Below are 51962 nucleotides of genomic sequence, written 5' to 3'. Positions count from 1 at the left end.
AGGCGGCAGGTGAGCTCCTGCCCCTGCACCAGGTCACGCAGGGCGACCGTGGCCGCTTCTCCCAGGCGCGTGCCGCGCTCGTCGCAGTTCAACCCGTTCAGCCGGATCGCAACGCCGCGCAACTCGATCGTGTCGCCGTCGCGGACATGGGTGACCGGGCCGGTGACATCAGCACCAGACGAACCCGGAATCAGCCCTTCCCGGAACAGCACAGCGCCGAGAATCAGCGCAACAACGATCAGAGCTAAATTGGACGGACGCATTGCGATGCCTCTCAGATCAGCGATCAACCGGCACCAGTTCGCGCAGGGCCTTTGCCGTCTCCAGATAGCCGGGATAGCCGGTGTCCTTGTGCATGCGTTCGTACCAGTCTGCCCACGGAATGCGGCGTTCTTCCGGAAACGTGTCATGCCATGATTCGCGCGCGACATGAACCTGCCCATCCGGCAGGCGCTCGACGGTCAGCTTGTTGGTCATCACCCGCTCCTTACTCGGACTTATCGCCTTTATTGCGCAGCTGTTTGCTACGGTCCCGCTCGACACCAATCCTGCTACCACCCAACGCGCCGACGCCAGCGAGAACTACTGCCGCAGGGATGCCAAAGCCGCCCCCCATTGCAACAACGCCGAGACCACCAATCATGGACCCAACCCCGAGTCCCACTGTACCCCCTAGCGCAATCCACTTAACTTCACTGGACCGCTCCTTGACGGCTTTAGAGGCAATACCGCCTATCCTTTTAGAAAACTTCACAACTGTGCTCCTATTTGGACCAGAACCAGCCTGACAAAACCGCGAGAAGGCCGATGCCAAAAACCAGCCAATAGACATTACGTGTTTGCCTTATTGCAGCGTCAAGCTTCTGTTCCAAGAGCTCCAACCTGTCCTCCATTTCTTCAAGCATTCTGCCATTTGCCCGAGCTTCCCAAACGGCATTCTCAGCACCAGGATCAACAAGACCTTTCGATGCGAAAGACTCTTTTGTTTCTTCCATGGAGGTGATCCGGTGGTCTCTCAAGTTCCCCATATACCTCGACTCCTCCCTAGCCGCTGCCAAAGCCTTTAATTGCCCCAGCGAATAAACCGCCTATGAACTCACCAGCCGCAGCCCGATCGATCCGCCCAGATTTCACTTGGTGCGAAATGTCCCTGATCATCAACCGATCGCCACCGAACTGTATCTGTCTCTGCATGAGAGCAAATCCCTTTGAGCGTAGGGAGCATCCAGAGAACCGCCCTTGCGTCCCCATATTCTCGACACCAATAATTTCTTCTGCGGCCAGCCAGTAGACGCAATCCACGAAGAGCCCTCTATTCTCCTCCGGTTCTTCAAAGTCCTCGAAATACAGCTTTCGGCGACGAACGCCTGTATCAGCAACGGATAACAGTATCAGACTGATCATTCGTGCCTGCTCAGGGAAAAGATCCCCATCCATTCCGGCACCTCCTCCTTTTTCAGATTCTCAGAAGTCATCTGGCACGACTGCAATCACAATGCATCTGCAGCCAATCACGCAGTTGCATCCATCAGCTTCAGAATGCGGGAGTTCTGGAACACTTGCTTTGGGGTAACGCTTTCCATTTTGGGCCGCACAGAAGGCACATGTGTTGGCATCCTCCACCGAGACGATCTCCATTTGCTCGATGAAGTCAAATTCCTGAGCCTGCCTGACGTCTCTTAGAAAAGCCTCGCGGCGCATCTTCTGTAGCTCTCTCATGTCAGCCATGGCCCGCGCTCCTTAGCTGGACTGCGTGAGGCTACTTGCCCACAAAGAAAATCCCAGCTCTGTTTTGCCAGCTGCTACTGCAGCCTTCCAAGCTGCCAGCGCCTCATCGCGCGACGGTTTCACTGCATTGACCATTGCCTCGCTCCTATTCTGGCTTCTTCTCTGGCCTGTCGAACAGCCAAGCGACGAACGCGATGGGCTCGACAAATGCCGCGACCATGCATCCCGCAATGAAAGCCCACAGGCCATTCACTCCTGGTGAATGATTTTAGCATCGGTTTGCTATAGCCTGACTTTGGGCGCCCGACATTTCGCGCAAATTGTTTCACACCAGAAGCAAGAACCGCTGCGCCTAAAAAGAATGAGGCAGGCCGCAGCCTGCCTCAATGGAGTGGTATTCACCTTATCGCGGGAAAGACCACGCCGCTTCTTCTGCTAGAAGATGTAGTCGTTTGTGCCTATACAGTCAGAGGAAGTCAAGGGGAGCAGCAGTTTGAATAGATATCGATTTGCGTTTGACCTGGGCACGACTTCGGTCGGCTGGGCAGTTTTTGAATTAGACAAGAGAACTGGCAAGCCCATCGGGTTAGCACATACCAGCCAGCGGGGTGAGGCGCTGACTATTACCCCAATTGGGGCGCACATTTTTGACGATGGGCGCGATCCCCAAACCAAAGAGTCGAACGCTGCCGGACGACAAGCCCCCCGTTCTGCCCGCAGAGGACAAGACCGGCGACTCGCCCGGCGATGGCAACTATTGGCGGACCTAGAAAGCGCGGCGTTGCTCCCACCTGCAGGCGCGGAACGTGATAAGCTTTTTGCATGCAACCCTTACGAATTGCGCGCCCGTGCGGCGCGGGAAAAGGTCACATTGCATGAATTGGGACGCGCCTTGTGGCACATCTCCAAACATCGCGGGTTCAAGAGCAACCGCAAGGCAGACCAGCCGGACGACGATACCGGTCTAATCAAAAATGCAAGCGCCGTACTTCACAAGAAATTATTGCATGAAGGCCATCCGACATACGGCGCGTACCTTTGGGAGAGGCTACGGGCCGGCGAGGGCGTACGTGTCCGCGCCAAGGGTGAGAATTCGGAAAAACACTTCGAGTTCTACCCGACGCGCGACCTTCTGGAAAATGAGTTCGATACGATCTGGGCGGAACAGGCCAAGCATCACGATTTGAGCATCGACCTGAGGGACCGCCTTCGGGACTACACCATTTTTTATCAGCGGCCATTAAAACCGGTCCCGCCTGGGCGCTGCACCTTCTTTCCCGACAAGGACCGCCTGCCACGCTGGCACCCCGAAGCGCAGGCGTTTCTGATCCTGCAGGATCTGTCGAACCTTCGGATAGTCCGCGACTCAGTGGAACGCCCCCTAGACATGGACAGGCGGACGGTGCTGTTCGATACGCTTTACGGCGGTGAGAAACTGACGTGGACGCGTGTGCGCAAACTGCTTGGCCTCGCGTCTCAGGATACATTGAACCTGCAGGAAGGTGGGCTGAAGCACCTGCATTTCAATCAGGTCGCCGCCAGCCTGCTGGGCACCAAGAAAAAACCTGGCCCCTTGGCGCAACATTGGCCGGGGTATGAAAGTGCGCGACGTGAGGAAATTCTGCATCGTCTTGCCGCAAGCGAAAGCCCTGAAGACCTGACCGAATGGCTGAAGCAATCACTCGGGCTGGATCAGGCCACCGCCGAAGCGGTCGAGAAGATACGTTTGCCGGACAAGCATTTGCGGTTCTGCAAAGAGGTCACTGAAGCGCTTGTTTCCGAAATGCGCAGTGATGCCATCGATTATGCCGAGGCCGTTCAACGCGCGCCGCTCCTGTCAGACGCAGATATCTCGCACAGCGATTTTCGGCCTGATAAAGGCGTCGATGCACTGCCGCGATATAACGAAATGGAACATCTGCGCCGTATGTTGGGCAATGGCACTGGCAACCCGGGCGACCCTCCGGACAAACAATTCGGCAAAATCACTAACCCGACAGTACATATCGCCTTGGGACAGTTCCGGCGGGTAATGAACATGCTGATCCACGAATTCGGCAAGCCCGCGGAAGTGGTGTTGGAAGCAGCTCGCGATCTGAGCAAATCGCCAAAGGAAAAGGAAAATATCGACAAGCTCATCAAGGCCAATACGAAGCGTAACGATCGGTATCGCGAAGAGTTGGAAGCAGAGGGGCTGTTGCAGCCAGGTCAGAGAGTCGGCGATCGGTTCCTCAAAATGCGCCTGTGGGAGGAACTTGGCCGCACGCCTGCTGAGCGTTGCAGCCCGTTTTCGGGCCGACAGATCAGCCTTGCAGAGCTTCATTCAGACGCGGTCGAAATCGAGCATATTTTACCCTTTTCCGAAACCTTTGATGACAGCCCGGCGAACAAGACGCTCGCCTTTCGGGATGAAAACCGCCGCAAGGGCGACCTGTCACCGGGCGATGCTGCAGCGCAGGGAATTTTCGATCAGGACGCGATGATCGCCCGAACGAAACATCTGCCTCGCAACAAGGCCTGGCGGTTTTTGCCCGACGCGATGGAGGTATTCGAACAGCAAAAAAGTTTCGATGACAGGCAGCTTCACGCCACTGGCTATCTGGCCCGTGTTGTTCGCGCCTATGCGGAAGCTCTGTTCGACAAGACCGATGCGGATGGTAACGTCCGCAACCATGTCTGGATGCTGCCCGGGCGAATGACGTCGATGCTACGCCACCGCTGGGGATTGAACCTCGGCGACCATAACCGCAAGAACCGTGATGACCATCGCCATCATGCCATCGACGCCGCGGTAATCGGTGTGATCGACCGGGCGATGATCAAACGCCTGCAAGACGCCGCCAAAACCGTCGGCGCCCACACTTTGTCGCGTGTCCTGCCCGCACCGCCGGAGCCCTTTCCAGGCTATCGCAACCAAGTTATGGCTGCGGTCGCGCGGATAAATGTCAGCCACCGGGCCAAACATGGGCAGGCGAACCCGACCGACCCATCTCGTACTAGCGGGCGGCTGCATGAGGATACGGCTTTTGGCCTCATCCGCGAAGCCCCGGAAAATCAAGCTGAGCTGACAATTGGGAATGTCGTGGTTCGCAAACCGACGACGTCTCTGACAGACAAGGAAATCAGACAGATACGGGATGTGAAACTTCGTCATTCCGCCATGGCCGCAACGGAGCCTTCTCGCGCTGCCGGATTGAGCAAGAGCGAAGCCGACAAGTTGCGCACCAGGCTACTTTCGGAGTGGGTCGAGAAGACGGGACACAGACGATTGCGGATCATCAAACGCGAGAACTCTGTCCGTCCGGTCCTTGATTCGACAGGGCGTGCATACAAGTTCTTTGCACCGGGCGAAGTGTCATGCATCGACCTCATCGAGTTCGAGGACAAATGGTATTGCCACGCTCAAAGCGTGTGGGATGCAAATTCTGGGCAGTCGCAGGCATGGCAGGACATCTGGCCGGATGGCCGCTTCATCATGCGGCTGCACAAGGGCGATACGGTCCAGCTGTTTGATTGGGACGATGAGGAAGGCTCGATCATCGCAGGCAGCAACACGATCAAACGGGTTGTGCGATTGGCTCCTGGCAATAATCGCATATACCTTTGTGGTTTGAACGATGCCGGAACACTTCAAAAAAGACACGACGATAGTGACGACGACTTCCGCTGGGACCTGGCAGGATTTGAAAAACTCAGACTCCGCCGCGCGCGACGGGTGAGGATTGATGAATTGGGGCGGGTTCATACCATTCCACACGGGAAGGCATGATACCGGCAAGCTGACCTGACGGGCCTCATCACAGGAGGACCACATGGTTGGACGTATTTTGGAACTAAGCCGCGATGGCCTCGCGGTGCATAAATCGCGCGGCTTTCTGTCTGTGCGCGAAGATGGAAGTGAGATTGGCAAGGCTGAGCTGGACGATATCGACGCGGTGTTAGTGTCGGCGCAGGGACTGATGTGGTCGAACACCGCGCTTGCCCAACTGGCAGCGCAAAACGTGCCGGTGATGGTCCTAGGTCCGAACTTTGCTCCAGCGGCCGTCGTCCTACCACTCGCAGGGCATGGCGAACAGGGCTACCGAATGACATGCCAAGCCGCTGCCTCACAGCCGTTGCGCAAACAGATCTGGGCGCGACTAGTCCGCCAAAAGATAGCGGCGCAAGCAACGCTTCTCGACGAGATCGGATGTGCATCAGAACGGGTCAAGCGATTAAGCTATGCCGTTCGCTCCGGCGATCCTGACAACCGTGAGGGGCAGGCGGCACAAGCCTATTGGCCGCTTTTATTCGGTAAAGCCTTCCGTCGCGATCGCAACATGAAAGGTGCCAACGCGATGCTGAATTACGGCTATGCGGTGTTGCGCGCCGCTACGGCCAGGGCGGTCGTATCATCGGGCCTGCACCCATCCCTGTCTGTACATCATAAAAGCGGAGGAGATCCGCTTGCGCTGGCTGATGATCTGATGGAGCCGTTTCGTCCGACCGTAGACATGACTGTCTACTCCCTTTTGGAGGAGGGGATTACGACCGTGTCCGACTCCCGCCACAACCTAGTGGGTATTTTGTCCGCATGTTTCGAAACCGAACAAGGCACCTCCCCTCTCAGTCAAATTCTTGTGCGCCTGGCCCAAAGCGTTACCCGTAGTTTCGTGACTGGCAAGGCTGACCTCATGTTTCCCCGCTCATTGCTCCCCGTGGATGAGGTCATTGATGACAACTCCTGAATTTTCCCAGCTGTCGAGGTATCGCATCATGTGGATATGGGCCCTTTTCGACCTCCCGGTGCTGACCCGGACTGAACGCAAAAACGCCACCCGGTTTCGCAATGACCTTCTCGACCTGGGTTTCCAGATGGTGCAGTATTCAGTATATTTGCGTCATGCTTATTCAAAGGAAAAAGCCGATACGATTGCGGCCAAGGTTGGTGATTGCGTCCCCGAGACGGGCCATGTTCAAATCCTTTTCTTTACCGACCGACAGTATCAGCTTAGCCAGAGTTTTCATGGGAAACAGGCAAGTCGACCAGTCCAGAAAAAACCGGATCAGCTCACACTTTTTTAGCGGTCCGATGGGAGTTTTCTTTAAATCATCTAAGAGAAAAAACCTTCTGCAACAGAGAGTTGCAGAAGGTTGGTTCTAGCAGAAGAAGCGACGCAGCCAAACCCGGACAGGGAGGATGGCTGATGTTCTACTACGAGCGTTCTAGCAGAAGAAGCGACGCAGCCAAACCCGGACCTGTTGTTCTTGCGGCTGCTCTTGATTGCGGTTCTAGCAGAAGAAGCGACGCAGCCAAACCCGGACAACCGAACCGGAGCATGAGCTATCGAAGCGGTTCTAGCAGAAGAAGCGACGCAGCCAAACCCGGACAGCTACTACCCGAACCTTGCAATCTCGAATGTTCTAGCAGAAGAAGCGACGCAGCCAAACCCGGACGTCGCGGCGGTTGTTGAAGCCTTCGGCGAAGTTCTAGCAGAAGAAGCGACGCAGCCAAACCCGGACATATCGGGGATGATGTCACCGGGATCATCTGTTCTAGCAGAAGAAGCGACGCAGCCAAACCCGGACATGCCTTGTTGCTCACCGCCGATTTGGCAAGTTCTAGCAGAAGAAGCGACGCAGCCAAACCCGGACGGAAGGCCGCAGCAAGTTGCAAATGACGCTGTTCTAGCAGAAGAAGCGACGCAGCCAAACCCGGACGCTGGCCATGTGCTTGCACGTCCACAGCGTGTTCTAGCAGAAGAAGCGACGCAGCCAAACCCGGACTGAAATCTGGTGGTTCTACCCCGGCGGAACGTTCTAGCAGAAGAAGCGACGCAGCCAAACCCGGACGGGATGAGCTTGGGGGTGGGTCCGGTTTTGGTTCTAGCAGAAGAAGCGACGCAGCCAAACCCGGACTGTGAGCTTACTCTCGCGTGCCACAATGAAGTTCTAGCAGAAGAAGCGACGCAGCCAAACCCGGACAGCTCGATATGTTTCAGGCCGGAACCGAAAGTTCTAGCAGAAGAAGCGACGCAGCCAAACCCGGACATTCCGGCAAGGCTTCTGGACCCGCCCCCTGTTCTAGCAGAAGAAGCGACGCGGCCAAACCCGGACCAGCCAATCCAGATAGGCGGTTCCGAAGTGGTTCTAGCAGAAGAAGCGACGCAGCCAAAGGTGCCCAGACAATAACGGTCATGCGCTCTGGTGCCACCGTCTGAATCCAGCGACGAACTGCCCCGGCCATCGCAGCGGGCTGTCGAGAAACACAGCCACAACAAGCGCGATGACCAACCAGACCGGCGTTTCGTTGACCACGACCGTTTCGACGCGATCCGCCTTGACCCGGGTGTCTCCGCTCGACTGCTCGATCGAACGGGCCTGCGGGCGGATGATCTTCTGATCCGTGACCACCGTTTCCCCGATCGCCTGTACGTTGGTCTTACCCGCCTGCCCGTTCGCCGCCACGTTAGGGCCGCCGCCGGTCAGCAGCTTGACCGCGCCGGACGGGCTGCAGGACGCCAGCAACAAGGCGCACAAGACCATCGTGGCGGCACGGCGGATCACAGGAAGGCATCCTGCGCGGCCAGCAGGATCGCGCGGGCCAGGACGCGCTTTTCATGCGCTTCGTCGGTCGCGGCCTGCCCCTCCGGAGAGGATCCGAAGAACGGTTCGATCAACGCGGCGGGCGCACGGCCGGAAATCAGGCTGGCCGCCCCGCGCCCCTTGCGAACGATCTTTTCACCGCGATCCTTCAGCCCCAGAGCGTCAAGCATGCGTTCCTGCAGCGCCATGGCGAAGGCCAGGGACAGCGCCGAACCGCTGGACAGCGTTTCGGTTCCGGTCGCATTCGCAGTGTGATGACTGTTGAAGTGCAGTTCGCAGGTCGCGTCCGCGCCCCAGCGGTCGGTGCGCGCATAGACATCCCGGATTTCCCGGCTGTAACCAAGTCCCGCCTCGCGGAAGAAGGTCTTGACGGTGATTTCATCGAAATGCGCAGCCTCATCTTCGATGATCCGCGCCAGATCGGTGTTCCAGACGAATTCGGTTTCGCCGGTATCAGGACGCACGGCGCCCTGCGCCCGGGCGTTATGCCCGACCACAATTGCAAGTTTCATAGTGGATCTCCGATTTCAGGATTGGTGACACAACCGGGTCAGCGCCCGGCAGAATTGCTCACATGCCCGACAGGGCGGCGGCGATGATCCCGATCCAGATCGCCGCGGAAATCAGCAGACGGACAAGGCGAACGGGACGCGATTTCGTGACCCGCTTGTAGGATGCAGCCGCGTTTCTCATTGCCCCCGCCCCCCGACCGTTCGCGCCAGCATCTTAGCGATCGGATCGCGCAGCTCGGCAAAGAAGCTGTGCGAGGTCCACCCCATCAGGAACGGGATCAGCACCAGCGCACCGGGTGGCATCTGGCTCAGCGACATGCCGACGAAGAACAGAAGGATCGGCCCGCCGAAGGTGCCGACCAGCGTATTGAACAACGCCAGCGTGACCGCCTTGCGCCAACCCCATTCATCCAGGTCCATCACGGACAGGAACGCCCCCAGAACTGCCATGATCAGCATCGTGACCGATGACCCATGCGCCGCCAGCCACGATCCGGCCACGGCGAAGAATCCCGCCGACGCCGATCCGATGATATCCATTTTCATTCGCTGCCCCCTGTCATTCAGCTTTCAGCTTGCCCGTGAAGGCGGTGCGCAGACCGCCAGACTTGGTGAAGCTGTGCTTCACCGTTTCAAGAATGAATTCGCGCCCGTCGACCAGCGGCCGCACACCGGAGTAGACCACCGGCTGGCCAGCCATCAGCCCCGGCCGGCCGACGATCGAACACGCGGTTTCGATCAGGCCGCGCGTGATTTCGCGCGCCGCGGCCCGGGCCGCGGCCTCGGCCTCTTCCTTCGAACTGTACGGATCGCGCAGCACGCGTTCGCCGATGGCTTGCGGGTCGGCATCCACGACGACTTCGTGCCGCTTCGCGCCCTTGCGGTCCTGCCAGTAGGCTTTGACCGTTGCGAACCGGTCCGCGTCCGTTTCGGACACCCGGCAACTGCCCTGGATGATGGAGGGCGCGAACACCTGCGCGGGTGCGATCGCCGTGCCGTCCGCCTTCTTTCCTGCGCCGCGCTCCAGCCACAGCAGCGCCCCGTTCTTGATGGTGAACAGCGCCCCATGCCGCTGCGCGAGGCGATGAAGGAAATGCAGATCGGTTTCGTCCTGCTGCCCGATCCAGTCATAGACATGACCCGACACCGCGTCCGAAATCTTCGACAGCAACCCGTGATCGCCGGCCTTTTCCACGACGATGTCCTTCACCGACGCGGCGTCCCAATGGCGGGTCTTGCTGGCCTTCATGTCCGATCGCAGATCCGCCGAATGCCCCTTGACCGCGATGGCGTATGGCAGACAGGAAAATTCCACCCGATCGATGACATAGGCCCCGACGAATGTCCCGTTCATGGTCACCTCGACCCGCGCGCCGCGCCGGGGCGATTGGAAATGTGGCGCAGCGTCATCGAACACCAGGTCCAGCATATCCGAGCGGATGCCTTCGCGATCGGTGATGGTGAGACTGACAAGCCGGTCGAAGAACGCCCCGGACACAGGGGCGCCATCGACCGTGACAAGAATTCTGGGATGTGTCATGTTTCGCCCAAAAGTAGCAAAGCGGAGCATTTCGAGATGGTGATTTACTACGCGGCAATGGGACTTGCCGTTCTTTTCCTGATATCGGCGGGTCTTGAGGTGCTTTCAGTGCTGACCAAGGGCCCGTCCTGGAAAGCCCTCTGGACAACCACGGGTTCCTTGCTGCTGGCGCTGATCTGCTTCATCACCGGAACCGCGTTCTACTGATCAGTCCCAGAGTTTCAGCGACTGGCCCGCCCTGTCCTGCACCACCATGTCGGGCAGGGTGATTTCGGTGCCCATCGGCAGGGCATGGGCAATCTCCCTGACATGCGGATTCGCTTCCAGAACGGCCTCGACGGCGCCCGCCTGCGCCCCGTATTCCCGCATGCAGATCAGGTCCAGCGCATCGCCGGCACCGGTAACGTAGAGACGGGCCATCAGATACCCCCCAACAACGACAAGAGCGAGAACCCGGCACCCATGCGCTTCACCTCGATCGTGTAGGCATTGCGCCCGGGCGCGCCGTGGCGGTCATGATAGGCCCGGTCTTCCTCGACCTTCTGGATGGCATGGCTTCCGAACACCTTGCCGCCCAGCGACACCAGCATCAGCGGGATGCCGGACTTCGCCGCCAGCCGCACGCCTTCCAGCGTGCCGGCTCCGCCGAATTCCTTCGGGAACAGAACCCCGTTGATCGTCACCACCTCGCTGCGCGGGCCGGTCCACTGCAACGCGTTCAGCCGTCCGGCGGTTTCGATTTCCGCCCACGAGGTGTCCAGCTTGCGCCCAACCCCGGTATAACCGAAGCCATGCGCCCGGAACATGAAAGGCCCCAGGGCCATCGTAACAGGTCCAGCCATGTCACCCCCATTAGTCAGAAAAGCTGGCCGACATCGTCGCCGCCACGCGCTGCCCGATACGGTCAGACACAAGATCCGCGATCGCCTCCGGATCCGTCACCCCGGCGGGCACTTGAATATTGATGCCACCATTGATTTCCACCCGAACGTCACCGCCCTTCTTACCACTTTGGCCCGCCTGCACCGCAGTTGGACCAGCGAGCGCCGATATCGTCAAAACGGACAGACTCGCCGCCCGCACAACCTGCGCAGCGCTATGCATGCGCTGCAGTTGGTGATGGTTCGCGATGAAACCCGCCCTGTTCGGAAAATACAGCTCAGGTCCGCGCTCGCCTACCAGCAACGGTTTGGTGCCGAAGGGGCCACCAGAAGCGCGCCGCTGCAAACCAACCTGCCCCGCGGACACGCCGCCAGCGGCAGGAACCGCCCCCTCTTCTCCTCCGAAGAGATACGTCCACCACGCCGGCGGGTCCGGCCAGTCGATGATGTTCGAAAGGTCAACAGAACCAATCGCTTCCACAATACTGGCCGGAATATCCTTCACCCATCCGATGAATTCATTGAATTCTGCACGAACGCCGTCCCAAAGACTGATGATGATGTCACGGCCGACCTGAAAAATCCCGGAAATGCCGGACGCAATTCCGTCGATGATTTTGCCGGTCATTTCGGCGGCGCTGGTTTCCAGCCGCGCCTGTTCTTCATCGGTCAGAATTTCCCGAAAAAACAGGTCTCCAGAAAAGAAATTACGGATAGCCGACACGACGTCACCGATGACAGACCCGACGCCCGAAAAGGCCGTCTTCACACCATCTACGGCTGGCGCCAAGAACTCCAGAACCGGCCTAATTCCCTCCAGGACAGGTCGAAGCCGTTCACCTATTGCGCTTGCAACACCGCGGGCAATTGATGAGATACGATCCCAATACTTCCACGCTACGCCAACCGCAGCGACGACAACCGCAATCCCGCCCCAGATCGGGGCGCTGATTGCGCCCACAACCCCGACAAGCGCCGTCAGGCCGGTTGCGACCAAGCGCAGCCCGGTGACACCTGCAATTCCCCGTAGACCTGCACCCACCAAACGAATTGCACCGGCACGCCCACTGGTGAACGCCGAGAGGCTTGTTCCGATCTTCGCCAGGCCAGACCCACTGCGGCCAGCATAAGCAATACCCATCACAAGAGATGCGACCTCACCTCGCGCGAAGATGGCCCGTGCGCCGAGGCCGACCAGGCCGAAGCGCAGCACGGCCATGGTTCCGATCAGACCCGCCGCCGCGGTCAGCAACGCGCCGGCGGCCACGGCCATGCCGCCGATCGCGGCGCCCCCGATCGCCAGCCACTTGGTCAGCTTCGGGTGTTCCTTGGCCCACGTCACCATCCGATCGACGACGCCCTGCGACATTTCCAGAAGATCGTTCAAAGGCGGCAGCACCACCGAGCCGATCGTGACCCCGAGCCGGACCAGCTGGTTGCGCATCAGTTGCAGGTTATTCGCGGTCGTTTCAGCCCGTGCGGCATATTCCTTTTCCGCGCTGCCCTGGTATTTCCGCTCATCCGAGACCAAACCAAGCGCTTCGCGCAGCAGGTCAAGATTGTTGATCAGCGGCGCCAGTGCCCGCGCCTCGTCCCCGAACAGGTCCGACGTGACTGAGGCCTGCAGGTGCTTCGGCAATTCGTTGATCCGCTGCATCACGTCAATGGTGGTGCCGACGGCGTCTTCCTGCATCGATCGCGCGACCTCGCCGGCATCCAGACCAAGTTGCCTGAACGCCGCGCTTTGACGCTTGGTCGCCCCGTCGCCCCGGGCCAGCGCCTTGCCCATGTTCCGAAACGAGGTCGCGGCGACATCGGATTGCGCCCCCGCCGCGATCATGGCCGACCCGAAGGCCATGGTTTCAGTCGGCGAAAACCCTTTTACCGCCCCGTCGACCGCCACCCGGTTGGTGAAGTTCAGAACCTTCGGCGCCGTCGATGCCATGTTGTTGGACAGGTGGTTCATCGCATCGAACAGCAGCCCGGTCTCATCCAGCGTCAGCCCCAGGGCCGTCTTGATGTTCGCCATCGAGTCGCCGGACTGTTCCGCCGAAATGTCGAAGGCCACGCCGATCTTCGCGGCCATTTCCGCGAACTGCAAAAGCTCGTTATTCGCCAAACCGGACTGACCGCCGGACGCGACGATCTGCGCCAGGCCCTCCGCCGCCATGGGGATGCGGGTGGACAGGGTCAGGATGTCATCCGACATCTGACGAAACCCGTCCGGGCTTTCGAAATCAACCACCTTTCGCACGTCCGACATCGCCGTTTCAAACTCCACGGCCTGCTTCACCGGACCTGACAGCCCGGTCAGGATACGCCGGCCGGTCTGCATCGAGGCCCCGCCGACGAAGCTCAGGTTTGCAGACGTCGCCAGCGACCGGTCCATGCGTTCGCGCTCGTCCGCAATGCGCTTCTGCATCACTTCCAGGCGGCGCATCCGGTCCATCTGGCGACCGAAGGCGGTGCTGGCACCGTCAAGCGCACCGGCCAGGCGCCGCTGTTCTCCGGCAAGGTTGCCTGTGTTGACACCCGCCTGGCGCAGCTGCCCCTGCAACCCGTGGAGCGCCCGACGGTTCTGCCGCTGCTTCTTCTCCAGCCGGTCCGCCGCTTTGCGCGCCCGGTCGAATTCGCGACGCATCTGCGCGGTGGGATTGCGGGTTCGCTTGATTTCCGCCAGCAGGCGGCGCTGCTTTTCCCGCGCGGCCTCCATCGCCTGGCCGGACTTGCGCACGACGTCCTGCTGCTTGCGGAAATCCTCGATCAGCTTCAGCGGCCCGCGCATCTGCTGCAGGCGGCCCATTTCCGTGCGCACGCCATCGGCGAAACGCCCGGTGACGGTCCGCATGTTCTTCAGCATGCCGGAATACTTGTCGACCGCCCTGATCGTCAGCTGCGTTTCGATGCGCTTGGTCGCCATGGCCCACTCTCATTGAAATTCAGGGTTGAAATGCCTATGTTGGAGGCATGGAAATCTTCGCGATGATATTTGCTGTTGTGATGATCGCCGCCGCTGTCGCGGCGACAATCCTTGTCGGCATGTTCGCCGGCGGCATCTGGGGAGCTCTGGCCTTCGCCGCGCTGCTGGTGCTGGCCTATCGTGCCATGACGCACCAAAGCGGGCCGACCCGGCGCCTGCACCGCGACGAGGCGAATGCCTTCCAGAAACCGCTATCCGACGACTGACATCATTCGAATTTCGGCCGGGTGGCCTCCCACACGTCGCGGGCCGTTTCGTACCAGCGATCGAAGTCGCTGATCTTCATTGCGAGAACCTGCGGCAGAGGCGTGGCAAAGACCTTGGCGACGAATCCCGCGGCAAAGCGCAAATCCTTCGCTACTTTGCCGGCTCCCCGTTTCCCGCCTCGGTACCCGCCTGCGCAGCGACATGGGCCTGATAGGGTTCCAGAACGCGCTTGCCGATTTCACGGAAATCGCTTTCCTTCACCTTCTTCATCACGTCCAGGTCAACGCCGGCCATTCCCGCCAGCAGGATGACGGTCTGTTCGCCGGGCGTCTTGCCCTCTTCGACCGCGATACTCGTTCCGAGGTCCGGCTCGTCGAAAACCAGCTTGTCATGGGTCTGGCCATCAACAGTGACCGGCCGCTTCAGCTGCACTTCAATCGGATAGTCCATGATGCCCTCCTTACAGCAGCAACGCGGCGCGGATGTCGCCATACTGGCTGACGCCGGCGATGCTGATATCGAAGTCATCCGCTTCGATCATCGGCGCGCCGCCGATTTCCATTTTCAGGTATTCCCACGCGAATTCGCAGTCGATGGGCTCGATCTTCTCGCCCGGTTTCCACTCGGCGAAGTCGATCCCCTTCAGGAAACCGCGCAGGTAGGCGGTCGCATTGGTCACCACGCCGTCTTCATCGACCAGCGCCCCGGTGATCATCAGCGTGTCGGCGGTGCCCGGCATGGTGTTGATGGCGGAAATCACCTGCGGATCGCAGGCCAGTTCCTTGAACTTCGCGTTTTCGCGTTCGTAGCCGTAACGCGCCTCGCGATCGGTCGCCATGCCGGAATTGCGGAACTTTTCCGTCTTGGCCTTGAACGGCGGAATGGTCATGCCGGACGCCTGGCCGACCTTCACGTCTTCGTTGAACCAAAGGGCGCAGTCCTTCACGAGGTATGCAGGGGTGGATTTCATGTTTCATCTCCCGAAAAGATAAGGGGGCCGCAGGCATTGCGGCCCCGATGGGTTGCAGGTCAGGCCCGACAGCTTACGCCGCGGCCTTCAGCGCTTCCTTGGTCAGCTCCAGGTAATACTGGATGTTGCGGTGCGCGATGAACCGGATGTCTTCCATCGGCGCGGGCGGCTCGAAGTCCATCGACAGGGTGATTTTCCCCGCCGCCATCTGCGTCGGATCGTTCAGGGTCTCATCGATCCAGACACGGCCACCCAGGATCGCACCGGACGCCTTGAAGGTCCGCAGCGCGGCGTTGCCGCTTTCCAGCATGAACTTCAGGTTCGCCACGGAAAACGGCTTGTCCACGAATTCCAGATACGCCTTTTCCATGGCTTCGTTGATGAAGTCCGCCGTGCGACGAACCGACAGGAACGCCCACAGGTCATCCGTGGTCGCGGCGCGATTGCCCCAGGTGATGAACCCGGACCCCATGTTGAGGATGGTGCCGACGTGGTTTTCGTTCAGGTAATCCGCCTGCGATCCGTAAGTGATGGTGCGGGACGCGCCGCCGATGCCGTTGATCGGCTTGTTCGACAGCGAATGCCAGAAACCGAGATTGGTATCGACGCGGGCCTGCACCCCGGCGAAACGGGCCGATGCCGGGCGGGCCACGTAAGCGCTTCCGACGGTATCCCAGACCTGCACCTTCGGATCCACGACATAGACCCGCTGCGACCCGATCAGGGCGCGGTAGGCGATGGCATCCGCATCGGTGGTGTCGGGCCCGTCGACAAAGGCCACGGCCTTCAGTTCGTCCAGAACGCCCACCAGTTCGGAAACCACCGGGTTCGCGGTCACGCCGTCGCCGCTGGTGAAACCGGGAATGGCGATCAGCCGCGGCTTGATACCAAGCTGCGCCTCGGCCTTCTTCAGCGCGTGCACCCCGGTCAGCTGGGTCGCATCGCCCACCAGGTTGGTCATGGTGGCGGCGGTGTCCGCGCCCTCGTCGACGCGAATGACGATTGTATAGGCGCCGATCTGGTCAAACACGTCATCCACCGCGTCCTTCAGGGTGCCGGTCGCGCCCAGGTCGGCCGCCTCGACAGGCGTGCCCTTCAGCAGCACCGGTGTGTTCAGCGGGAACTTGGCCGCGTCCGCGTCCGGCGCGGTGCCCAGAAGGCCGACGACGGCGGTTTGCGCCACCTGCACCAGAACGGGGGTTTCAGTGGATTCCGCCAGTCGCGTGCCGTGATGGAAACTTGCAAAAGGCATTGTTTTCTCCTTTGCCAAAAGAAAACCCGGCACGCATCTGCCGGGCATGACCCGGCATCCGCCGGGGTGGGTTCAGGCGCTTGCGCGCCACTCAGATATGCGTCAGTTCGCCAGGGCGGCCTGCGCCGCGGCAATGTCCGCCTGCGCCTGCTCTTGCACGCCGGTCAGAACGGCCTGCACCTGGTCCTCGATGTCCGCCGCGTCATCGGCCAGCGCGTCGATCGCCGCCTTCGCTTCCGCCTCAAGCGCACCGACCAGCAGCGCGGCCTCACGATAGGCGGATGCCTTGGCGGAAATCACCGCCAGCAATGCGGCGCGATCGAGGCCCCGCGCCACCGCTTCACGATCAACCATCGTCAGTTCCGCGGCGCTCGCGCCCGCCGGATCGCGGGAAATTTCTTCCTTGATGCGATATTCGGCAAGCTTGCCGGCCGATGCCGGTTCCAGTTCGGCGCGATGCATGTCGGCCATGGCCGTGATCCGCGTCTTTGCCGCGGCCTTCAGCGCCGCCACCGCGACAGCCGGAGGGTATCCGTGACGCCCCACGGCGTCGGCAAAGGCAACGCCGCTGGTGCGCCGCCCGTCATGTTCAATGGTCAGGTTCATGATCCACTCCATCAGCTCATCAGAAGATTGGTGCCAAGGCCGGTCGCGTTATTGACGATCGCCCCGCCGTTCAGCGTGGTCACGCCGGAATTCGCGACGATGGCGACACCACCGCTGACCCCGAGATTGTGAACGCCATAGACGGCGCCGTCGAAGGTGGAATCGAGGAACGACGCCCTGACAATGCTTGCCGAGGCACAGTCCGCGATCGCCGACACGTCGGCCCCCGCCGTCACGTAGCTGTTGCGCAGCTTCACATCGACGCGAATTCCCCGGTCGAACCGGATCAGGCCGCGCAGCGCCGCGCTCCACGGCAGCCCCGCATCCACCTTGGCGGCGGTGAAATCCACGTCGACGTCGTTCAGATATACGCCGCCGGCGGTCTTGATCTGAAACCCCGCCAGGACGTTGCTTGTCACCTGGTAGAGACTGGCCAGAGGCTTAATGACCGGGTTTGCCCCCGCGCCGCTCTTGGTGAACTCGACGGTGCGCCCGGAGATCGTGCAGGTGGTAAGGTCATAAACCTTGTCCGACAGAAGCGTCAGCTTGACCAGGCTCGCGGCGGGCGCCGCGTTGATCGCGGAATGGATCGCGGTGAACGTGCCGCCTTCCACATTCGTCGGGGCCACTTCGTCCGGATCCACCGTCGCGGTGAATTCCATCTGTGACTTCACGACCCCCACCAGGTTGTTCGCCAGCGCCTCGTAGGCTTGCTGGTGGGCGACGCGGTCGGTCAGAAGCGCGAGCGCCTGCGCCTGCCAGTCATTCCCCGCAGCGATGAGTTCATCGATTTGTTCCGCACTTGTCGGCATTGCTTTCTCCTTTACTGAAGCGCCTCGATAGCGAGACCCTGCCGCATTTGTTCCTTGAAGATCAGAAACATGCTGCGCGCATGGCCGACAGCCAGTGCGAACAACAGGTCATCCGGCGCATTGACGACGACAAGCCCGTCTTCTACGCGCGAAAAGCTCAAAACGTGGTCGACCAGATAAGCGACAGACCCGGTCTGGCGGGCCACGACATCCAGCCCCGCCCAGATGCAGACAAGGTCGCCGACTTCATCGAAGAACCCGATCTCGCGCACACCGAATGCCTGCGTTTCCGGGCCGAACTCGGCCTTCACGCGCCACGCGTTCGGATCCACCATGTGGTGCGCCTCGATCGGCTTGCGCACGATCTCGTTGACCAGCCCCGTTTGATCGTAAGTCGGCGCATAGTTGCTGCCGCCACCATCCCCGAGGGCGATATGCGTGATGGAAACGGCGGCTGCACTTCCCGCGGCCGCCGCCAGCTTGGCTTCGGCCACATCCGTCAGAAGTGTTTGCGGCATCAGGTTTCTCCTATGGTCACGGTTTCCGCGATCGCGGGTTGAAGGATGAAGTCAGGCACGACGCGCCCCGAATAGGTATTTCCCGCGAACAGCGACGGCACGCTTGAAACGCAGATCACATTGCCGATCCCGTTGGCCCAGCCGCTGGCGGTTTCGTCCATCGTCAGGACCGCGTAACTCACCTGCAGCGGCAGCTTGACCGCGCGGGAAAACACGAGAGTGATTTCGTCGGCCGCGGTCACCGAAACGAGACTTATGTCCAGCGGACCGAAGCCGTCCTCGCACACGAAACCCGCGTCCTTAATGGCCGGCGTGTGCTCGGTGTTGATTTCCAGCCCCGCGCAATGCGTTGGCAGGTGATACTTGATCCGCACACGGTCACCATCCACCACGCCACCGACGATCCAGAGAGGATCCGTATCCAGCCCCTTCCTGACACGGTATTCCGCCAGCGCCGAAATACTGGCGAGCAGAACATCACCGAACTGCCCGGGATGAATGTTGTCCGCCAGCGGCGCGATATACATCGGGCCCGCCAGCACACAGCGCCCTTCCTTCGCCAGCTTCACGATGGCAGGGCGGCTTTCCCGGTCACGATCGACATTGTCGCCAAGGTTCACCTGCAGCGCGATTTTCGCCGGCGCCGGAAAATTGTACCGGTGCCAAGCCTCGTCCAGCGCATCGAACAGGGCGCGCAGATCGGCCTCATAGGTTACTCCGCCGCCTTCTCCCTGCGTCCAGTGCAGCATCGGCGCATCGGCCATTTCCCCTGCCGACGCAGCCAGGGCATCCCATCGGTTCAGGAACACCTCGACATTGGCGAAGTTGCTGGATCCCGGCGGAAACGCCCAGATACCGGCCCCGCCCTCCCAACAGGTCGCACCGATCTGGCCGGGCGTTGGCACGGCCTCCAGGTGCCGCCAGATGTGTTCCAGGGCCCAGCCCGTCAGGGTCATCGGAAAGTTTTCGCCCCACCAGCCGATATCCTCGGCCGCGGCGATTCCGGTCAGGTCGGCCGCATCGATCGTCGCCAGCCCGTCGCCAACCGTCTTTTCAGTGCCGTAAGCGTTCGCGACATTCGGCTGGAAGCACTTGTCGGGAAAGGGCGAACCGATGATCGCGCCGGCCTCCGGCTCCTGGCCGGATGGCCCCATGGTCGACTGCCCGTATCCGATGCGCCCCCAAAGCCCGACATCGCGTTCAGAACTCCGGCGCACGAAATGCACCTCGCTGCTGCGCAGCGACCGCACGGCGGCAGCGTTCGGAAACACCCCGGACAGGACCGAGAACGGGCGCGGTTCGGGATCAAGGTCCGCCTGATGCAACTGCGCCGATCGCATGCCGGCACACAGATTGCCGCCCACTCCGAACCGTTCGCCCAGACGGAAGATCAGCTTGCGCGACACCGGCGCGACACGCTGCACCACCGCGGTCATCGCATAAACCATCTTGTTGTCGATGGCGTTTTCGGTGGGTCCATAAAGCGATCGGCCGGCATATGCCGTGACGCGGAAGCTCCCGGCCTCCATGCCATCCGCCACGCCCTCCGGCTCGAACCATTCCAGCAATTCGGAATCCACATCGAACGCCGCCAGCGCAGCCCGGATGGCGTAGGGCGTTCCCTTGTGGCGGTGAACCTCGGCGCTGGCTGCGATGACGCTCCGCTTCACATCCTCCGGCCAGTCCAGATCCCAGACATCGACCGAGTGTTCCCATGCCAGGTGATCCAGCAGCCCGACATCAACCGATGCCGGGTCTTTGGTGATCATCTGGACCGGCAGGCTGAACAGCCTCTCTTCAAGGATATCCAGCGCCCTGGCCAGCGGCGTGGCGGTCGGCGGCAGCTGCGTTCCCTTCAGATCAAACATCGCGCCAGCCCCCGGTAATCGACTGCACGGTCAACGTGATGCCGGTGCAGTGGGATGCATCGAACGGCCCGATCTCAACGTCCGCTGCGGGCGATGTCAGCTCGACATCCACCACGCCCTGCACGCTCAGCGCAGCGGCGATCGATGTCCGGTACAGCTTTCGCCCGATCCGAATCCGGCCGTTCACGAATGCTTCGGCCGCCGCCTGCGCCGTCGCCTGAACGACGGAAGCGGTTTCCGGCGTGGTGACACGCAAAACCGCTTCGATCGCGTAGGGAACGGGCTGCGCCGATACCACGGTCAGCTTGTCCGCAACCGGGCGGCGCTTGTCGACGGTGCAGTGCTGGAACACAGCATCAAGCAGGGCCGCGTCCGCCGTCCCGTCGCCCTCGCTGGACAGGATGACCATCTTTGGCTCCGCGGGCGGAATGGCAGGAACCAACCCATGGTTCGGCCCATAGACCGCCACGTCCACAACCCTGTCATCGGCATCAAGCGCCCAATAGACATATGACCCTTCGGGCCCATGCGGCGACCACGCTTCGATCACCAGCTGGATGCGGGCGCGAAACGCCTCGTCGCTTTCCAGCACCGGGTTGGCAGGATCGCTGCTGTCCAGCACCTTGCGCAATACGCCGCGATTAGCACCGATCTGGTCCAGGTCATCGCCCCGCGCGGTGGACAGGAACACCGATCGCACCGCCTCGTTGATACGGTTTTCAAGATAGAGTTCACGCGCCGCCGCCGCCTCGTTCAGATAGCGCATCGGGCTGGAGGCGATGTTGCGGGCCAGCGCCATGACCTCCGCCACCTTCGCCGCGTCGAAGACTTCGGAAAGCTGCGCCTCCAGTTCGACCAGCCGGGCCTCCAGGATGGCGTCGAAATCCAGCACGCCGATCGCGGTCGGATCCGGCAGCGTGGACAGGTCAAGCGCGGCAAAGCGGCTCATGCGGCAAGGCTCCAGTTGTCCACCCGGTCGCGCAGAACGCGGATGGTTTGTGTTTCGTTATCGACCTTGGTCATATCGCCCATGTGGGCATTCGGCAGGTGGTTGCCGATCAGGGTCATGGTGATGGCTCCGCTGGCCGAGCCTTCAACCTGGACATCTGTCAATTCGAACCGCGGCTCCCAGCGTTCCAGCGCCTCGGCCACGGCCACGTAAAGCGCCAGCACGTTCGCGTCGTTCATCGGGGCGTCCACCAGCGCGGGAACTTCCGACCCGAATTCACGCCGAAAAACACGGGTATTCAACCGCGTGACCAGGATGGTCTGGATGCTTTGCACCACGTGCGCCCACCCTTCGACCGCACCACCGGTATCGTGATTCAGATCCATGTCAGATCAGGCGTCCGATTTACGGGCCTTGGTCGCGGCCTTTTCGGCATCCGGCTTGGCATCCCCGGACGGCGCACCCCCGGCAGGCTTCAATCCGCTCCCACACGGCGGCAGGTAGTACTTCGCCTGCGCAGGCGTCAGGGAAACGGTTTCCCCCGCCTCCCTGTAGGCCCCGGCGATTTCGCGGCCCTGCGTCACTTCATAGTCCTGCGGCGCGGCACTTTTTTTCTCAGTCATGATCAACTCCGTCAGTTTGGCGTTCCTGTATTGTCGGCGCCGGCCAGAACCCCGCCGTGCTTGTGCGTGTCCCCGATATCGGTGCCGTTATGCGTGACCTGGCCACCGGCAAAGGCAAAGCCCGACGCCGTGATGGTCAGCGCCACTCCACCAACGGACAGGGCGATGCTCGATCCGCCACCGCTCACCGAAATCCTGACATCGCCAACAGATGCCAGAACCTGTTCGTCACCGGCCACGGAAGGCCGGCCGTTTGCATCCGAATTCAGACTTCCCTGGATGACGGCGTCGTGCAGGTCGCCACTTTCCGACGTGACCTGCACCTGCTGCCCGACCGACGGCGGGTTATGCGTTTTGTTCGCACCTGCCGAGGGTTCAGCCCAGGGGATCCAGCCGGTCACAAATGGCCTGTCGCCATCCTGCAGCCTGACCCTTGCAAGCCCCTGCGCAGGATCGACCTCGGCCACAACGCCAGTGCGCGATTGCGCCCTCTGACGTCGTTCCAACTCGCTCAGCCTGCGGCGCAGGTCATCAATGATCTCCGCCAAGGATGACATCACCCAATCCCCGCATCGCTGGCGGCCCCGGTCACCACAACGTCGCGCTGAACCCCGCCAAACGTATAAAGCCGCAGCGTTTCGGCATCCTTCACCGTCATGCCGGTCAGGCGCTCGAACTCGGCATAATTCCCGGCCTCGGCGGCGCCGAGAAGCTGCCGGAACATCGCCAACTGCGGCACGTCGTACTGCTCCATCAACGCCATGAAGCGCATCCAGGCGCCGCCTTCCGCCAACGGCTGGCCCAGACGCGGATCCGCCAGAACCTCTACCGTCAGCCTGGTCTGTCCAGCGGCAAGGCGCACATTCTCGGCTGCGCTGCTGGATCTGAGGTGTTCCTTGGCCACGTATCGTTGAACGAAGTCGCCGAAGACCTGCGCCCATTCATTGTCAGGGTCGGTCAGGACACGGCCAATCTGCACATCCAGAACATCCAGAACGGCTTCAAAATGCGCATCCGTCGCCGGGAAGCCCTCGACAATACTCGCCTCGCCCGTGGCCTTGTCGGTCTGCGCCATGGTCAGCGACACACCGCTGTTGAGCATGATATCCACACGCCCATTCGATCGCAGGCCGGTCTGTGCCAGGTCCTGTGACTTGGCGGCATCCGTATAGACCGCGATGAATGGGCGCTGCTGGTCACTGCGCAGCCGGCCATCCGCCGTCTGGTCGATGGCCGAAATCTGGCTGTCCAGCACGTTGTCTCCGACCAGCGTACCGCCCGCCTTCAAGGCCTGAACCGCCGCGATCCGCAGCGCCATCATGGTCATGGACATCAGCTTGCATCCCCAAGTTCGCAAATCAGACGAAGATGCGAACGGTCATCGACCGATTGAACTTCGAAGACCGGCTGGGCCTCGCGGTCCAGCGCCACCACCTTGTCGCCCTTGCGCACCACCAGATCCGGGTAGGTCGCGCGATCGATGCGCAGATAGCCACCATCGGCCGTGACGCCGGCACGGGCCCGAACACCGCGCCCGAAATTCATACCCTCCGCGCCCCGATCGCCGGTTCGCAGTACCGCGGCGATTTCAGATGCGGCGCGGCCCGGGTCTTGCTGCCCCCCGGCCAGCGGAAGATGACGGACGGTCTCGGACCACACATCGTCCACTTCGGCCTTCAGGTCCTCGCGCAGCGCCGGGTCCATCAGGTGGCGGGCTGCAGCGCGGCCAGTTCGGCTTCAGCATCCGCCAGCTGAGCGCGTGCATCCTCTTCGCCATCCGTACCAGCCGCACCCGCCAGCAACACATTCGCCTGTTCGACACGCTCCTGCGCCGCCTTCAGCTTGGCAGCAGCTTCCGCGGCGACCTTTTCCGCATCGCTCTGGCCACCACCGGGTTGCTTCGTCGCGGCCTTTTTCTTCGGAGCCTCGCAAGGATCCGCAAACCGATCATGAACGACGTGATCCGCATAGGCTGCGGGAAGATAAACCGGCTCCCCGGCATTCACCTTCTTGTCTTCCTTCTCGCCGACCACTTCGGCGGGGATGGTCGCGTTGGTGCGAAACGCCACCCACTTCTTCTTCGGTTGTGCCATGATTGTCTCCTTCACAGGCTGGATTCCGAAGCGCCGCGCGGGCGCTTGGGGATGCAGCCAAAGGCCCGGCGCTGAACGCCGGGCCCATTCCCCGCCTTGGTCACATGAAGTCTCAGGCCACAGTCAGACGCCGCAGCGCCGCCGGGCGGGTGCACAGGTTGATGACGTTCATCTGCGCATCCAGGTGCCGGCCCTTGCCGTTCGGCATGGCATATTGCCGGGCGTAACGCGGCAGGCCGATCGTGTTCACGGTGTCTTCGTAATCCGCCGGACCGAAACGGGTCAGGTACATTTCCGGCACCCCGACCGGGAACACGCGGGCCTCGTCATCGGCGATGTATGCGGCATTGCCGTTGGCCACCGTCGCCTTCTTGCCGGTGCGATAACGCTCCCAGACCACGCCACCGAACTCGAACTTGTCGGGAATTCCTTCGCGCAGAACGCTCGCGCCACTGTGGTTCAGGAAGGTTTCGCGAACTGCCTTCTGCCCCCAGAGATAGGAATGGAAGTCACGGCCACACATGGCATGAATACCGGAATACCCTTCGTCCAGCGCATCTTCGATCGCGTAGACAACGCTGTCCTTGATCAACTTGTCCAGCCCGGCCACGTCACCGGCCCCGATGCCAAGCGCCACAGCCGCAGGGACCGCGATACCGAACCGGTCATAGAGGTTGTGAAGAACCTTGCCGGACTTCGACACGATCAGCCCCTTGATGGCCCCGATGCGGTAGTGTTCCAGCGTGTTGTCCATCGCGCGGGCATGGCGGAGTTGCTTGGAGTCGATGCGCGACTGGATGGTTTCCAGCATGTCATCGCTGCCCAGCTGGCGCACACCCTGCACTTCGTCCGCAAGGATCGCATCGTTGATCTCGAAATGATCCATGGCGAACGGGATCTTGGTGCGATCGCTGTCACCGACGGTCACGCCGGGACCGCCGCGCGGCGTCGGCTCGATCAGGTTCAGCGCACCGTTTTCTTCTTCGACCTCGATGGTCGTGACATTCACGCCATCCTCTTCGAAGATGCCCAGATCGCCGATCTGGCCGGGCACGAACGGCTTGTCGTTCAGCGCGGCCGTAAGGGCGATGACGCTGAACTGCGGGTCGTTGAATTGTTCCATGGCTGCCTCCTTAGCGCGCGCGGATGCCGACAGCGTTCAGCTGTGCGATCTTGGCATCGATTTTGGTCTGGTCATTCACCGAGGCGTCGAAAGACAGCATCGACTGCTTTGCCTCGGCATCGCGGTCGATGATGGTCACCTCGACATCGGCACTGGTCGCATCGACGCCATAGGCCAGGATGGCCGTGGCGGTTTCCGCGCCCTCGATGCCCACCGTTACGGAATCGGGCGAAGGCACGAATTGACCGGCATTCGCGGTCACCTCGCCCAGGACGGTGCCAGCCGCGACCTTGCCGGTGCCGGACGGGATGGTGCAGGTGGCGCGCGACCGCCGGCCGCTTGCCTCGGACAGAAGAAACGACAGGGCGCGGGTTTGCATGGTTGCGTTTTCCATGGCTTATGCCTCCTTTCCGGCACGACGGCGGGCGTAGATGCCCCCGGTGTTGATGGTTGCCTTGGGCTTTCCCGAATTGCCGGGCGCGGGCTGCGCGAGATCCGCAGCCGCGCTGCGACTGGCCTGATACCCCGCGGGATCCGGCGCATCCCCGGCCTCTGCCGTGGGCGCATCACCCGCCGCCGCCTTCAGGGCGGCGATCGCGTCTTCGGCAGGCATGTCGGTGTCGAAGGCCAGGTGCTTTGCAAGCACTTCATGCCCCTTGGCGGCATCGTCTTCGGTGATGGCCTTGATGCGGGCCTTCACGTCGGCAGCGCTGGCCCCTTCCACGCCGTTTGCAGGTGCGGGACTGGCGGGTGTTTTGTCCGCCGCTTCAGGTTTGGGTGCCATGGTCGGTGTCTCCTTTTCATGGTCCTTGGATTGTGCGGCGGACGCCGCTTTTCTGGTTGCGGCTTGGAAGGACCACTTTTCCTTCCTCGCCATCGCCACGAGCTTCTTGGGGGCTTGGGCGTAGACCCGGTAATCGAAGGCGGCGACCGCCTTGGCGCGACCGCCCTCGGTATCGGTCGCGAAACCACGATCGACCGCCTCTTCGCCGGTCAGCCACAACTCGTCCTTCATGTCCTCGCGGATCGCCCCGGCGTCTTCGCCGGTCTGTTCCGCGTAGATATCGGCCATCAGGTCGGCCAGCTTGTTCAGCTGTTCCGTGGACTTTTCGTGATCACCCGCGTTGCCCCAGGTGAACCGCGCCGGGTCGTGGATCATCATCAGGCTACCTGCCCGCATGGTGATGCTGTCGCCCGCCATCGCGATGACCGAGGCCGAGGATGCCGCGATGGCATCGACCACCACGGACACGTCGCCGCGATGCGCCTTCAGGGCGTTGTAGATGGCAATCCCGTCGTCCGTGTAACCGCCGCCCGAGTTGATGCGCACGGTCACATCCGCATCGCGCCCCTGCATCGCCAGCGCATCGATGACCTGGGCCGCGGTGAACCCGTCACCCCAAAAGTCATCCCCGACGAACCCGTAAAGCACGAGTTCGCCATCAACCAAGATGGTCATGTCAGTCTCCTTGTCGGTCAGGTCCAGCGAATCCGCTTCGCAAATCTGGTGCGTGTCGCCCCGCCGGTCGCGCGGGCGCATTCCGCCTCGTACCGGGCAATCAGGGCCGCCAGACGCCGGTCATTCGCCCGCATGAACGTCACTTCCTCGCCATCGATGCGCACGGTTTCCCGCACGCCTCCGGTGCCCAGCTTCAGCTGCATCTTCTTCAGCGCCGTGACGACATCGCAGGGCTTGGTGATATCGATCGTATCCGCGCCGATACGCACGGTGTTCACCACGGTCATGGCGCGGGCTCCGTTTCGATGATGGGCTGATGATCCTTGGCCGCGTAGGGCGATTCCATCCCGGCATCCACATAGCGCTGATGCTCGCGCTGTCGCTGCTCGAACAGCGCGTCCGGATCCACGCCCAGGTCGCCGGTTTCGATGGCGATCGAACTGGTGCCGTTCTGCAGCCGTTCGCTGGATGCGCGTGCCGCCTTCTGATCGTCAGCGGTCGGCTTTGCCGGCCCCTGCCAATTGGCAGCGCTCACCCGGTCACGGTGCGCCCGGAACGCCTTGTATCCACCCTTGAACGGAATGCGCCCCTCACCGATTTCTTCGTCCAGCCAGTTCGCGTAGACCATCTGGCACATGGGCGCTGCGATACGTTCCCGGCGGCGCAGAACCACCGGCCAGATGCTGGAATTTTCCATCCGCACACTGGCGTAGGTGGCATCTGTGTAGTCCATCGTCAAAGCGCCGTAGGTGCAACCGATGGCCCGTGCCATGTCGCGCGCCAGGCTGTTTGAGAACGGCAGGAAATCCTGCCCCGGAACCCTGGCTGTTTCCAGCCCCAGCTTTTCGCCCGGACCAAGATGCGACACCTGCGGGTCGGCCCCGACGGAAATCCGGCTTTCCGCCGCCCGGTCCAGCTGCGCCCCCAGGAAACCCAGGTATTCCTGCGCATAGGAGGTTCCGCCATCACTTTCCTTCAAGACCTCAAGCGCCTCGTATGCGTCTTGGCTTGGCGCCTCGCTGGTCAGCGTGATGGCGAAGACCGTCTGCAGAATCGCCATCTGCAGGGTCGCGTCATCCAACATTTCCGCCTGGATGTGTTTGCGGAATGCCGGTGTCAGCTGTGAAATCCCGCGCACGTCTTCCGAATCCATCGGGTCGAAGATGTGCATGACCATCGGGCGGCCGTCTGCGTCGAACGCAGCGAAGTCGCGCGTTTGCTTCAACCCGCTTGCCGATGTCTGGAACCGATAGGCGACCGCACGGCCATTCTCATCGTGACGCACACCCTGGTACAGACCTTCGAAGTCATTGGTGTCCTGCACCAGACGGGCCGGCGGATACAGGCGCAGCTTGGTGCCGGTGGTCAACCCGTACTTGCGGCGGCGATCATCCGCGAAGAAGTCGAAAACACCGGTGACCTCGCCATAGGCGATATGCCAGCGCAACCCGATGTCCACCATCTGAGGACCGGTCAGCTTGCCGCGCATTTCGCATTCGCTGGCGTTCTTCCAGTAAGCGTTCCAGCGACGCTTCACGGTGCGGATCCACTCGGCCTTTTCCACATCGTCAAAGCCAAGCCCGGTCATGTCCGGATCCGGCGAAAGCGTCAGGCCGACCCCCACCGTGTCGGCCAGCACCTGGTCCGTCGCCCCCTTCAGGCGCCCGCTGTTCTGGATCATGTCCATGGCCAGTCCCGCAGCCCGCGACCATGACCGGCGAACGTCTTCCCTGTGGCTGGTCAACGGGGCCACACGGGAAGCGATGACCCCGCTCTTGGTGTCGCGCATGTAGCGGGCGGTCGGGCGCGGAACCGAAATCGATTCCGCTTTCTTCCGCGCCACTTTCGGAATGCGGCTTGCCGACAGTTTCACTTCACCGCTCATTGCGTCCGGTTTCTCCACTTCGACCGCGCACGCTTCTTCGCCTGCGCGTCTGATGTTTCTTCGTTTTCAGGCGCGGCGCCCGGCATGTCGACATTCGGACGCGCCGCCATCAGCAGGTCTTCGAAATCACCCTGCACGTCTTCCGGCGGGCATTCGCGTTCGGCCATCAGCCGGTCCCACTCGGTATCCGGCAGGTTGCGCACGCCCAGCCGGATCGCGGCGGCTTCTGCCTGAAGGTGGGTGTCCAGACCTTCGTTGGCCTGGTTCGGATCCTTCACCCACAGGTATCGGGTGAACCCGGATTTCGCCTTTTGCGCCTTCCTGGTTTCCGCCGTCATCTGCCGGTAGAACTCGTCTTCCAACCCCTTCGGCAGGGCGATGAAACCGCGTTCTTCCGGGTCGGTCTTCTTCAGGTTCCGGTACAGCCCCATCTTCAGGACCGACGAGGCGAAGTTGTAAAACCGCTTCGAGTACCGGACGATCTTGCCGCGGCGATTGCGTTCCTTCTTCACCTGCGCCAGCAGCGGGGCGCTCTCGGGATGAACGCCGCGCACCATAATGACCCGTGCGGCCGGGTGCCTGCGCGCCCAATCCCACACGTCTTCGGTGTAGGCGTTGCCGTCTATGGCCAGAAGGTCGATCTCGATCTTCCGGCCATAGGCATTCCGGTACCCCTGCCGCAGCAGGCCGTTCAGCTTGGTCTGGCATTGTTCCTCGGAAATGTGCCCGTTGAACACGCCATATTCGACAACCGCGCGGCGCTTGTTCCGGCCCCACGCGACCACCTGCCATTCCACCCGGTCACCCTGGCAGTCCACGCCGCAAGTCAGCAGCGGGTAACCCGCCGGGATGGTGCCGTGGGCGTAATCCGATTCCGATGCGCGATCGCGGATGTCTTCCCAGGGCGGCGCCTCGCCAAGAACGCGATACGCCTTGCCCACCACGTCGTTCCAGAACGTCTGCTCCTTCGGCGGATCGCCCTTCGCCGCCAGCCATGACCGCGCGATCCGCTCGAACGACTGAAGCGGTGAATAGGCCGACCAGAGGTAGAACGAGCGGTGATACCGCTTCATCTTCGGGTTCGCCGCACGCCATTCCACGCGCGAGATTATGTCCGCGCGATGGTGATCCTCGATCGCGCAGCCACACTCGGGACAGGTGAAATGCGCGCGCTCCGGATGATCCTCATCCAGACTTTGCAGCATGTTTTCCCATTCCAGCACCTGCATGAACTCGCAATGCGGACAGGGGACGTACGGGAACTCCTGCGACCCGTCTTCGAAGTTCTTGGTGATCCGACAGCCCGGAATGACCATCGGCGTCGAGATCTTGAATATCTTGGCGAACTCGCGGCCTTGGCTGCGGCTGTCCGCCTGGTTCTCCGGATCACCGGCGCTGTTCATGTCCCACTTGGCAAGGTCATCCTGAACCTGCCGGGACATGGACACCTGGCTCAGCGAGGCGGGCGAGTTCGCACCGGAAATCAGTATGGCGCCGCGACCGTCACGGCGCTCCTTGTAGAACACCGAATCCTGCCCGTCGCGGGCCTTCATCGGGAAGATATTCTTCAGCGCCGTGGTGCCTTTCAGCATCGGCTGCAGCTTCATCTTCGACCAGCGCCGGGCGTTTTCCTCGGTCGGATGGACATAGAGGAAGTCACCGGGGTCCATGTCCATTGACCCTCCGGTGAAAATATTCGCCAGAACGGTACCGCCCAACTGCGCCGACTTCGCCAAAGACACGATCCGGCAAGGATCATCCGGCGAAAGTGCGCGCAGGATTTCATCAAAATAGCGAAACCGCTGGCGGTTGTACGGGCCGGAGAACTCGCTTTCGCGCTCCGAGAACTCGATGTTCTCCACTGCCCAGGTCAGATAATCGACCGGCGGCGGCGGCTCCAGAACATCGGCCAGAACATCATGCACCATCCATTCGGCGCTGGTGACGGAGATATCCAACATCAGGATTTGAGCTCCAGGTTTGTGGTGACCTCCTTCGGCGTCTCGGACGCCAGCGCGCGCTGCTTCATCGTCGCCGTCTTGCGAACATTGCGGAATTCATTCTTCAGCAAATGCAGCGCGTCCCGCTGGGGAATGTCGAACTGCGATGCCAGCACCGCGGCGAAGTCCGTCAGCGCCCCTTCAAAGATCTGCATCATCATCCCGGCGACACGGGTCATCTGTTCCCGTGCATCGTCGGCAGACATCAGCATGCCCTGTCGCAGGGCTTCTTCCGCCGACTGCATGCGATTGCGCCGCAGCTGTTCTTCCAGCTTCGCCAGCTTCAGCTGGTCTTCGACCGTAATGGCCTTGGGCGCTCCGCCAGCGGCGGGGCCCGGGATCGATGCCGCCTCCTGCAGCGGTGCGACGTCGGCCGTGCTCGCCTGCGGCAGGGCCAGCGCGGGCTGATCTCCGCCCCCCGAACCGGCTCCGGCAACCGTCGCCTCTTGCGCCGGCGTACCCGCAGTTGTCCGCGTGGCGATTCCATTGCCCAGCGACTGACCGATATCGCGGTTGCGGCGGACCTGCTCCACCGCCACCTGGTAGATCACCTTGCCGCTCTTGCCCGGCTTGGTGAACGCATCGCCGCGCAGGATGTCCTTCGACTTCCATTGGCTGACCGCCGCCCGGCTGACCCCCATGGCCCGCGCGAACTCGGCCTGCGACATTTGCTGCAGTTCGGCTTCCATCACTGATCCGTTCAGTCCGTTGCCGGTCGGGCCGACCTGTTAAGCCCCCGGCGTTAAGCGAACCCCCTATGTGTTAAGGCTTTCAAAAATCCGTCTGACTACCGAAACCCCGGGCTGCTCCCGCACCGCGTGCGGTTGGGGCGGGGTACGGTCCCTAGTCCGGCCAGGGCCGTCAAAGGCCCAGGGCGCGGCTGATTTCGTGGTCCAAACGGCGCGGCAGGTTCTGCTCCACGCTCCGCTCGAAGGCTTCTGCGGTTGCGCCGTCCACCATTTCCTCGGGGATGAAGACGCCGGACTTCACCTTCTTCAGGTGGAACCGGCCCTCGCTCATCCTGTCCATCACGTGCCCACCGAACGCGGTCAGGTCCACCCGGCGCGGGAACGCCCCGCCCCGGAAGAATGTGCGCGGGAACAGCTCGCGCCCGCGCCCTGCCCCGAGATTGGCAACCACCCCCTCGCGGGTTTCGCGCTTCTGGAAATACTTCAGAGACACGTCACCGCCGGCGGACTTCAGCGTGTAGGTCAGGTCACTCCACGACGACCGCTTGACCTTCACCGATCGGCGGATTGTCTTCTGCGGCAGGCCAGTCTGCTTCGCCAGCGCCTTGATGACCTGCGTGCGCGCCATGTCGCCGGTGCGGTTGATGGCCCGGTTCGCCGCCTTGGGCGCTTCGGCCCCCAACGACCCCAGCATGTTGTCGAACCGCTGCAGGCCCTTCATATCAACATCGCCCACGCTGAACATCGCCTGCCCTCCGCTTCGATCCCGCGGGTCATCGCGGCCCTTATCCGCCACCCACGGACCACACCGCTTTCGCGGCCTGGTTCTTCAATGAAAAAGGCCAGCCGCGGGGTTTCCGCGACCGGCCTTCGAGGTGGGGAAGTTGGAAAAGATCAGGTGCGCTTCATCGCAGCCTCCGTTGCTGGCGTTCACGTTCGACAACCGTCAGACATGAAAAAGGCCCGCGCTTGTCCAGCCGGGCCATTCATCCATTGCAGCAGCAGCGTCACAGGCGGAAGCGCTATCGCGTGGTCGCCCGGACTTGACGGCATACGGTCGGAAACGGGTGCATCACTTGCGCTTCGAACCGCCCGGAGCGATGGCATGTATCTTTCAACAGGGGCCACCGAACCTTCGTCTGTTTCCAACTGTTAAGGGAAGATGATGCGGTGCGTCAATCCCCCTTAACAATCTGTGGTGGTTCTTAACGCGCATCCCCGGGTACGGGCAGAAGTTCCCTCCAATCGAATTGCGCCGGCGTTTCGCGCCCGAACAGGTCCAGCATCACGCGGATGTTCGGCCCGTCGACCTCGACCACCTTGGCCTCGAAATCCTGAAACGGGCCGGCCGCGATCCGCGCCACCTGCCCCGCCTCGAATTCATGGCTGCGCTTGACCATCTGGTGGCATTCGGGCGACAGCATGCCGCCGCCCCAGCGACGCATCAGGCTGATCACTGTGGCGGGCTTCATGACGATCGGGCGCCCGCCGGTGCCCATCACCCCCATCACGACATCCAGCGCCATCAGGTCGGCCCACCGGTTCTGATCGGCGGGCCATCCGACGAACATCCAGTCCACCAGCAGGGGCTGCGCGACGCAGACCCGTTCCGGGCTGAACCGGTTCTTGCGCCGCCACACCTTCTTGACCGGCAGGAACACTTCGAACCCGGCGCGGCGCAGCAGGTGTTCGGGCAGGAACACGCGGTCGCCGGTGCCGGTGATGCGGCGCTGCCGGGCGCGGCCCGCCCGGTCGCGGTAGGTTTCGAAATCGCCACCAACGGTCACGGTCCTGATGCCGCCGACCTGCCGGCGCTTGATGCGCACCAGAAGCCAGACCATGCCCTGCGCCTCGATCTTTTCCATCATCATGCTGCGCCATCCCGCTTGACCAGTTCCGAAATTCTCAGGCAGTCCGCGGAAGCCTTCCTGCGCGACAGAAGCCACGCCTCATCCGCCTCAGATACAAGCTTGCCGTCAGATCGCCGCCGCTCGATATCCGCGATCCGCCGCAGCGCCGCTTCAGCGTCCATCTTGATCCCGGTCACGTCATGCCCCTTTGGCCATCGGCGCGGGCGCTGCCGTTTCAGCCAGCGCAGAAGCTCCGGCGCGAAATTACCGGCGATGGCATCGCGGCCCAGATCCCCGGCAAACACCGCGCGGATCAACGGCGATCCGTCATCGTCAGGCGGCTGGATATCCGCCGCCGCCGCCAGGATCTTGTTCGGGATGGGAATTTGATCGCCCGACTTGCCGTCAGGGTTCGCCGCGACCTGTTCCATCAAGGCTTCAAGGTTGATCGCCGTCATGTAGGCCAGCTTCGGACAGATCACCTTTTCAACAACCTTGTCGAAATCCGCCACCTTTGTGAATCCGCGTGGCCTGCTCAGCCCCAAATCCAAAAGCGGATTGATCAGAATATCACGGACCCGCTTCTCGCCCGCTTTCTGCTGTTCACTGTCCATCGGTCTTGCCCCCTTTCTCAGCACTTCCGCCCCATCCACCGGCACCCCGGCCCGCGGTCGGTGCGATCCGGTGTTTTCATTTCTTTTTCATTTCGTTTCGTTTCTTTTCAGCGGTCACGGATTGCGGCCAAAAAAAGGGACCGGTCGCTGGAAAACATGGAAAATTCCGTGTTTTTCCGTTCCGGTTCCGTGATTTTCCGTGATTGTCACGGAATATTCTGTGACCGTCACAGAATGTCACAGTTCCGGCGGCCCTCATTGGGCGCTCTCCACCATGAACTGGTCCAAGGCGGCGCGGATCATCGCTTCGCGGCGCTGCACCCCCTCGAAACGCTTTTCCAGCCAATCGTTGAACCTTTCAACGAAGTCCGGGTTGGCCAGCAGTTGCTTGGCGCCGATGCGTTCGATCATTTCGCGCAGGTCCGACAGGCGCTTGTTCAGCCTGCGCTGTTCCGCCTGCGCCGCGTTGCGCAGCTTCGATCCCAACGCATCCTTTGCGACTTCCGTGACCACCTTATGCGCAAGCCTGATTTCCCCGTTGTCGCAGCGAACCCGGTACCAGCCATGCAGCGGCGTGATGTCCCGCTTCAGAAGCGCCTGCCAGCGTTCCAGCGGCAGGTTGAGGTCGAAGGCAATCTGCTGATCATCGCAGGGAAGCGTTCCGATCGGCGTGCCGTCCTGGGCGATGCAGAACAGCTGGAACCCGTACCACCCGACTTCCGGGTCCGCCTTCTTGCGGAACATGCTGCCGCGCCAGCGTTTCAGGTTCCATTGCAGGAAGTAATGCGAATCCAGCCGGTCGGTGGCGGAAATCGGGTATTCCTCCAGCTCGCCGCTATCGACAAGATGGATGGCTTTTGCCTGCTCATTCATGATGGGCCCCTTTCCCTGAGTTCGCGCTGCAGGCAGCACCGGCACCATGCGCCGCATATTCCATCGCCGCCGCCAGGATGCGTTCCTGCATGAGTTTCGACCCGCGCTGATAGGCGCGCTGCACATAGTCGCGGCCGAAGCCCAATTCGCGGCTTGCCTCGGCCATCGAGCGGAACCGGACCGGGCCGATCGTCACCCGCTTCGCGCGGTACTGCCCGCGCCGGTTCGGCAGGCCGATATCGTCCGGGCGGCCCGCCGCCAGGCGCTTGTAGACATGGTCGACCCCGACATCGAAATGCGCGGCACAGGCTTCGGGACTGTCGAAACGCTGGCCTCGCACGGATACCGGCATGGGCGCCGGACCATTCAGCCCGAGCCCGACCCGATCCAGCGTTCCGGCGCGGGCATGGGCGCGCACCGTCGTGGCCGTCACCCCAAGACAGGCGGCGGCGTGGTCGGCATCGCGGTAGATGACGCCGCGGATCTGCAGGTTGCGATGCCGCCGGGTCATGCGTCACCCCCGATCGCCGGGTAAGGGGCCGAGGTCAGGCCATAGGCTTCCAGCAGCTTCAGCACCCCCGGCACCACCCGCAGGCGATGCCAGCGCTGTTCGACCGCGACACGCTCGCGCTTCAGCCCGAAGGCGATGCGGTCGAAGGGAACACCCTTGGCCCGGTGCGTCAGGACGAAATGGTCATCGCTCGGCGACCATTTCGGGTGAAAGACCGAAGAAAGCTTTTCCGCGGCCTTGGCGGAGCTCGTCCTTGCGCTCATAGAAACGCCTCCTGCACCTGGGCCGACGCCTGCACGCCTAGGGCGTGCGCCTGCGCCACCGCCTTGCGCACGCGGTGCCGGGCGATATCGAAATAGGCCGGATTGAGTTCGATCCCGATCGCGCGCCGGCCGGTCAGCGCGGCGGCGACCAGCGTGGTGCCGGACCCCATGAACGGATCCAGGACGGTCTGCCCCGGCTGCGTGAAATCAAGCAGCAGGTCGCGCATCAGGCGCCACGGCTTTTCGGTCGGGTGACCGCCATGCCTGTCGGGCGGATTGGTCAGGTGGGTGTAGACGCCGCGCTTGCCGCCCGCGTTCCACTTGGCATATCCCCTGCCCGCCCAGGCGGTGACGAAGCATTCCGCCCCGGCCGCCGGGCCCTGCCCGTTCAGTTGCGGCGTGCTGTCGGGCTTCACCCAGATGCAGGCCCGCTTGTATTTCATCGGCGACGGGTTGATGACATCGGCCCAGCGGCCGCAGCCCTCGGGCGTGCAGAAGACGATGAACCAGCCCCGGCAGATTTGCGCGGCCCGATCCGTGAAGTCGGCGCGGATCTCATCGATGCCGGCGAAATCCAGCCCGCTCAACTCGGCGCCGCCATCGGTGCGCAGGGCACGCGTCGCGCTGTTTTTCGCGTCATGCAGCGATTGTTCGTAAGGCGGGTCCGAAATGAGGTGATCGACCCCTTCAAGCCCCGGCATCAGCGCCATCGCATCGCCGAGGATCAGGCGGCAGTTGCCGATCGTGATATCCGTCCCGATCGCCGTCATGCGGCACCCCCGAAACGTTCCAGCAGCCGCTCCAGCCGGGCGCCTGGAACCGCCATGGCGGTTGCATCGGACAGCGAATGCACGGAAACCTCGAAATCCAGGAACGCCGCCGGGTTCGAGGCCAGCGCGCGCAGCTCGGTCAGGATGAATGCGCGATCGGAGCCGCTGCGATCGGCGCGCTCAAGGATCGCCCCCACCATGGCGACCAGGTGATCGGCGTTGAACTGCACCTCGCCCCGGATCAACATGCCACCCCCCTGAAAAAAGGGGCGCAGGCCAAAGACCCGCGCCCGAGGTTCAACAGGGAGGTAAATGCGGTCTTCGCCGCCATCAGGCACCCGCCGGCGCCCGATCCGTGAATGTTAAAAAAGGCGCGGGGCGACGGCCGTCCTAACCCGACCCGCGCAAAGTCGCCGCCCCCTACCCAAGACCAGCTTTCAGGATATGCACCGGCGGCGGTCATTCGGCGGCCTCAACGCCAGGAAGCCCCCGGAACGGCAGGGCCGGGTAAACGATGTCGCCTTCCGGCGAACCGTTGCGCAGCTTCGCGCGAAAGTCCTTATGGGCATTGTGCCAACGGTCAAGTTCTTCCGGCGTGGTGGTGAACCCGCGCGCCTTGATCACACGCAACGTTGTGAAATCATGGGTGCGGGGAATTTCACCCCGTTGCGTCCAGGCAGCGGCGGTCACATAGTTTGCGCCGTAGTCATTCGCAATGTCGATAACCGACTGCCAGATGCCAAAATACTTGCTCATAACGGGTAAATTATACATATTGTATTGATTTGCAACCCGTTTTGTATAACTCTATTCGCTATGTACTCGGTTATGGAAATTGCTGACCGCCTCAGACAAGCGCGTATCGAATCCGGCTGCCGCTCCGCACTGGAAGCCGCCCAAACACATGGCTGGACGGCCTCGACCTATGCCGCGCATGAAAACGGAACCCGCATTCCGAAGCCGAAGGACATCGCCAAATATGCCGCTGCCTTCAAATCCGACCCATGCTTCATCACCTACGGAACGAACCCGCAACAGACCAGGATTGCCGGCGTGTCGGAATCCGCTCTGCGCCAGGTCGTCAAATTCGTGATGCAGCATGAAGGCGCGAAAGACGCAGACGAAGATGTCATCGCGGACCTGATCATCGATCTATGCCATTACGTAACGCGATCGGGCGAAGGCGGTCTGAGCAATATCGTTGATTTCGAGATGCGCCGCCGCGCCGCTCAAGCTGGATGACATTGCGCTCAAGCCGCCGTCGCACGGCAGGTATGTCATTGCAGACATAACCGATTTCCGGCGCTGAATACCCCTCTATCACCCGGTCTCTCCGCACCTCTGGATGCAGCCCTAGCGCCCCATAGGTACGACGGACAGGATTCTGCAGCCAAGCCCACAGGCAGAAGCTGGTCCAGCCAATCGTATCGACGTGATCCAGCAGGCGCAGCATCATTTGCGGTCCTGCGGGAAGGCGCCGGTATTCCGGCAGGAAATAGCATGCATGCAGTTCGGCCTGGGCGGCAATATCCGTGTCGCGATTGTCCATCACATGGGAAAACCCGACGATGCGCCCGGCATCTTCCAGGACGTAGGTGCAGGACAATCCAGGATCGACGATTCTTCGCCGCCACTGTTCCGCCCGCTCCAAAATCCCGCGCTTTTCATGCAGCCCAAGCGGCAGGAACGGGTAGCATTCCGCCCAGCAGGCCACGTGAACAGACGCAATGGCTTCTACATCTTGCATTGACGCAAACCTGATATTATACATTTTGTCGATTCCTGCAATTCTTCTCGACACCAGAATACACAACCTGGAATTTCTTGGAGAACGACATGTCTGACCCCACAGCAGACGATCTAAAGGCACGCCTCAACGCGCTCGCCACGGACAGCAAGACCTTGCGGAAACCGCCGCAACGTATCTCGATAGGCACAGCCATTCTTGCCGCCGGTTTCATTTCGCTTGGAACCGGCATGTCTGTCGGCTACGCGATTGCCCCCGCAGCGGCGCAGAGCAGCGTTTTGATCGAAAAATCAGGATGGGAATGGCTGGTGCTGGAAATTGCGCAGAAACATGACGTCTTACCTAATGCGGCGGAACGTATTCTGACAAAAAAGCTCGGACTGCAATACGAAAAAGGGGTGCTGATGCACCCCTGATCCGTTCCGCCTGATATGCCTGCCGGACGGCGCGTCAGCCGTCCGTCAATGGGGTGGCACGGTAATAGAGATACACCACCCCATACCTGGATGATTTGCGCCAATGGGTCTCGACAGTCATCCCCCTCAGGTCCAGCTCCTGCGCCCCATATTCACCTTCGAATGTCAGCCGTGAAATAACGGCCTCGTTGACATCCGACATGGGCTTGTCTGCTACCAGAACCTTCCCATCCAGTGCGATGATAACCCCACAGAAATTACAAACCTCGAAGGATGGAAGCATCGTTTTCGGCGGCACCGTCATCATCACGACACGCTGCCCCCTACCGGATCCGTTCGGGACCGCCATCGTGAAAGGCAAGAAGACCTGACCGGACTGCTTGCCGACAACCGGGTCACCGACACGAAGTACCTTTCCAACGGCATTCGTCGCACCCAGGAAATAGGACCGTTGCGACAGGTCCTTCGCGCCGAGAAACGGAATCCAGTTGTAGCTGTCGAACATCAACTGGCCGTTCTCATCGATCGCCAGGATCGACCGGAAATAGGTGCTTCCGTTTAGAATTCGCTTAAAGGCGGAATGCCCCTCGCTGCTGCCAGGGTCCGGGTTTTCGATCAGATAATCTGCCGCCCCTCGCATGATGTATTCGGCAAGCGCCATGCGGCTTTCGCCCAGCTCGAACACAAGATCTATTGTCGCCCTTCCGGTCGGGCTTGCAGATGCAGCCACGGGCAGCATCACAAAAAAAATAAGCGCCTTAATCATGTCATTGAAACCACTTCCAACAATCAGCAAATTTTCTACCCTAAGCTTTAGCACACGCATAGCAATTTTCCCCGCCTGAAAACGTCCTACGGTTGAGTTATACAAAATGTATTGACCGATCAATACGTATTGTATAATTTCGACGGTGTTTTATGCATTTCGGATAGACACCATGCCTTATGACAGACCGAACCAAGTGAGCGCTACCGACGAAGCCGCAGGTGACGTCATCGACTTCGTTTCGAAGCTGGTGATCATCGTCGCCTTGGCCACGGCCCTGATCCATTCCACCTACCTTCTGTGGATCGCGCATGTGCTGCGCAACGTGGGGGCGGGATGATGAGCCTGCATGCAAATTTCGCCCGCCTGCCCGCCTTCCTCGCCCATCTGGAACGGATCGAACCGGAGGCGCAGAAAGACGCTTTCGTCAACGAAGTCATGGAAACCGGCGGCACCTACATGACGCCGCAACCCGACACCGAATCCAGCCACATGGTCGAACTCAACCTGCATGGCGTTGTGGCCTGGGGCAGCGACGAGGCCGAGGCGATCCGCAACTGGAAGAAGGCCGCGCGCCGGCAGCTTCCCGATATCGAAGGCGACGGCTTCATCACCGTGCACCCGCCGGTGTCGCCCTTCGCGCACCGGGTGCAGCCATGACGCCGAAACATGTTCACCCCGCCGGCATTCGCCTGATTGCCGGCCACCTGGCCGGGGGTGCGATGCTCGCCGCCTCCGGCCTCTTTTCCAAATTCCGACGGGCGCGCGCAGCTGCCACCACTCACGATGAACCGCAGCGCGCGCCCCGGCTGGTGGTGGACAACTCCGCCAGCTTCGATTGCCCCGAATGGCCCGCCTGCGGATGCCCGGGCGGCACCGTGCGCCCGGGATGCCCCGGCCTGAAAATGCCGGAGGCGTCCAAATGAACGCCCCCGTCCGCCAGCGCTTCGAAGACATGGAACCGGCCCAGCAGGCCGGGATCCTGTGCAACGACCCCCGGTTCCAGAAATTCGCCGCGATGCGTTGCGGCGCGCCGGGCGGTCAGTTCAGCGCCAGCGCGAGCGCCGAATACCTGCGCCAGTGCTGTGGCATCGACAGCCGCCGCGAACTGTCCAGCGACCGGGCGGCGCAGCACCAATTCCGGATCCTGCGCACCGAATTCGACGCATGGACCGGCAAGATCGCAAGTCAACGTTAGGAAAGGATCAGCCCAGTGATGACCAAGAAAAAATCGCCCCCTGAAATCGCCCCGCACGACCCGCACGACCCGTTCAAGATGCGCACGATCGAACAGATCCTGACGCTGTTCGACGGCGGCGACTTCCTGACCGAAATCATGACCGGTCATCAGAAGTTGATGCAGGACCTGCTGGACCACAACGCAGAACACGGCTCGAAGGGCTGCAACGGCAGCATGACGATCCAGCTGTCCTATGCGGTCGGCAATGCGGGTGATGTCGGCATGGGCGCGACGGTCAGCTTCAAGCCGCCGAAGAAACCCGCCAGCAGCGCGTCCGCCTACATCAACGATGCCGGCGAACTGACCCTTTACAGCCCGATGATGGCGCGGATGCACAGCGGCGTCCGTGACGTCACCCCGTACGACCCGGAAACCGGCGAAGTGCGCGACGTTTAATCCCCTTCTGCTGAGCAGGCCGCCCGCGCAGAGGACGCGGAAAGGCTTCAGCAAAGCGCCGGGCGGGCAACGAAGGGCCACTGACCCGCCCGCCCGGACGTCAACACACCACCAAAAGGAACCGACCATGGACCACGAAACCGCAGACCAGTTCGCGCAGGCGATGAAGAACACCGCAGAAACCATGCGCGACGTGATGGCAGATATCGGTCATCACGATGTTATCGAGGCAGCGACTTACGAAGACGCCGAAACCGACCACACGCCGTTCAACACGCCGCACCTGGTCACGGTGCCTGAAAAGCGAAAAGTCGAAGACCTGACCGAAAAGCACCGCAGCGCCGCAGAATACCTCAAGCCTGCCCGCCGCAAGGGCACCGCGCGCTTTGCCGACCTGCAAAGCCTGATCGACTGGTCGAACCGCTTCAAGGGCGACACCTCGGCGCTGTTCGCCAACCCGGACATGTCCGCGCCGACATTGACCTGCATCGCCGACTATCACGCCGAAGGCCCGGCGGATGTGGCAAGCCCGATGGGTGACGCCAGCGCCCGGCATTGCCACCACCGCGCGATCTATGACTTCCCGCTGTCGGACGAATGGAAGGCATGGATGAAGATTTCCGGCGAAGCGCTGGAAAAGGACGACTTGGGCAACTTCATCGAAGAACGCGCCATGGACATCATGGACCCGACGCCGGCCATCCTGTCGGGAACGCCGAGCGACAAGAACCAGCCATTCGAAAACCGGCTGATCGAGATCGCGCAGAAGATCGAGGGCCGCTACGGACAGCTAACCCAGCTGCTGGCGATGTCGAAGCAGTTCCAGGTTTACGAATCCAGCGACCTGACCGTGAAAAGCAACCGCGACACGGGCGAGGCGCAAATCCAGTTCCTGAACGAACACAAGGGCGCGGACGGCAAGCCGCTGAACATCCCGAACCTGATCATCATCGCGATCCCGGTCTTCCTGGGCGGCGCGCCTTACCGGATGTCGGTGCGCTTCCGCTATCGCAAGGTAGGCGCACAGGTGCGGTTCTTCCTGTCCATCCACAATCCGGAAAAGGCGTTCGAAGCGGCCTTCAAGGAAGCGATCGCGGAGGCCACCGAGGCCACCAGCCTGCCCACCTTCATGGGCAACCCGGAAGCCTGATTTCTCTTTCTGGTCCGCCGCGCGCGGGCCAGCGACGGAAACCAGCCACCCCACCTGAGAGAACAGCATGACCAGAACCATCTGCATCTACCACGCAAATTGCGCTGACGGCTTCACCGCCGCTTGGTGCGTCCGCTGGGGGCTTGGCGATGAGGTCGAATTCATTCCGGCCAGCTATGGCAGCGAACCGCCGGACGTGACCGGCGCCGACGTGATCATCGTCGATTTCAGCTACAAGCGCCCGGTGTTGGAGCGCATGGCGCTGTCGGCCCGGTCGATCCTCATGCTCGACCACCACAAGACGGCGAGGGAAGATCTGGCCGGTCTTCCCAGACCTGCCCCCACTTGGGCCATGCACCAGAGCCATGCAGGGAACCCCTCCGCGCGGTTCGACATGACCGTGTCCGGGGCGCAGCTGGCATGGGACTATTTCTGCCACGGCGCGCGCCCGGCGCTGGTCGAATACGTGGCCGACAGGGATCTTTGGAAATGGGAACTTGAACATTCTCGCGAAGTCTCTGCCGTGATCGGTTCCATAGATCAGGCATTCGACACCTGGGACAGGCTGTCGACAAAAATGGAAACCGAGTGGGAACTTATCGCCCTTGCCAACGAAGGCGCAGCGATCCTGCGCAAACACGACAAGGACGTCGGCGCGGTTCTGGACCTCACCACGCGAATGATGGTGATCGGCGGGCATCGCGTACCGGTGGCAAACGCACCCTACTCCATGGCTTCTGACGCCGCCGGGCGACTGGCCGAAGGCAACCCTTTCGCAGCGACCTATTTCGACGGCCCGGACGGCCGGGCCTTTTCACTGCGATCACGTGGCGATGGCATCGACGTATCCGCGATCGCCAAGACCTATGGCGGCGGCGGCCACCGCAACGCCGCCGGGTTCAAGATGCCGATCGGCTGGGAGGGCGAGCACCCCACGGCAGAGGGTCATTGCGACGAGATGGTCCGCTTGGCGACCCAGTCAAACTAATCCACCGGAGAGGACGCCATGAAAGACGCCCTAATCGATTTCGATACCGTCGACCAGCCCACCGACGACATGTTGCCGATGATCGTTGACAGTTTCGCCGGCGGCGGCGGCGCCAGCACCGGGATCGAACTGGCGCTCGGGCGCAGCCCGGACGTGGCGATAAACCACAACGCGCAGGCGCTGGCGCTGCATGAGGCCAACCACCCCGAAACCCTCCATCTGGATTCCAACATCTGGGACGTGGACCCGGTCGAAGTCTGCGCGGGGCGCAAGGTCGGGCTGCTCTGGGCCAGCCCGGACTGCAAGCATTTCAGCAAGGCCAAGGGCGGCGCCCCGAAGGATCGCAACATCCGCGATCTGGCATGGATCATCGTTCGCTGGGCGCGCTTCGTGAAACCCGACGTGATCCTGATGGAGAATGTCGAGGAATTCCGCACCTGGGGCCCGGTGGGCGAAGACGGCCAGCCGATCAAGGAACTGGCCGGCCTGACCTTTGACGATTGGGTCACGGCACTGCGGGAAGCGGGATACAAGATCGAATGGCGCGAATTGCGCGCGTGCGATTATGGCGCGCCGACGATCCGCAAGCGGTTCTTCATGGTGGCGCGGCGCGACGGGCGCAAGATCGTGTGGCCCAAGCCGACCCACGGCGATCCGAATTCCGACGCGGTGAAGGCGGGAAAGCTGAAACCGTACCGCACCGCCGCCGAATGCATCGACTGGTCGATCCCCTGCCCGTCGATCTTCGACACCGGCGCCGAGATCAAGGCAAAGCTCGGACTGACCGCAAAGCGGCCGCTGGCGCCCAACACGCTGGCCCGGGTGGCGCGCGGGATGAAGCGCTATGTGCTGGACGCCCAAAGCCCCTACCTGGTCAACCTGACCCATGGCGGCCGGGTCGAGGCGGCGACCGATCCTTTCCGCACGATCACCGGCGCGCGCCGCGGCGAAAAGGCGGTGGTGTCGCCGTATGTCACCAGGTTCAATTCCGGCGCCACGGGTTCGCCGATCGGCGACCCTCTTCCGACCGTGACCGCCAACAGCTACGTCAAGCGCCCCGGAGGCGCGGCGCCGCTCGGATTGATCGCGCCGTCTCTGGTCAGCGTGGCGCACGGATATAGCGGCGGTCGCCGCGAATATCCCGCGACTATTCCGATGGGCACGGTGACCTCTGGTGGAATTGCGAACGCGATCGTCGCGCCCTCACTGATGAGCCTGAAAGGCACCGCGCGGCGGTCTTCCGCGATCACCAGCCCCCACCCGACCGTATTGGCCGGCGGCGGTCATTCCGCCGTCATCGCGCCGGTGCTGACCTATGCCCAGCATGGCGGCCAGGTCCGCGACATTCTGGACCCGGTCCACACGATCACCGCCAGCAAGAAGGACAACAACTCGCTTATAATCCCGACGCTTGTTGGCTGTGGCGGCCGGGCCGGTCAGAGCAGGCCGCGCGCAGGCGACGAACCGATGGCGACGGTCACCGCGAAAGCGGATGGATGTTTGGCGACCGCATTTCTGGCGCAGCACAACAAGGCGCGGCAAGGCTTCAACCCGGGCCGGCCGGTGGACGCGCCGATTTCGACGCTGACCGGCAGCGGATCGCAACAGAGCGCCGTCGCCGCCTTCTTCGCGAAGTATTACGGCACCGGTGACGGGGCCCGCATGGACGAACCATGCCACACCGTCACGGTGCGCGACCGGTTCAGCCACGTGCAGGCCGAGCTGTCCGCGCCGAGCTTCGGCCCCGAACACGAGGCGAAGGCGCGGCAGGTCGCTGAATTCCTGCGCAAATACGACGCCTGGGACGGCGGTGAATACGTCACCCTGACCGTCGGCGGCGAAACCTTCGTCGTGGTCGATATCGGCATGCGGATGCTGACCCCGCGCGAGCTGTTCAACGCGCAGGGCTTCCCGCCCGACTACGTGATCGAAGGCGTATGGAAGCAGGACGGCGACGACTGGACGTTCGCGCCCTTCACCAAGAACGTTCAGGTCAGTTGCTGTGGCAACAGCGTCTGCCCGGACCTGGCCGAGGCGCTGGCGGCCGCGAACTGCCGGCACCTGATGACGAAAGAGAAGCTGATGGAGCTGGACAAGGGCGACAGAATGACTGCGAAGGCAAGCTGACATGCCAAAGTGCCGAGCCAGTAAAGCTGAGATCACCCGCGCGGTGGAGGCGACGCAGAAATGCGGCCTGTCGGTATCCGGCGTCGAGATCGAACCTGACGGCACGATCCGAGTGCTGACAATCACTGTGGACAAGCCGCAAAAACCTACTGATGCTAGGGAGCCGAAACAGTGGTGACAGGCGGTGACGACATGAAGGTGCAATACCCCGGTCTTGTTGAGGAATCTCTGCCCTCCGGGAATATCCGTTACCGGGTCAGGCAGGAAGGAAACCCACGGCGCCGGATCCGGCTAACCGTTGGCCCTGATCACCCAGAGTTCATCGAGCAATACCTTGCCGCCCGTGCAGGCAAGCAACCACAGAAAGCCAATCCGCGCGTCTCCAATGCGATTCCGCAGTCCATCGAATGGTTGGCCCTGAAATACCAGGACGCGATGGACAAGATGGTTGAGAACGACTTGATGTCTCCGGATACGAAAAAGCAGCGCAAGTCGATGCTGAACCGGTTCTCTGCAAAATACGGTGAATATGCGCTCCAAATGCCGAGCGAAAAATTGGTCGAATACCGCGACGAATTGTCGGACACGCCCGGCGCGGCAGACAACATGGTGAAGACCATCCGCGCGATGTATGTCTGGGCGATCGAGCGCGGTATATGCTCGGTCAACCCGGCGACGGGCATCGGCAAGATCAACCGCGGCAAGGGCGGCGCGAAGCCGTGGACCGTCGAGGATCTGCAAAACTACAAGGACGTGCACCCGCCAGGAACCCCGGCTCACCTTTGCCTTACCCTGTTCATGTTTACTGCCTGCCGGATCAGCGATGCGATCCGCTTGGGACGTGGCAATGAGGAAATGATCGATGGCGTTCGCGCCCTGCGCTGGCAGCCGACGAAGAAGGGATCGGCGGAAGTCGTTATCCCGATCATGCCCCCACTCTACAAGGCCACGCGCGCCCCGAAGGTTCAGGGAGAGACCTACCTGCTGAGCGAATACGGCCGCCCGTTCAAATCGCCAGAGGGGCTTCGCAACAGATTCCGCAAGTGGTGCGACGATGCTGGTCTTGAAGGCCTGTCCAGCCACGGGATCCGCAAGGCGACCGGACACCTGCTGGCCCACGAAGGCTGCACCCAATACCAGATCATGACCATCCACGGACACACCCAGGCAAAGACATCAGAGGTCTACACGCAGGGCGTGGAGAGGTGGAGACTCGCCGCAGATGCAATGCGAAAATTGGAAGGCATGGAGTGGTAATGTGTCCCACGCGCAAAATTTCGTGGGACACATTTGCACCCAACGCATTGATTTTATAGTAATATTTTCGGTGGTTGGTAGGCCCGGCAGGATTCGAACCTGCAACCAAAGCGTTATGAGCGCTCTGCTCTAACCGTTGAGCTACAGGCCCACCTTGCAACCTGATTAGGCGCAGCGCTCCGAACCGTCAAGCAGGTTCACCGCTGCGTTGCCACCCCCGCCGCCGGAACGGCTTCCGGGTCCGTGCTAAAGCGGCCCAGCATCCTTTCCGGCATGAAATTGCCCGAATTTGCCCCCTTTCCCCCACAGGCAGGCCGAAAATTCTTCCCGAATTCGACGTAGGATTCCACAAGGCCCGGCGCTTTCTTTGGCGCCGGGCCATGTCCCGGAAGGAGTATCAGTATGGCCACGTCCAAGCCGCCGAACCAGACCAAGGATGCCCCGGCGCAACCGCCGCGGCAGTTGCCGGAACCGCACCAAACCGCGCCCGACAAGGATCACCCGGTCTTTCCCGATTACGCAAGCATCTGAGTGACCCCGCCGACGAACCCGGTTAAACTGGGCCCATGACGCCCGTAAGTACGATCCGAAATCTCGGCCCCGCCGTAGAACAAGCCTGCGCCCGTGCCGGCATCCATTCGGCCGAAGAATTGCGCGCCCTCGGGCCCGACACCGCCTATGCCCGCCTGATCGGCAGCGGCACCCGCCCCCATTTCATCGGCTATTATGCATTGGTCATGGGATTGCAGGGACGGCCCTGGAACGATTGCCAGGGCAAGGAAAAGGACGACCTGCGCGCCCGTTTCGACGCGATCAAGGCGGCGGCAAGCCCCGCCAAGTCCGAACGTTCCGAAATCGAACGCGTTCTCGATGAAATCGGCGTCATCGAAAAGGCGCGATAGGTCATCGTCCCGACGCTTCGAACTTGGCGGGCGGCGGGACGAAAACGCTATACCCGCAAAGCCGGCAATCCCACCCCGGTGCTGTCGAAGCCGCCATCGGCGGCGATCACCTGTCCGGTGACATAGCTGGCCTTGTCCGAACACAGGAACACGATCACGTTGGCGATCTCCTCCTCGCTGCCATAGCGGTTCAGCGGGATCGCGTCGTGATAGGCGTCGATGATTTCCTGGCTGTGCACCGCCATCGCCAGCTTGGTGCGCACCGGCCCGGGACAGACGCAATTGGCGCGGATACCGAATTCGCCCAGTTCCGCCGCCTGCTGCTTGGTCAGCTGGATCACCGCCGCCTTCGAGGTGCCGTAGGCCACCCGCAGGGTCGAGGCGCGCAAGCCAGAGATCGATCCGATGTTCACGATCGCCCCCTTGGTGTCCTTGAGCGCCGGGGTTGCCGCCTGCGTGCACAGGAAGGTGCCGTCCAGATTGGTCGCCATCACCCGCCGCCACATGGCGAAATCGCAGTCCTCGATCGGGCCGAATTCGGCCACGCCTGCGTTGTTGACCAGCGCGTCGATCCGCCCGGAGGCCTCCAGCGTGTCTGCCATGATCGCCGCCACCTGGTCGGGATCCGAAATGTCACAGGGCAGCGCCTTGGCCTGCGCCCCCAGCGGGGCCATCGCCCTGTCCAATTCCTCGCGGTCCCGGTCGACAAGGGCCACTGCCCAGCCCAATTCCAGAAACTGCTTCGCCGTCGCCAGCCCGATCCCCCGGGCCGCGCCGGTCACGATGGCGCATTTTTGCATTCCGTTCCTCCCTTTTTCCGGCGCAAGCTAGCGGCTTGGTTTTGCACATGAAAGCAAAAAGGCCGCGCCCGAAGGCGCAGCCCTTGCCGAACCGCCCTGCCCGCCGGGTCAGGCGAACAGCGTGCCGTTTATCGCCGACAGAGGATCGCTGCCGGTCAGGTCGCCCACCAGCAAGGGATTGTCGAGATAGGTGTCGTATCCCATGTCCTCCAGCGCGGCGACCGACATTTCCGACAGGTAGTTCGACGCGTTGATATAGCCGGTCATGATTTCGGACCCGAAGGTCACCTCGTCCCAGTGGCCGCCTGCGGTGCCCGCGCCGCCATCCATCTCGATCGGAACGCCCGTTGCCGTGCCGCCCGAAAGGGCCACGAAATCGGTATTGTAGACCTCGGTCGCCATTGCCCCGGCAAACGTCAAATCGCCGGTCGTGATCGACCCCGAGGTCAGCCCCATCAGGTCCCACATGGTGCCGAAACCGATCGTGTGCATCATTTCGTGGAACACGATGTCGTCGAACAGGGCCAGCCCGTCGAAATATTCCGCATCTGCCACGTCGAATTGCATGATCCCCGCCACCGGCAGGTAATCCGCCGTGCGGTACACCGTCGGCCCGGCCTGCCCCAGGATGCCACCCGACCCGTCGATATCGGCCAGTTCGGCGGTGATCGTGATGTCGTCCGTGGCATAGGGCCCGGACAGGATATCGGCCACGTCGCCCAGGATGATCGAGCTTATGAAATCAGCCGCCGTCACGAAGGCATCCTGCAACGCGGAGGTCCATGTGCCGTTGAACACGATCTCGATATTGAAATCCGATCCCTCGGCGCTGCTGACGTACTCGGTCAGCAATCCGGTGTCGCCGCCGTCATTGCTCTTGCCGCCCTTGCCACCGCCCTTGCCGCCGCCACCGCCGCCGCCATCGGAACCGCCACCACCGCCCTTGCCACCGCCGGCACCGTCAGGTTTTGCCGAGGCTTCGCCATCGATCCGGTCGGTATCGCCGGTGTTCAGATCGTGCGAACTGAACGGGCTGCGCAAGGACTGCAGGGCCGGAGCCTCGGGCGTGGTGAAATGAAATTCATCGGGGTCTTGGTCGCCGGGACCATCCAGCCACGAAAACTGGTCCTCAAGCAGCGCCGCGAGATCGAGCAGGTCAAAGGAGCGTTCACCGCCCTTGGCCGCGTCGTCATTTTCCCCGGTCAGAACCTGCGGATCGAAAAACTCTAGTTCGAAGGCCATTCGTCTTCTCCTCTGTTTTCCCCACGCCACCCACAATGACAAAGGGTATCACGAATGTCGCCCATCCCCTAGGAAGTGCCGCCATCCCCAAGGTTTGGATTGGATTTACGAAGGCATATGTTTCCGCCCGAAGGACAATACGCGCTTTAACGCTTCATTAATGAAAAACCGCCGCACGGTTGCCCGTGCGGCGGTTACTTTAACCGTGCTAGAAAGTCCGGCTTAGCCGACCAGTTCCAGACCCGAGAAGAAATAGGCGATCTCGGTTGCGGCGGTGTCTTCGCCGTCCGAACCGTGGACCGAGTTTTCACCGATCGACAGGGCGAATTCCTTGCGGATGGTGCCTTCGTCGGCTTCGGCCGGGTTGGTGGCGCCCATCACTTCGCGGTTCTTGGCGATGGCGTTTTCGCCTTCCAGGACCTGCACGACGATCGGCTCGGAAGCCATGAATTCGCACAGTTCGTCATAGAACGGACGCTCGGCATGCACGGCATAGAACACGCCGGCCTGCGCCTTGGTCAGGTGGATCCGCTTCTGCGCGATGATGCGCAGGCCTGCGGCTTCCAGCTTGGCGTTGATGGCGCCGGTCAGGTTGCGCTTGGTGGCGTCGGGTTTGATGATCGAGAAGGTGCGTTGAATGGCCATGGTATTGTCCTCGGTTACCTGGGGCCGGGCGCTGGCCCGGCGGCATGAAAATCGCCGCCCCACTACCATGCGCATTGCCGTTTGAAAAGCCGCAATCACACCGGTTGCAGGCGTCTCTCATGGTTGCGGATCACGTATGCCGCGAACACGCCGGCGAGGCTCATCGCCGCCATCGCGCCCAGCAGGACATAGACCCCCATCGGCCCGCCCACCATGGCGCTGACCAGCGGCGTCAGCACCGCGCCCGCCGCCACCGTCAACGCGCCCGACAGGCCCGAGGCGCTGCCCGCAAGATGCGGTGCAACCGACATAACGCCCACGTTGGCCCCCGGCAGGGTCAACCCGTTGCCAAATCCCAGCACGACCGCGCCGCCGAACAATACCGCCGGGTGAAACAGGCCGATCGCCAGCAGCCCCATCGCCCCCGCCGTGCCGATCAGGGAGGCCCAGCGTCCCGACACGATCAGCGCCATGGTCCCCACCCGTGCCCCGATCCGCGTCGCGACAAGGTTGCCCGCCATGAATCCCACTGCCGTCGCGCCCATCATCAGGCCCAGGCTGCTGGGGCTCAGCCCGAAGGCTTTTTCACCGACCTGCGGCGCGCCGGCCAGGTAGGCGTAAAAGCCGCCGATGGAAAAGATCAGGCAGGCGCAGTAAGCCCAAAACGGGCCCGATCGCAGCAGGTCCGGATAGGTACGGAACTGGGCGCGGAAACTGTTCTGCCGTTTCAGGTTGGTTTCGGCCAGATCGATCCAGCTCAGCACGAACATCGCCGCCCCTGACAGCGCGAAGACCCAGAAATTCGACCGCCAGCCGAACACCTCGCCCAAGGCTCCGCCCAGCATCGGAGCCAGCAGCGGCGCCAGTGCCATCGCCGATCCGACCACCGCCAGAAGCCGCGTCGCCTCGGCCGGTTCGGCCACGTCGCGGATCACCGCCCGCGACAGCACCATGCCCGACACCACGCCCGCCTGCAGCATCCGGAAGCCGAGGAAGATCCACACGTTGCCCGCCAAGGCGCAACCGACCGACGCCAGCGTGAAAAGCGCCAGCCCGCCCAAGATCAGCGGCCTGCGCCCGATCATGTCCGATACCGGCCCCATCACCAGCTGCAACACCGCCGAAACGCCGAGGTAACCGCCAATCGACAGCGACACGACCGAATAGGGCGCGCCGAAATCGGTCGCGATATGGCTCAGCGATGGCAGGAACATGTTCAGCGACATCACCGCAAGCGACGTCAGCAGGATCAGCGTCAGAAGACGCGGTTTCGCGCGGGGGGACTGCATCGGAATTCCGTTAACAGGTTAACCGGTTTCAGGATACGCTTCTGCGTCGCGCCATGCAAGGCGAGGCGCGGAACGACGGTACGGCACTCTAAATACGCGCGCCCGATTGACACCCCTCGCACCCTCTGGCACTCCGCCGTCATGTTGCGCATCGATGATCTTACCTATTCCATCGAGGGCCGCCCTTTGTTCGAGGGCGCCTCGGCCACGATTCCCACCGGCCACAAGGTCGGCCTGATCGGCCGCAACGGCGCCGGCAAGACGACGCTGTTCAAGCTGATCAAGGGCGACCTGCACGCCGATAGCGGATCGATCTCGATTCCGGCCCGCGCCCGTATCGGCGGCGTCGCGCAGGAAGTGCCGGGCAACGAGGTGTCGCTCCTGGACACGGTGCTGGCCGCCGATACCGAACGCGCCGCGCTGATGGCCGAGGCGGAAACCGCCACCGATCCCGGCCGCATCGCGGACATCCAGACCCGGCTCGCCGATATCGACGCCTGGAGCGCCGAAGGCCGCGCCTCCTCGATCCTGCGCGGTCTGGGGTTCGATGCCGAGGAACAGAAAATGCCCTGTTCCGCCTTCTCGGGCGGCTGGCGGATGCGGGTGGCCTTGGCCTCGGTGCTGTTCGCGCAGCCCGATTTCCTGCTGCTCGACGAACCGACAAACTACCTCGACCTCGAAGGCGCGCTGTGGCTGGAAAGCTACCTGGCGCGCTACCCGCACACGGTGATCATCATCAGCCACGACCGCGACCTGCTGAACCGCGCGGTGGGCTCGATCCTGCATCTCGAGAACCGTCAGCTGACCTACTACACGGGGACTTACGACCAATTCGC

General features: G+C 62.0%; 70 protein-coding genes, 1 tRNA gene and 1 CRISPR repeat array (2 of these 72 cut by a window edge). Of the genes, 20 read left to right on the top strand and 51 right to left on the bottom strand.

Features of this window, described 5'->3' with window-relative positions; all coding sequences use genetic code 11:
* From IT775_RS12540 to IT775_RS12520, 5 genes are all read right to left on the bottom strand, one after another.
* Positions 1-290, bottom strand: the 5' portion of a protein-coding gene (locus IT775_RS12540; RefSeq protein WP_212701457.1) for a thermonuclease family protein. The gene continues 193 nt to the left of window position 1, outside the view; only the first 290 of its 483 coding nucleotides appear in the window; it begins with the start codon at positions 288-290; the stop codon falls past the left edge of the window.
* Entirely contained in the window at positions 280-477 is a 198-nt protein-coding gene (locus tag IT775_RS12535; protein ID WP_218958606.1) for a hypothetical protein, read from the bottom strand. Before IT775_RS12535 ends, IT775_RS12540 begins: the two co-directional genes overlap by 11 nt.
* 287 nt (positions 478-764) lie before the next feature.
* Positions 765-995: a hypothetical protein gene (locus tag IT775_RS12530; RefSeq protein ID WP_212701455.1), complete on the bottom strand. Its 231-nt coding sequence runs from the start codon at positions 993-995 to the stop codon at positions 765-767.
* A gap of 49 nt (positions 996-1044) precedes the next feature.
* Entirely contained in the window at positions 1045-1437 is a 393-nt protein-coding gene (locus tag IT775_RS12525; RefSeq protein WP_212701454.1) for a hypothetical protein, read from the bottom strand.
* Positions 1438-1464: 27 nt separating this feature from the next.
* Positions 1465-1728: a hypothetical protein gene (locus IT775_RS12520; protein WP_212701453.1), complete on the bottom strand. Its 264-nt coding sequence runs from the start codon at positions 1726-1728 to the stop codon at positions 1465-1467.
* A 493-nt stretch (positions 1729-2221) separates the two neighbouring features.
* Here IT775_RS12520 and cas9 point away from each other — a divergent pair, with 493 nt between their 5' ends.
* From cas9 to cas2, 3 genes are read left to right on the top strand one after another with little or no spacing between them, the layout of a single operon-like run.
* Entirely contained in the window at positions 2222-5497 is a 3276-nt protein-coding gene (gene cas9, locus IT775_RS12515) for a type II CRISPR RNA-guided endonuclease Cas9 (RefSeq protein ID WP_212701452.1), read from the top strand.
* A 43-nt stretch (positions 5498-5540) separates the two neighbouring features.
* Positions 5541-6455, top strand: coding sequence for a type II CRISPR-associated endonuclease Cas1 (cas1, locus tag IT775_RS12510; RefSeq protein WP_212701451.1), 915 nt, complete (start codon positions 5541-5543; stop codon positions 6453-6455).
* Positions 6442-6792: a CRISPR-associated endonuclease Cas2 gene (gene cas2, locus IT775_RS12505; protein ID WP_212701450.1), complete on the top strand. Its 351-nt coding sequence runs from the start codon at positions 6442-6444 to the stop codon at positions 6790-6792. Before cas1 ends, cas2 begins: the two co-directional genes overlap by 14 nt.
* 72 nt (positions 6793-6864) lie before the next feature.
* Positions 6865-7890: a CRISPR direct-repeat array (repeat unit 36 nt; unit sequence GTTCTAGCAGAAGAAGCGACGCAGCCAAACCCGGAC).
* A 12-nt stretch (positions 7891-7902) separates the two neighbouring features.
* Here the strand turns inward: cas2 and IT775_RS12500 are convergent.
* From IT775_RS12500 to IT775_RS12485, 5 genes are read right to left on the bottom strand one after another with little or no spacing between them, the layout of a single operon-like run.
* Positions 7903-8274 (bottom strand): bacteriophage spanin2 family protein, encoded by a 372-nt coding sequence (locus IT775_RS12500; RefSeq protein ID WP_212701449.1) that lies wholly within the window; start codon positions 8272-8274, stop codon positions 7903-7905.
* Positions 8271-8825 (bottom strand): N-acetylmuramoyl-L-alanine amidase, encoded by a 555-nt coding sequence (locus IT775_RS12495; protein WP_212701448.1) that lies wholly within the window; start codon positions 8823-8825, stop codon positions 8271-8273. The genes IT775_RS12500 and IT775_RS12495 overlap by 4 nt, the downstream gene beginning before the upstream one ends.
* Before the next feature lie 58 nt (positions 8826-8883).
* Positions 8884-9006, bottom strand: a complete 123-nt coding sequence (locus IT775_RS21460; protein ID WP_281414360.1) for a hypothetical protein — start codon at positions 9004-9006, stop codon at positions 8884-8886.
* The gene (locus tag IT775_RS12490) at positions 9003-9371 is read right to left on the bottom strand and encodes a hypothetical protein (RefSeq protein WP_212701447.1); all 369 of its coding nucleotides are present in this window, start codon (positions 9369-9371) and stop codon (positions 9003-9005) included. Before IT775_RS12490 ends, IT775_RS21460 begins: the two co-directional genes overlap by 4 nt.
* 13 nt (positions 9372-9384) lie before the next feature.
* Entirely contained in the window at positions 9385-10365 is a 981-nt protein-coding gene (locus tag IT775_RS12485) for a phage late control D family protein (RefSeq protein WP_212701446.1), read from the bottom strand.
* 36 nt (positions 10366-10401) lie between these two features.
* Here IT775_RS12485 and IT775_RS12480 point away from each other — a divergent pair, with 36 nt between their 5' ends.
* Entirely contained in the window at positions 10402-10572 is a 171-nt protein-coding gene (locus IT775_RS12480; RefSeq protein WP_212701445.1) for a hypothetical protein, read from the top strand.
* Here IT775_RS12480 and IT775_RS12475 read toward each other — a convergent pair whose 3' ends face one another.
* From IT775_RS12475 to IT775_RS12465, 3 genes are read right to left on the bottom strand one after another with little or no spacing between them, the layout of a single operon-like run.
* The gene (locus tag IT775_RS12475; protein ID WP_212701444.1) at positions 10573-10785 is read right to left on the bottom strand and encodes a tail protein X; all 213 of its coding nucleotides are present in this window, start codon (positions 10783-10785) and stop codon (positions 10573-10575) included.
* Positions 10785-11207 carry a phage tail protein gene (locus tag IT775_RS12470; RefSeq protein ID WP_212701443.1) on the bottom strand — a complete coding sequence of 141 codons (423 nt, stop codon included), beginning with the start codon at positions 11205-11207 and terminating at the stop codon, positions 10785-10787. Before IT775_RS12470 ends, IT775_RS12475 begins: the two co-directional genes overlap by 1 nt.
* Before the next feature lie 10 nt (positions 11208-11217).
* A complete protein-coding gene (locus tag IT775_RS12465) occupies positions 11218-13803 on the bottom strand; it encodes a phage tail tape measure protein (protein WP_212701442.1) in 2586 nt (861 codons plus the stop codon).
* A gap of 3 nt (positions 13804-13806) precedes the next feature.
* Between IT775_RS12465 and IT775_RS12460 the strand changes: the two genes are divergently transcribed.
* Together IT775_RS12460 and IT775_RS12455 are read left to right on the top strand one after the other, a co-directional pair.
* Positions 13807-14232, top strand: coding sequence for a hypothetical protein (locus IT775_RS12460; protein ID WP_212701441.1), 426 nt, complete (start codon positions 13807-13809; stop codon positions 14230-14232).
* Positions 14214-14432 carry a hypothetical protein gene (locus tag IT775_RS12455; RefSeq protein WP_212701440.1) on the top strand — a complete coding sequence of 73 codons (219 nt, stop codon included), beginning with the start codon at positions 14214-14216 and terminating at the stop codon, positions 14430-14432. Before IT775_RS12460 ends, IT775_RS12455 begins: the two co-directional genes overlap by 19 nt.
* A gap of 2 nt (positions 14433-14434) precedes the next feature.
* On the opposite strand, the gene IT775_RS12450 is transcribed toward IT775_RS12455, so the two are convergent.
* From IT775_RS12450 to IT775_RS12300, 31 genes are all read right to left on the bottom strand, one after another.
* Positions 14435-14575 carry a hypothetical protein gene (locus IT775_RS12450; protein ID WP_212701439.1) on the bottom strand — a complete coding sequence of 47 codons (141 nt, stop codon included), beginning with the start codon at positions 14573-14575 and terminating at the stop codon, positions 14435-14437.
* A gap of 8 nt (positions 14576-14583) precedes the next feature.
* Complete coding sequence (locus tag IT775_RS12445; RefSeq protein WP_212701438.1) at positions 14584-14883, bottom strand: phage tail assembly protein; 300 nt, start codon at positions 14881-14883, stop codon at positions 14584-14586.
* Positions 14884-14893: 10 nt separating this feature from the next.
* Positions 14894-15403 (bottom strand): phage major tail tube protein, encoded by a 510-nt coding sequence (locus IT775_RS12440; protein WP_212701437.1) that lies wholly within the window; start codon positions 15401-15403, stop codon positions 14894-14896.
* A gap of 73 nt (positions 15404-15476) precedes the next feature.
* On the bottom strand, positions 15477-16655 hold the full coding sequence (locus tag IT775_RS12435; protein WP_212701436.1) for a phage tail sheath subtilisin-like domain-containing protein: 1179 nt from the start codon (positions 16653-16655) through the stop codon (positions 15477-15479).
* Positions 16656-16757: 102 nt separating this feature from the next.
* Complete coding sequence (locus IT775_RS12430) at positions 16758-17261, bottom strand: hypothetical protein (RefSeq protein WP_212701435.1); 504 nt, start codon at positions 17259-17261, stop codon at positions 16758-16760.
* A gap of 11 nt (positions 17262-17272) precedes the next feature.
* A complete protein-coding gene (locus IT775_RS12425) occupies positions 17273-18073 on the bottom strand; it encodes a hypothetical protein (protein ID WP_212701434.1) in 801 nt (266 codons plus the stop codon).
* Between the two features lie 11 nt (positions 18074-18084).
* Positions 18085-18591 carry a phage tail-collar fiber domain-containing protein gene (locus IT775_RS12420; protein ID WP_212701433.1) on the bottom strand — a complete coding sequence of 169 codons (507 nt, stop codon included), beginning with the start codon at positions 18589-18591 and terminating at the stop codon, positions 18085-18087.
* Positions 18591-20459, bottom strand: coding sequence for a phage tail protein I (locus IT775_RS12415; RefSeq protein ID WP_212701432.1), 1869 nt, complete (start codon positions 20457-20459; stop codon positions 18591-18593). Before IT775_RS12415 ends, IT775_RS12420 begins: the two co-directional genes overlap by 1 nt.
* Positions 20452-21408, bottom strand: a complete 957-nt coding sequence (locus tag IT775_RS12410) for a baseplate assembly protein (RefSeq protein WP_212701431.1) — start codon at positions 21406-21408, stop codon at positions 20452-20454. Before IT775_RS12410 ends, IT775_RS12415 begins: the two co-directional genes overlap by 8 nt.
* On the bottom strand, positions 21405-21794 hold the full coding sequence (locus IT775_RS12405) for a GPW/gp25 family protein (protein WP_212701430.1): 390 nt from the start codon (positions 21792-21794) through the stop codon (positions 21405-21407). The genes IT775_RS12410 and IT775_RS12405 overlap by 4 nt, the downstream gene beginning before the upstream one ends.
* Positions 21795-21800: 6 nt before the next feature.
* Positions 21801-22031, bottom strand: coding sequence for a hypothetical protein (locus IT775_RS12400; RefSeq protein ID WP_212701429.1), 231 nt, complete (start codon positions 22029-22031; stop codon positions 21801-21803).
* Positions 22032-22042: 11 nt separating this feature from the next.
* Positions 22043-22588, bottom strand: a complete 546-nt coding sequence (locus IT775_RS12395; RefSeq protein WP_212701428.1) for a phage baseplate assembly protein V — start codon at positions 22586-22588, stop codon at positions 22043-22045.
* The gene (locus IT775_RS12390) at positions 22588-23364 is read right to left on the bottom strand and encodes a hypothetical protein (RefSeq protein WP_212701427.1); all 777 of its coding nucleotides are present in this window, start codon (positions 23362-23364) and stop codon (positions 22588-22590) included. The genes IT775_RS12395 and IT775_RS12390 overlap by 1 nt, the downstream gene beginning before the upstream one ends.
* Positions 23364-23735 carry a Hint domain-containing protein gene (locus IT775_RS12385; RefSeq protein WP_212701426.1) on the bottom strand — a complete coding sequence of 124 codons (372 nt, stop codon included), beginning with the start codon at positions 23733-23735 and terminating at the stop codon, positions 23364-23366. The genes IT775_RS12390 and IT775_RS12385 overlap by 1 nt, the downstream gene beginning before the upstream one ends.
* The gene (locus IT775_RS12380; RefSeq protein ID WP_212701425.1) at positions 23735-24124 is read right to left on the bottom strand and encodes a hypothetical protein; all 390 of its coding nucleotides are present in this window, start codon (positions 24122-24124) and stop codon (positions 23735-23737) included. The genes IT775_RS12385 and IT775_RS12380 overlap by 1 nt, the downstream gene beginning before the upstream one ends.
* Positions 24125-24236: 112 nt before the next feature.
* Positions 24237-25247: a major capsid protein gene (locus IT775_RS12375; protein WP_212701424.1), complete on the bottom strand. Its 1011-nt coding sequence runs from the start codon at positions 25245-25247 to the stop codon at positions 24237-24239.
* Positions 25248-25257: 10 nt separating this feature from the next.
* On the bottom strand, positions 25258-25641 hold the full coding sequence (locus IT775_RS12370) for a head decoration protein (protein WP_212701423.1): 384 nt from the start codon (positions 25639-25641) through the stop codon (positions 25258-25260).
* Positions 25642-25644: 3 nt separating this feature from the next.
* Positions 25645-26706, bottom strand: a complete 1062-nt coding sequence (locus IT775_RS12365) for a head maturation protease, ClpP-related (RefSeq protein ID WP_212701422.1) — start codon at positions 26704-26706, stop codon at positions 25645-25647.
* Between the two features lie 17 nt (positions 26707-26723).
* Positions 26724-26993: a hypothetical protein gene (locus tag IT775_RS12360; protein WP_212701421.1), complete on the bottom strand. Its 270-nt coding sequence runs from the start codon at positions 26991-26993 to the stop codon at positions 26724-26726.
* Positions 26990-28591, bottom strand: coding sequence for a phage portal protein (locus tag IT775_RS12355; protein ID WP_212701420.1), 1602 nt, complete (start codon positions 28589-28591; stop codon positions 26990-26992). Before IT775_RS12355 ends, IT775_RS12360 begins: the two co-directional genes overlap by 4 nt.
* Positions 28588-30552 carry a phage terminase large subunit family protein gene (locus tag IT775_RS12350; protein WP_212701419.1) on the bottom strand — a complete coding sequence of 655 codons (1965 nt, stop codon included), beginning with the start codon at positions 30550-30552 and terminating at the stop codon, positions 28588-28590. The genes IT775_RS12355 and IT775_RS12350 overlap by 4 nt, the downstream gene beginning before the upstream one ends.
* Positions 30552-31280: a hypothetical protein gene (locus IT775_RS12345; RefSeq protein WP_212701418.1), complete on the bottom strand. Its 729-nt coding sequence runs from the start codon at positions 31278-31280 to the stop codon at positions 30552-30554. The genes IT775_RS12350 and IT775_RS12345 overlap by 1 nt, the downstream gene beginning before the upstream one ends.
* Before the next feature lie 172 nt (positions 31281-31452).
* Entirely contained in the window at positions 31453-32025 is a 573-nt protein-coding gene (locus IT775_RS12340; protein ID WP_212701417.1) for a phage tail protein, read from the bottom strand.
* Positions 32026-32485: 460 nt separating this feature from the next.
* Positions 32486-33151, bottom strand: a complete 666-nt coding sequence (nusG, locus tag IT775_RS12335; protein ID WP_212701416.1) for a transcription termination/antitermination protein NusG — start codon at positions 33149-33151, stop codon at positions 32486-32488.
* Positions 33148-33744: a hypothetical protein gene (locus IT775_RS12330; protein WP_212701415.1), complete on the bottom strand. Its 597-nt coding sequence runs from the start codon at positions 33742-33744 to the stop codon at positions 33148-33150. The genes nusG and IT775_RS12330 overlap by 4 nt, the downstream gene beginning before the upstream one ends.
* A gap of 255 nt (positions 33745-33999) precedes the next feature.
* Positions 34000-34617, bottom strand: coding sequence for a hypothetical protein (locus IT775_RS12325; protein ID WP_212701414.1), 618 nt, complete (start codon positions 34615-34617; stop codon positions 34000-34002).
* Positions 34610-35128 (bottom strand): hypothetical protein, encoded by a 519-nt coding sequence (locus IT775_RS12320; RefSeq protein WP_212701413.1) that lies wholly within the window; start codon positions 35126-35128, stop codon positions 34610-34612. Before IT775_RS12320 ends, IT775_RS12325 begins: the two co-directional genes overlap by 8 nt.
* On the bottom strand, positions 35125-35391 hold the full coding sequence (locus tag IT775_RS12315) for a hypothetical protein (protein ID WP_212701412.1): 267 nt from the start codon (positions 35389-35391) through the stop codon (positions 35125-35127). The genes IT775_RS12320 and IT775_RS12315 overlap by 4 nt, the downstream gene beginning before the upstream one ends.
* Positions 35388-36161 carry a DNA-methyltransferase gene (locus tag IT775_RS12310; protein WP_212701411.1) on the bottom strand — a complete coding sequence of 258 codons (774 nt, stop codon included), beginning with the start codon at positions 36159-36161 and terminating at the stop codon, positions 35388-35390. The genes IT775_RS12315 and IT775_RS12310 overlap by 4 nt, the downstream gene beginning before the upstream one ends.
* Positions 36158-36409, bottom strand: coding sequence for a hypothetical protein (locus tag IT775_RS12305; protein ID WP_212701410.1), 252 nt, complete (start codon positions 36407-36409; stop codon positions 36158-36160). The genes IT775_RS12310 and IT775_RS12305 overlap by 4 nt, the downstream gene beginning before the upstream one ends.
* A 211-nt stretch (positions 36410-36620) precedes the next feature.
* Positions 36621-36917 carry a hypothetical protein gene (locus tag IT775_RS12300; RefSeq protein WP_212701409.1) on the bottom strand — a complete coding sequence of 99 codons (297 nt, stop codon included), beginning with the start codon at positions 36915-36917 and terminating at the stop codon, positions 36621-36623.
* 24 nt (positions 36918-36941) lie between these two features.
* On the opposite strand from IT775_RS12300, the gene IT775_RS12295 reads away from it, so the two are divergent.
* Positions 36942-37403, top strand: a complete 462-nt coding sequence (locus tag IT775_RS12295) for a helix-turn-helix domain-containing protein (protein ID WP_246525548.1) — start codon at positions 36942-36944, stop codon at positions 37401-37403.
* On the opposite strand, the gene IT775_RS12290 is transcribed toward IT775_RS12295, so the two are convergent.
* The gene (locus IT775_RS12290) at positions 37306-37908 is read right to left on the bottom strand and encodes a GNAT family N-acetyltransferase (protein WP_212701408.1); all 603 of its coding nucleotides are present in this window, start codon (positions 37906-37908) and stop codon (positions 37306-37308) included. The two genes, IT775_RS12295 and IT775_RS12290, sit on opposite strands and share 98 nt — an antisense overlap.
* Positions 37909-37997: 89 nt before the next feature.
* Here IT775_RS12290 and IT775_RS12285 point away from each other — a divergent pair, with 89 nt between their 5' ends.
* On the top strand, positions 37998-38324 hold the full coding sequence (locus tag IT775_RS12285; RefSeq protein WP_212701407.1) for a hypothetical protein: 327 nt from the start codon (positions 37998-38000) through the stop codon (positions 38322-38324).
* 34 nt (positions 38325-38358) lie between these two features.
* Here IT775_RS12285 and IT775_RS12280 read toward each other — a convergent pair whose 3' ends face one another.
* Positions 38359-39213 carry a PDC sensor domain-containing protein gene (locus IT775_RS12280; RefSeq protein WP_212701406.1) on the bottom strand — a complete coding sequence of 285 codons (855 nt, stop codon included), beginning with the start codon at positions 39211-39213 and terminating at the stop codon, positions 38359-38361.
* Between the two features lie 73 nt (positions 39214-39286).
* Here IT775_RS12280 and IT775_RS12275 point away from each other — a divergent pair, with 73 nt between their 5' ends.
* The 9 genes from IT775_RS12275 to IT775_RS12235 all read left to right on the top strand — a co-directional run bounded on the left by IT775_RS12275 (position 39287) and on the right by IT775_RS12235 (position 46248).
* Positions 39287-39430: a hypothetical protein gene (locus IT775_RS12275; RefSeq protein ID WP_212701405.1), complete on the top strand. Its 144-nt coding sequence runs from the start codon at positions 39287-39289 to the stop codon at positions 39428-39430.
* On the top strand, positions 39430-39750 hold the full coding sequence (locus tag IT775_RS12270; RefSeq protein ID WP_212701404.1) for a hypothetical protein: 321 nt from the start codon (positions 39430-39432) through the stop codon (positions 39748-39750). Before IT775_RS12275 ends, IT775_RS12270 begins: the two co-directional genes overlap by 1 nt.
* On the top strand, positions 39747-40016 hold the full coding sequence (locus IT775_RS12265) for a hypothetical protein (protein WP_212701403.1): 270 nt from the start codon (positions 39747-39749) through the stop codon (positions 40014-40016). Before IT775_RS12270 ends, IT775_RS12265 begins: the two co-directional genes overlap by 4 nt.
* Entirely contained in the window at positions 40013-40288 is a 276-nt protein-coding gene (locus IT775_RS12260) for a hypothetical protein (protein WP_212701402.1), read from the top strand. Before IT775_RS12265 ends, IT775_RS12260 begins: the two co-directional genes overlap by 4 nt.
* A gap of 18 nt (positions 40289-40306) precedes the next feature.
* Positions 40307-40726 carry a hypothetical protein gene (locus IT775_RS12255; RefSeq protein WP_212701401.1) on the top strand — a complete coding sequence of 140 codons (420 nt, stop codon included), beginning with the start codon at positions 40307-40309 and terminating at the stop codon, positions 40724-40726.
* Between the two features lie 127 nt (positions 40727-40853).
* Positions 40854-41876: a DUF2303 family protein gene (locus IT775_RS12250; RefSeq protein ID WP_212701400.1), complete on the top strand. Its 1023-nt coding sequence runs from the start codon at positions 40854-40856 to the stop codon at positions 41874-41876.
* A 67-nt stretch (positions 41877-41943) separates the two neighbouring features.
* A complete protein-coding gene (locus IT775_RS12245; protein WP_212701399.1) occupies positions 41944-42864 on the top strand; it encodes a DHHA1 domain-containing protein in 921 nt (306 codons plus the stop codon).
* Positions 42865-42882: 18 nt separating this feature from the next.
* Positions 42883-44991 carry a DNA cytosine methyltransferase gene (locus IT775_RS12240; protein ID WP_212701398.1) on the top strand — a complete coding sequence of 703 codons (2109 nt, stop codon included), beginning with the start codon at positions 42883-42885 and terminating at the stop codon, positions 44989-44991.
* A 174-nt stretch (positions 44992-45165) separates the two neighbouring features.
* The gene (locus IT775_RS12235) at positions 45166-46248 is read left to right on the top strand and encodes a tyrosine-type recombinase/integrase (protein ID WP_343231144.1); all 1083 of its coding nucleotides are present in this window, start codon (positions 45166-45168) and stop codon (positions 46246-46248) included.
* A 75-nt stretch (positions 46249-46323) separates the two neighbouring features.
* On the opposite strand, the gene IT775_RS12230 is transcribed toward IT775_RS12235, so the two are convergent.
* Positions 46324-46399, bottom strand: a tRNA-Ile gene (locus tag IT775_RS12230).
* 251 nt (positions 46400-46650) lie between these two features.
* Between IT775_RS12230 and IT775_RS21455 the strand changes: the two genes are divergently transcribed.
* Together IT775_RS21455 and IT775_RS12225 are read left to right on the top strand one after the other, a co-directional pair.
* Entirely contained in the window at positions 46651-46779 is a 129-nt protein-coding gene (locus IT775_RS21455) for a hypothetical protein (protein ID WP_281414359.1), read from the top strand.
* A 35-nt stretch (positions 46780-46814) separates the two neighbouring features.
* Complete coding sequence (locus tag IT775_RS12225; RefSeq protein ID WP_212701397.1) at positions 46815-47150, top strand: TfoX/Sxy family protein; 336 nt, start codon at positions 46815-46817, stop codon at positions 47148-47150.
* A gap of 47 nt (positions 47151-47197) precedes the next feature.
* Here the strand turns inward: IT775_RS12225 and IT775_RS12220 are convergent, their stop codons facing one another.
* The 4 genes from IT775_RS12220 to IT775_RS12205 form a co-directional block, all read right to left on the bottom strand.
* On the bottom strand, positions 47198-47950 hold the full coding sequence (locus IT775_RS12220; RefSeq protein WP_212701396.1) for an SDR family NAD(P)-dependent oxidoreductase: 753 nt from the start codon (positions 47948-47950) through the stop codon (positions 47198-47200).
* A gap of 108 nt (positions 47951-48058) precedes the next feature.
* Entirely contained in the window at positions 48059-49192 is a 1134-nt protein-coding gene (locus tag IT775_RS12215; RefSeq protein ID WP_212701395.1) for a leishmanolysin-related zinc metalloendopeptidase, read from the bottom strand.
* A 222-nt stretch (positions 49193-49414) separates the two neighbouring features.
* Positions 49415-49837 (bottom strand): nucleoside-diphosphate kinase, encoded by a 423-nt coding sequence (ndk, locus tag IT775_RS12210; protein WP_212701394.1) that lies wholly within the window; start codon positions 49835-49837, stop codon positions 49415-49417.
* Positions 49838-49932: 95 nt separating this feature from the next.
* Complete coding sequence (locus tag IT775_RS12205) at positions 49933-51126, bottom strand: multidrug effflux MFS transporter (RefSeq protein WP_212701393.1); 1194 nt, start codon at positions 51124-51126, stop codon at positions 49933-49935.
* A gap of 141 nt (positions 51127-51267) precedes the next feature.
* On the opposite strand from IT775_RS12205, the gene IT775_RS12200 reads away from it, so the two are divergent.
* Positions 51268-51962, top strand: partial view of an ABC-F family ATP-binding cassette domain-containing protein gene (locus IT775_RS12200; RefSeq protein WP_212701392.1) — the 5' portion only. The gene runs 1153 nt beyond the window's last position; 695 of the gene's 1848 nt are visible here — the first part of the coding sequence; the start codon lies at positions 51268-51270; its stop codon lies beyond the right edge, outside the window.

The sequence above is a fragment of the Thalassovita aquimarina genome (assembly GCF_018219815.1).
GTDB lineage: Bacteria > Pseudomonadota > Alphaproteobacteria > Rhodobacterales > Rhodobacteraceae > Thalassobius > Thalassobius aquimarinus.
Note: the sequence above shows the minus strand (reverse complement) of the source record. Positions and strands in the feature narration are given on the sequence as shown.

What these genes read in the sequence shown, in the direction of transcription:
- IT775_RS12375 (WP_212701424.1), bottom strand. Translation starts at nt 25,247, where the DNA reads ATGGAACAATTCAACGACCCGCAGTTCAGCGTCATCGCCCTTACGGCC.
- IT775_RS12380 (WP_212701425.1), bottom strand. Translation starts at nt 24,124, where the DNA reads ATGGCACAACCGAAGAAGAAGTGGGTGGCGTTTCGCACCAACGCGACC.
- IT775_RS12250 (WP_212701400.1), top strand. Translation starts at nt 40,854, where the DNA reads ATGGACCACGAAACCGCAGACCAGTTCGCGCAGGCGATGAAGAACACC.
- IT775_RS12410 (WP_212701431.1), bottom strand. Translation starts at nt 21,408, where the DNA reads ATGAGCCGCTTTGCCGCGCTTGACCTGTCCACGCTGCCGGATCCGACC.
- IT775_RS12350 (WP_212701419.1), bottom strand. Translation starts at nt 30,552, where the DNA reads ATGTTGGATATCTCCGTCACCAGCGCCGAATGGATGGTGCATGATGTT.
- IT775_RS12320 (WP_212701413.1), bottom strand. Translation starts at nt 35,128, where the DNA reads ATGACCCGGCGGCATCGCAACCTGCAGATCCGCGGCGTCATCTACCGC.
- IT775_RS12425 (WP_212701434.1), bottom strand. Translation starts at nt 18,073, where the DNA reads ATGCCGACAAGTGCGGAACAAATCGATGAACTCATCGCTGCGGGGAAT.
- IT775_RS12400 (WP_212701429.1), bottom strand. Translation starts at nt 22,031, where the DNA reads ATGACTGAGAAAAAAAGTGCCGCGCCGCAGGACTATGAAGTGACGCAG.
- IT775_RS12220 (WP_212701396.1), bottom strand. Translation starts at nt 47,950, where the DNA reads ATGCAAAAATGCGCCATCGTGACCGGCGCGGCCCGGGGGATCGGGCTG.
- IT775_RS12370 (WP_212701423.1), bottom strand. Translation starts at nt 25,641, where the DNA reads ATGGAAAACGCAACCATGCAAACCCGCGCCCTGTCGTTTCTTCTGTCC.
- IT775_RS12520 (WP_212701453.1), bottom strand. Translation starts at nt 1,728, where the DNA reads ATGGCTGACATGAGAGAGCTACAGAAGATGCGCCGCGAGGCTTTTCTA.
- IT775_RS12485 (WP_212701446.1), bottom strand. Translation starts at nt 10,365, where the DNA reads ATGACACATCCCAGAATTCTTGTCACGGTCGATGGCGCCCCTGTGTCC.
- IT775_RS12530 (WP_212701455.1), bottom strand. Translation starts at nt 995, where the DNA reads ATGGAAGAAACAAAAGAGTCTTTCGCATCGAAAGGTCTTGTTGATCCT.
- IT775_RS12475 (WP_212701444.1), bottom strand. Translation starts at nt 10,785, where the DNA reads ATGGCCCGTCTCTACGTTACCGGTGCCGGCGATGCGCTGGACCTGATC.
- IT775_RS12435 (WP_212701436.1), bottom strand. Translation starts at nt 16,655, where the DNA reads ATGCCTTTTGCAAGTTTCCATCACGGCACGCGACTGGCGGAATCCACT.
- IT775_RS12205 (WP_212701393.1), bottom strand. Translation starts at nt 51,126, where the DNA reads ATGCAGTCCCCCCGCGCGAAACCGCGTCTTCTGACGCTGATCCTGCTG.
- IT775_RS12525 (WP_212701454.1), bottom strand. Translation starts at nt 1,437, where the DNA reads ATGGATGGGGATCTTTTCCCTGAGCAGGCACGAATGATCAGTCTGATA.
- IT775_RS12355 (WP_212701420.1), bottom strand. Translation starts at nt 28,591, where the DNA reads ATGAGCGGTGAAGTGAAACTGTCGGCAAGCCGCATTCCGAAAGTGGCG.
- IT775_RS12490 (WP_212701447.1), bottom strand. Translation starts at nt 9,371, where the DNA reads ATGAAAATGGATATCATCGGATCGGCGTCGGCGGGATTCTTCGCCGTG.
- IT775_RS12315 (WP_212701412.1), bottom strand. Translation starts at nt 35,391, where the DNA reads ATGAGCGCAAGGACGAGCTCCGCCAAGGCCGCGGAAAAGCTTTCTTCG.
- IT775_RS12480 (WP_212701445.1), top strand. Translation starts at nt 10,402, where the DNA reads ATGGTGATTTACTACGCGGCAATGGGACTTGCCGTTCTTTTCCTGATA.
- IT775_RS12225 (WP_212701397.1), top strand. Translation starts at nt 46,815, where the DNA reads ATGACGCCCGTAAGTACGATCCGAAATCTCGGCCCCGCCGTAGAACAA.
- IT775_RS12345 (WP_212701418.1), bottom strand. Translation starts at nt 31,280, where the DNA reads ATGGAAGCCGAACTGCAGCAAATGTCGCAGGCCGAGTTCGCGCGGGCC.
- IT775_RS21460 (WP_281414360.1), bottom strand. Translation starts at nt 9,006, where the DNA reads ATGAGAAACGCGGCTGCATCCTACAAGCGGGTCACGAAATCGCGTCCC.
- IT775_RS12260 (WP_212701402.1), top strand. Translation starts at nt 40,013, where the DNA reads ATGAACGCCCCCGTCCGCCAGCGCTTCGAAGACATGGAACCGGCCCAG.
- IT775_RS12385 (WP_212701426.1), bottom strand. Translation starts at nt 23,735, where the DNA reads ATGGACCCGGCGCTGCGCGAGGACCTGAAGGCCGAAGTGGACGATGTG.
- IT775_RS12365 (WP_212701422.1), bottom strand. Translation starts at nt 26,706, where the DNA reads ATGACCATCTTGGTTGATGGCGAACTCGTGCTTTACGGGTTCGTCGGG.
- IT775_RS12495 (WP_212701448.1), bottom strand. Translation starts at nt 8,825, where the DNA reads ATGAAACTTGCAATTGTGGTCGGGCATAACGCCCGGGCGCAGGGCGCC.
- IT775_RS12535 (WP_218958606.1), bottom strand. Translation starts at nt 477, where the DNA reads ATGACCAACAAGCTGACCGTCGAGCGCCTGCCGGATGGGCAGGTTCAT.
- IT775_RS12245 (WP_212701399.1), top strand. Translation starts at nt 41,944, where the DNA reads ATGACCAGAACCATCTGCATCTACCACGCAAATTGCGCTGACGGCTTC.
- IT775_RS12360 (WP_212701421.1), bottom strand. Translation starts at nt 26,993, where the DNA reads ATGACCGTGGTGAACACCGTGCGTATCGGCGCGGATACGATCGATATC.
- IT775_RS12440 (WP_212701437.1), bottom strand. Translation starts at nt 15,403, where the DNA reads ATGAAATCCACCCCTGCATACCTCGTGAAGGACTGCGCCCTTTGGTTC.
- nusG (WP_212701416.1), bottom strand. Translation starts at nt 33,151, where the DNA reads ATGATGATGGAAAAGATCGAGGCGCAGGGCATGGTCTGGCTTCTGGTG.
- IT775_RS12270 (WP_212701404.1), top strand. Translation starts at nt 39,430, where the DNA reads ATGAGCCTGCATGCAAATTTCGCCCGCCTGCCCGCCTTCCTCGCCCAT.
- IT775_RS12340 (WP_212701417.1), bottom strand. Translation starts at nt 32,025, where the DNA reads ATGTTCAGCGTGGGCGATGTTGATATGAAGGGCCTGCAGCGGTTCGAC.
- IT775_RS12470 (WP_212701443.1), bottom strand. Translation starts at nt 11,207, where the DNA reads ATGGCTGGACCTGTTACGATGGCCCTGGGGCCTTTCATGTTCCGGGCG.
- IT775_RS12305 (WP_212701410.1), bottom strand. Translation starts at nt 36,409, where the DNA reads ATGTTGATCCGGGGCGAGGTGCAGTTCAACGCCGATCACCTGGTCGCC.
- IT775_RS12325 (WP_212701414.1), bottom strand. Translation starts at nt 34,617, where the DNA reads ATGAATGAGCAGGCAAAAGCCATCCATCTTGTCGATAGCGGCGAGCTG.
- IT775_RS12415 (WP_212701432.1), bottom strand. Translation starts at nt 20,459, where the DNA reads ATGTTTGATCTGAAGGGAACGCAGCTGCCGCCGACCGCCACGCCGCTG.
- IT775_RS12405 (WP_212701430.1), bottom strand. Translation starts at nt 21,794, where the DNA reads ATGGATCTGAATCACGATACCGGTGGTGCGGTCGAAGGGTGGGCGCAC.
- ndk (WP_212701394.1), bottom strand. Translation starts at nt 49,837, where the DNA reads ATGGCCATTCAACGCACCTTCTCGATCATCAAACCCGACGCCACCAAG.
- IT775_RS12290 (WP_212701408.1), bottom strand. Translation starts at nt 37,908, where the DNA reads ATGCAAGATGTAGAAGCCATTGCGTCTGTTCACGTGGCCTGCTGGGCG.
- IT775_RS12455 (WP_212701440.1), top strand. Translation starts at nt 14,214, where the DNA reads ATGGAAATCTTCGCGATGATATTTGCTGTTGTGATGATCGCCGCCGCT.
- IT775_RS12255 (WP_212701401.1), top strand. Translation starts at nt 40,307, where the DNA reads ATGACCAAGAAAAAATCGCCCCCTGAAATCGCCCCGCACGACCCGCAC.
- IT775_RS12330 (WP_212701415.1), bottom strand. Translation starts at nt 33,744, where the DNA reads ATGGACAGTGAACAGCAGAAAGCGGGCGAGAAGCGGGTCCGTGATATT.
- IT775_RS12390 (WP_212701427.1), bottom strand. Translation starts at nt 23,364, where the DNA reads ATGTCCATGACCATGATGGCGCTGCGGATCGCGGCGGTTCAGGCCTTG.
- IT775_RS12300 (WP_212701409.1), bottom strand. Translation starts at nt 36,917, where the DNA reads ATGAGCAAGTATTTTGGCATCTGGCAGTCGGTTATCGACATTGCGAAT.
- IT775_RS12285 (WP_212701407.1), top strand. Translation starts at nt 37,998, where the DNA reads ATGTCTGACCCCACAGCAGACGATCTAAAGGCACGCCTCAACGCGCTC.
- IT775_RS12215 (WP_212701395.1), bottom strand. Translation starts at nt 49,192, where the DNA reads ATGGCCTTCGAACTAGAGTTTTTCGATCCGCAGGTTCTGACCGGGGAA.
- cas1 (WP_212701451.1), top strand. Translation starts at nt 5,541, where the DNA reads ATGGTTGGACGTATTTTGGAACTAAGCCGCGATGGCCTCGCGGTGCAT.
- IT775_RS12395 (WP_212701428.1), bottom strand. Translation starts at nt 22,588, where the DNA reads ATGTCATCCTTGGCGGAGATCATTGATGACCTGCGCCGCAGGCTGAGC.
- cas2 (WP_212701450.1), top strand. Translation starts at nt 6,442, where the DNA reads ATGACAACTCCTGAATTTTCCCAGCTGTCGAGGTATCGCATCATGTGG.
- IT775_RS21455 (WP_281414359.1), top strand. Translation starts at nt 46,651, where the DNA reads ATGGCCACGTCCAAGCCGCCGAACCAGACCAAGGATGCCCCGGCGCAA.
- IT775_RS12240 (WP_212701398.1), top strand. Translation starts at nt 42,883, where the DNA reads ATGAAAGACGCCCTAATCGATTTCGATACCGTCGACCAGCCCACCGAC.
- IT775_RS12420 (WP_212701433.1), bottom strand. Translation starts at nt 18,591, where the DNA reads ATGCCGCAAACACTTCTGACGGATGTGGCCGAAGCCAAGCTGGCGGCG.
- IT775_RS12310 (WP_212701411.1), bottom strand. Translation starts at nt 36,161, where the DNA reads ATGACGGCGATCGGGACGGATATCACGATCGGCAACTGCCGCCTGATC.
- IT775_RS12265 (WP_212701403.1), top strand. Translation starts at nt 39,747, where the DNA reads ATGACGCCGAAACATGTTCACCCCGCCGGCATTCGCCTGATTGCCGGC.
- IT775_RS12445 (WP_212701438.1), bottom strand. Translation starts at nt 14,883, where the DNA reads ATGGACTATCCGATTGAAGTGCAGCTGAAGCGGCCGGTCACTGTTGAT.
- IT775_RS12430 (WP_212701435.1), bottom strand. Translation starts at nt 17,261, where the DNA reads ATGAACCTGACCATTGAACATGACGGGCGGCGCACCAGCGGCGTTGCC.